The sequence below is a fragment of the Vibrio sp. 1580 genome (genome assembly GCF_033340055.1).
In genome coordinates, this window is record NZ_JAWOVT010000014.1 from 57,672 (window position 1) to 99,685 (window position 42,014).

The following is a 42,014-nucleotide window of genomic DNA, read 5'->3' on the forward strand; positions in this document are numbered from 1 at the left end:
TCCAAGTGCCAGAGTCGGTAGATAGCGCCATGTCTCACCCGCGTTGTAGAGATCCGCTTCGGCATAGAACGATAAAAATGGGCTTTGTTCTTTTGGAAAATCAAGACGGAATGCCCCCAGGACTTGAAGATCAGGCGTTGCTGCCGTCACTTTATCCGACCACAAGCGCCAGCCGCTCTCATCTTGCTGCCAGATAATATCGACTTCACCTTGTTTGACATTCAGCGGAGCTTGGAATACATCGCCGTACGGAAATACATCATCAATGACGGTGACTTTTGCTTTAGCTTGATTCACATCCCCCGATACGCTGCCCTGTACGTGATGAAACCCGGGTAGGAGCTCCCATTGTGTCATCGCGAGTTCATCCAGTTCAGTCGAGTAGCGTAAGGTGTCTAAACCACCGTTCATTGACAATCGGACATCTTCGACCCGACCTTTCGGTGCTAGTTTGTTAATAAGGTCACTGGTCGACTCTGACTCTGGAGCCAGCTTAATGAGCGGAATGAGTGCTTCAATGTCGAGTTGAGAGAGATTAAGCATCCAGCCGTTTGGTTGCCAATCAAACGCGACGTCTAGCTCTGGCCAAGGGGTATTATCGGTTCTGATCTGAAGTGAGTGGCCATTTACTTTCCAGCCTTGTTTATCTGGTCGAAGATTGAAAATTCCAGACTCAATAAACAGCTCATGATGTCCATCTTCATTCCACACCAACTCGGAAGGCAGTAATTCAACATAAGCATCATGCGGTTGGCTATGTTTGAGCGTTAGCCAAGTATTTAAGCTGACTTTACCCGACTCTGCTCCTGACTCTTCTTGCATGTAAGTGGTCAGCCAAGGTGTGACCGAGACATCTTGAGCACTCACGTAAAACTCACCAGATACATCGCGCAACGAGCCATGATCTTTAAAGTTAGCGCTTACTAACAATGAGTTCAGGCGAACATCGGCAATGCTAACCGTGCCTTCGGCTACGTGACGTTTCCCTTGATTGCTCCAACGAAGCTGCTCAATATCTAAACGGCGAGTTTCACCAGACACCGACTTATACCAAATCCGTGAATCGCTAATAGTGAAGTCTTCGAACTGACGTAAAAGAAGTGAGTCGAGTTGGTCAATGAGTTTCACTTCGCTCTTATCCACTTCAGGCTTCGGATCTTGACGATGAGAAGTCGGCAGAATGTCTACCGTGTGAATGTCTAAAGCGAGGTTATGAATGGTAAGGTCTGCAACTACAGGTTTAAGTTGAAAAAGAGATTGAATAAGATCGAACTCAATTTGGACTTCTTCAACAGCGAAGCGTGCATCTTGCACGTTTGGTAGATTTGCCTCTAAACCCAGTAACGCAATTGAGGGATGATTATTGCGCCACGTCCCTGCGACATTGGCAATAGAAACGTCAAAACCTGTGCCTTGTTTGACCCAGGTTTTGATCTCATCTTGGAAATGGTTAAGTTGCGGCAGTGTGACGCGAAGCGTGGTTACTAATATGGCTAATAACACCAATACAGTAACTAAACTCCACGCACAAAAACGCCCAAAACGGTTAACACCAGAATTCACAAATGTTCCAAATTACATCATTACGACGTCAAACTGTTCCTGAATGTACAGGGGTTCAGCCTGAACTCGCACTTGCTTGCCAATAAATACTTCGAGCTCTGCCAACGCATGAGACTCATCGCCCAATAGCGCTTCAGCAACAAACGGCGATGCGTACACGACAAAATTATCGGCGTCGTAAGCACGGTTCACACGAGTAATCTCGCGTAATATCTCAAAGCATACGGTTTCGACCGTTTTCACGCTGCCACGGCCTTCACAAGTAGGACAGCCAGAACACAAGATATGTTCAATACTTTCTCGTGTGCGCTTGCGCGTCATTTCAACTAAGCCAAGCTGGGTAAAGCCGTTGATGTTGGTTTTTACTCGGTCTTTCGCCAGCGCCGTTTCCAGTGAGGTAAGTACTCGCTGACGATGCTCTTCGGATGCCATATCGATAAAATCAATAATGATGATACCGCCGAGGTTACGTAAACGTAGCTGACGCGCAATAGCTTGCGTTGCCTCTATATTGGTATTGAAGATAGTCTCTTCGAGATTACGACGACCAACAAATGCACCCGTGTTGATGTCGATGGTGGTCATGGCTTCGGTTTGATCGATGATCAAATAGCCGCCCGATTTTAGCTCGACCTTGCGCTCTAAAGAACGCTGAATTTCGTTTTCGGTGTCGTACATGTCAAAGATTGGCTTGTCACCTTCGTAAAGCTCAAGCTTATCTGTTAACTCCGGTACATACTCAGAAGTGAATTCTTTCAGGTTTTCATATTCAAGGCGGGAGTCGACCATGATCTTATCGAGCTCTGTGCCAACAAAGTCACGCAGAATGCGTTGAGCTAAGCCGAGTTCACCGTAAAGTGTTGAACGCGTTTTGTATTTTGAGCGACGCTCCATGACTTTTAGCCACAAACGCTTTAGAAATGCCGCATCTTGAGAGAGCTCTTTTTCATCAGCGCCTTCTGCCGCGGTACGAATGATAAAACCACCGTGCTCATCGCAGTAATGGTTCACCACCTTTTTCAAACGCTCACGTTCTTTCTCACTTTCAATACGCTGCGAAACACCGACATGGCTGGCCCCCGGCATAAAAACAAGATAACGCGAAGGTAAGGTGATATCCGTCGTTAAACGCGCACCTTTCGTGCCGAGCGGATCTTTGACCACTTGCACAACAATGTCTTGTCCCTGGCGTACCAGCTCAGAGATATCACGGACTTGAAACTGCTGTTTTTCGTTTTCTGCCACACATTCGGTATGAGGAACAATATCTGACGCATGTAAAAACGCCGCTTTATCTAAACCAATGTCGACGAAAGCCGCCTGCATACCTGGTAACACTCGGCTTACTTTGCCTTTGTATATATTGCCCACAATACCGCGACGCGATTCGCGCTCGATATGTATTTCTTGTAGTACTCCACCTTCAATCATGGCCACACGAGTTTCACTCGGGGTCACGTTAAGCAGCAATTCTGCACTCATGTGCACACCTCAAAACAATTATAAAAATTCTTGAATTAGCTGATCGGTTTCGAACAAAGGTAAGCCTACTACAGCGTGATAACTGCCTTCGATTCGGGTGACAAATCGCCCTCCGAGTCCCTGAATACCATAACTTCCAGCTTTATCGCATGGCTCTCCTGACTGCCAATATTGTTCGATTTCTTCGTGAGTCAGTGGTTTGAACCACACGTCAGTGGTAACGACCACTGAATGTTGTTGTTCCGATGATACAACGCTCACCGCAGTCATCACTTGATGGCGACGACCCGATAAGTCAGTAAGCATACGCTTTGAATCTTCAAAACTTTTTGGTTTTTCTAGCACACGGTCATCGCATACTACGACCGTATCAGAGCCCAATACAACGGAATCAGGCTTAGCCAACGCTAAGCCTGCCTGAGCTTTTTCCAAAGAAAGACGCAATACGTAATCTCGTGCTTGCTCATGAGCCTGTTTCGCTTCCTCAATATCAGGCAATACGATCTCAAAATCATAACCCAGTTGAGCAAGCAGCTCTTTTCTTCTCGGAGAACCCGATGCGAGAACGAGAGATAAGCTTTTCTTCACCGCTTTACCTTACGTGCCATGCACGACGAACTCGTCGCATTAATAAAAACATCCATGGCCAAAGTATACAGTTTATTGCCGCCGTCCACAGAGATAATGGATTAAATACTACGTCCTGGTTCAAATATTCCCCACAGAATATCAGAACTTCCAATAACGCAGTAAAAAAGGCAATTAAAATCGACTGTTGCCACAAAGCCATGTTGCGAATCAACAGGAAATTCAGCGCCACAAGGTAGATAACGATCGACATCATCATGCCACGAATTCCAAGCGTTGAGCCGATCAAGATATCCCACAATAAGCCCAACACTAGCGCAGTTCCGACGTTCACTCGGTGTGGTAGTGCCAACACCCAATAACACGTGACAAGGAACAACCATGACGGACGTAACACATCTAACACACCTGGCCATGGAATGGTTTGCAGTACCAGCGCAACGAAGAAACTGACGCCAATCACCATTCGGCTACTCAATACATTATTGGCCATCGGTTACCTCTTGTTCTTGCTCTAACCCTTCATCTACATTGGACCGCAGTACTTTGTGTTGACGGTCTTCATTCGGCCAAATCAGCAGTAGGTAGCGTAAGCGATCAAACTCCACAACCGGCTCAGCCTTGATTGAAGCGAACTCTTGACGCGTATCGTGATCCACATTGGTAACCGTCGCGACTGGGTATCCCTCAGGGTAAATACCACCTAAACCGGATGTCACCAATAAATCACCAACCTGAATATCTGTGCTGGTTGGAATGTGCTCCAGTTGGATTTCATCCATTTCACCATTGCCCGATGCGATCACTCGGATATCATTGCGGATCACCTGGACAGGAATTGCATTTTTCGCGTCCGTTAGCAGCAGAACACGTGCGTTGTGCGCTGCGACAAACGTAACCTGACCAACGATGCCTTTCTCGTTGATAACAGGCTGACCAACGTAAACACCATCAATACGGCCTTTATCGATCACCACTTGATGACGATAAGGTGAAGTATCCACCGCCATTACTTCTGTCACGACTTTCTTTTCATCACGGACAAATGAAGATCCTAACAACTTACGTAGGCGTTGGTTTTCTTCTTTATATTGGTCGAGCAAGATAAGCTCGCTTTTCAGGCGTAGCACTTCTCGCTTTAAGCTGCGATTGCCTTCAACCAATGCCTGATGAGAATTAAAACGTTCAAATACGCCATCGAACATACTACGAGGCAAATTCGCTGCGTACTGAATCGGTGCAACCATACTGTTTAGTAGGTATCGAACGTTGGAAAACGTATCTAGACGACTATCGGCCAGCATTAAGCTCGCCGACACGATGACAGCAAAAAACAGACGTAATTGCAGAGACGGACCTCTGCCGAAAATCGGTTTCATCTTGTTTTTGACCTGATTGCTTCCATGATTATTGAGCCTTACTTGGCACCTAAAAATACTTAACTAAATACTTTTAGGTATGGAGCATGTTTGAATTACAGAGAGAGCAGAAATGAAGGTGAAGCCCGACATGAGCTTCACCTAAACCTTTATTCTTCAGAGAACAGATCGCCACCGTGCATGTCGATCATTTCTAGTGCTTTACCGCCACCACGCGCAACACACGTTAGTGGATCTTCCGCGATAACCACAGGAATACCAGTTTCTTCCATTAGTAGACGGTCTAGGTCTTTAAGTAGTGCACCACCACCGGTTAGTACCATACCGTTTTCAGAAATGTCTGAAGCAAGCTCTGGAGGACACTGTTCTAGTGCAACCATGACTGCTGATACGATGCCAGATAGCGGCTCTTGAAGCGCTTCTAGGATCTCGTTTGAGTTCAAGCTAAAGCTTCGTGGTACACCCTCTGCAAGGTTACGACCGCGAACTTCAATCTCTTGAACTTCATCACCAGGGTAAGCAGAACCGATTTCGTGTTTGATCTTTTCAGCCGTTGCTTCACCAATCAAGCTGCCGTAGTTACGACGTACGTAGTTGATCACAGCTTCATCAAAGCGGTCACCACCGATACGTACAGACGATGAGTAAACCACACCGTTTAGAGAGATAACGGCAACTTCAGTTGTACCACCACCGATATCGACCACCATTGAACCTGTCGGCTCAGATACACGTAAACCAGCACCAATTGCCGCCGCCATTGGCTCGTCGATTAGGTAAACTTCACGGGCACCAGCACCAAGTGCTGATTCACGAATTGCGCGACGCTCAACTTGGGTAGAACCACAAGGAACACAAACAAGAACACGTGGGCTTGGCTTTAGGATACTGTTATCGTGCACTTGCTTGATAAAGTGCTGAAGCATTTTTTCGGTTACGTAGAAGTCAGCGATTACGCCGTCTTTCATTGGGCGAATAGCGGAAATGTTGCCAGGTGTACGACCAAGCATCTGTTTTGCTGCGTGACCGACTGCAGCAACGCTTTTTGCAGAACCTACACGATCTTGACGAATAGCAACTACAGAAGGTTCATCAAGGACAATTCCTTGCCCTTTTACGTAAATTAGAGTGTTGGCTGTACCTAAATCGATAGATAGATCGTTAGAAAACATGCCACGAAGTTTCTTAAACATACTCTTCGCTCATCCTGCAAAAATATAGAAGACAAAAATTGCTCTAAATGTACCAATGCCTCGCTGTCACAGCAAGGTATTGGTACACAAACATGAGCAGAAAGCCTCAATTTCTTGCAGTTTCCTAACTTAAGGGCAAAAACCTAAGTTGTTACTGTCCGGTTAACCCTGGCTCACCACGGTAAATCACGCGATCGTTACCTCGATGAATACCAAAGGTGACGACGGAGGATGGGTCTTCATCTCCTTTCCCTCTCCAGTTATATTGGAGCCAAGGTTGACTCATGTAGCTACTTCCACAAGTAACATAATCAGTTTCCAACGTTTGCGGAGATGTCGTACTAGTATCATCCATTCTCAGCCAGAAGCGTAATTGTTGGCGTATTGAGCTACTATAATCTTCGGAATATGGAGTAGCATAAAGTTCGTCGTTGACACCTGAATCAACTGTCTTTGTTACTCCATTCAACGAACCGTCTGAACCAGAAGCTTCAGACCACACCTCTTGATAACAAACATAGTCTTCATCAGAAGAATAATCAGAAGCAGAGTCATCAGTATTAGTGATAAAGCGAGAACCATTCCAGTATTCTGTACGCAGAGGAATATTGATGGTACTGACAGAAGTACCACCGACATCATCCATTGCCATTCGGCCATAGCGAATATCTGGTTGAGTTGGAAAAGACTTACCAATATCGTCATTTAATTCGAGGTTGGTATCTTCTGAAGTAAGAAAGTCGACATCATCCACTTTATCTGCCACTAGTAATCCAAATCCATTTGTAAATGGCCCATCTGCTTCAGTCGTTAACGGAGAACTATTGGTTTCTGATTTATTAAATTGGAAAGACTGGTTTGATACTGACAGCTGTGATCCTGACCATGAGTCACTGCCATCCCAGTAGTTTAGATAATAATTTTCCACCCGATCGCTAATGTCTTCGTTATCATCCGTGTCCACAGCCAGCAGTTGGACATCAGCAATTAAATCAGAGCTGAAACTACTGTAATTGGTAGTAGCTTCGCCATCCATATTTTGTGCTTCGACCACAAAGTCATAACTGATAGGCTGACTCATGTACATGAAGCCATCATGGTCAGACGCATAATCCCAGTTATTGCTTACTAAGCTCAACCAGGCAGGATAAAAACGTCCGATATCACGATAGCCGGGGTTAACATTCATACCCAAATAATTTGCCTGAGTATCTGCGGTTACTTTCAATACCCCTACTTCGCTCCATGAAAGCCTACTGTACAACAGATAGGTATTATTGGTTCCCGCGCTATTGCTATAGACCAAAGTGCCAGAAAGAGAACCATCATCTCCACCATCAGGCTCAGCGACTGAATGCGTCAATCCGACCGTTGATGTGATCGCACTACCCGCAATAAAGAAATTCTGAGTGACGGGTGAACTACAATAGCCGGATATTTCTATTTCTGTTGTTCCATCTTCGGGATCACTGTCATCACCATCTGACACCCAGCGCAATGGACGGACAGAGAGTTCAAAAGAGTTCCCTGCTGCGGTAAATGCTGCACTACTGGAATCCGTAATACTGCCATCCATATTCGTATCATCCGGAGAACAAATCGCAAATGTCCAAGGACGTGAATAGACGGTGAACTGGCCTTTTAGTGTCTTCGTATTTCCGTCACCTTCAATCGGACAATCATCACCACTACAAGTGAAGTTATCATCAGTCAGAGTAACTAACATTTCACCTGAATCTTCCAGAGTTAAACCTTTAGAAGATTTTCCACTGGAAAATGATGGGGAGTAAGTTAAAGAGCCAACAGCACCTGATGCAGGGCGTACCCATTGATATGAAACATCCGGCTTACCGTCATAGTCAATATCGTCAACTTCATTATCGTCATTGCATGCCTGAGCCTTTACTTCAACCTCTTTCAGCTTTCCTGCGATTACATACTGGTCGTCAGCTGAAAATTTAAATGGCACAAACTTGAAAGTTGATGTCTGCGTTTTTGATGAGTCATTGTCCACTGTAACTTTTAACGTATATTCTTCATCAAGATCAATACTACTTTGATCTTTAACGCTCACTTGCAGTTTCAACTTACCAAGTTTCGAAGACACATTGCTTGTCGTAAAGCTAGGATAAGAGCCAGTACCAGTGCTTTCTACAACATCTATAGAAAAATTATCTGCATCAGGGTAAACCTGCACAGTAACGCCAGTGCTTTCCGCATAGCCATTGTTCTTGGTTTCTATTGCAAAACTAGGTTGTTCTGTTCCGCACATCAACGCATATTGTGCTGCTGGTGATAGCGTTACTTCATAATCATCTGAAGGTGTAAAACAGTGGTTGTCTGTAGCAATGATACTTGCCGAGTTATCCATCGAAATACTTCGAGCAGTAACCGCACCATAAACTACTGCATTGTTTTTTAACTCTACACTTGCTTCTGTATAGAGCAGTCCTGTCAATTCAGCACTGTTATCAAGAGTAATTTTATCGTTACCATGACCAATGATTATCAGCTCGGCTTTTCCGACTGTATAAAATTTCGCATTGTTTTTCAGCTCCAGCTTTTTCACATGAATTTGCACTTTTTGTGAGTCTGGAATATTTATTTGTGCGCTGTTATCAACCTTTAGCTCTTCTATCCAGTAAGTTCCCGTTTTAAATGTAACTTTAGCATTGTTTTTCACTTCTAGTTTTTCCAGTACCTCATAACTAGAAAATGTTTTACTCTCCTGATGATCGACAACAACCTCTTTAGAGCTAGTCTTAAAACTCTCTAATTCCAACCGTTTAATCATCAGTCCTTCATTACCAAAACAACCTTCATCGTCACATGATGCATTATTTTCTAAAGTAATTTTCGACTGAGGAAAACCAACGTAACGCTTACCGTTCACATAAGGGGCCCCTGAAATCCGAGCATTATTTTTCATCTTTAGAAGCGCATTAGAATTGCCAGTCCAAGTTTGAACTGGAGATGGAAACAACTCACAAATTTCACTTGTAGGAGGCTTATCGAATAAGAAGTATGAAAACGGCTCAACAACGTGACCACGTTCAGCATCTCTATCCATATCTTCTTCATTAATCAAAGCAACGCTGGTTTTAGTCACAGAACAACGCCTTAGCCAACCACCGTTATTACCATTTCGAGTACGCTTAGACGCCAATAAAACCGGAGCAGATTTGAAGCCAGTAACCGGGAAGTAGCTAAGCTGCTTACAGCCCTCAGTAACTGGTTTAATGACATTATCATTCAGAGCGCTAAGCGTATTACGGGTTGAACCATTACCTAGCCAAAATTTTCGCCCTTGAGTAAAACCTTCACCATAGCCTGCCACAAACGCCACTTCTTCAGGTTGATCAAGTACCGCATTTTTTGTCACTTCAGAGCGGTCAATGATTAATGAAAAGCCTGTACGAGTAGGATCTAGAGCGATCGTATTTAGCCAAAGTGGTTGGCTACCAACCATATTGTTTCGAGTTTGAATTTGAACCAAAACACCTGGTGGCTTTGAAAAAGCAGTGTTCAAACCAAAGTTAATAAAATTAACCTGCTTGCTGATGTTATTTGTCCCATCAGGCTTATTAGAAAATGTATGTTTAGAGCTCACTTTGCCTGCAACAAGCATGGCACCACTATCAAACTTAATAACGCCTGGTTCCATTACCAAGTAGTCAATATCATTCATAGGTGCATCAACATAAGTTATTCTCTCGCCAGTGTTTTTACATTGCCATTTATCGTTTTTACGATTGTATTTTAGATAGCGGCAAGCGGCTCTGTGAGGAGGTAATAACTGCTTTATTGTTGCTTTGGATGAACTGATAGACCAGATTTTCAAATCTGAAGGGTATTCTGTGGTCTTGCTATCAAAGTTAGAGCGACTCGCATCGATCGTCGGCATAACAAAAACCAGAGGAGGTTGTGAGTAAGAATTCTGAAACTCGATGTCACAAGTCACACTTGGCCCTGCTACAGTACATTTATCTGCTGGCACAGTGCCAAATTCAAACTGAGGGTTGTTATTTACTGCAGCAAAACTGATTGACGAAAAAAGGAAAAGCGCTACCGTAAGTAACGATGTTATTATTTTTTTCATTGTATTTTACTCCCTTACCCAAACTTCTTGCTGACGTTGAACTTTAGACACTCCAGAACCACAAACAGCCACACTTTTAACCACATATAGCTCCACTTCTTTACCAGGAAAGTCACCTGGTAGCTTACCTGCCTTCTGACATTCAATCGTTGTCACTTTGCATGCCTGATCGAACAAGCCGCTGTCGGGCTTAACGCTTTCTGCCTCGATAGCATCGCAACGGGTTGCAACAGCAGCAGATTCATCTAAAGGGAAAAACTGAGTTAACACCCAGTCATTACTCGATTGAGCAGTAAACCATGCCTTTGTACCCAAAAACTCACGCGTTAAACCACTTTGATTAGACCAAGTCACTTTCATTAGTGACGCAGCCAAATACCCCATTACGATAATGACAAAGAGCGTCACAATTAACACATTGCCTTTTTGCTTATTATGGAACATTCAGCACCTGCACATCTTGTTGGTACACACTACTTTCACCGGACTGTTCAAACACGAACCTCAGATGCACGAGCCCGCCTCGATGAAGCAATTTATCGTCATATTTGAAATAACTCTGAGATTGATCATCAACATAAATAAGATTGTCGGCAATTATTTCGCCGTTACGCTGTATCTGTGGGCCTACAAAGCAATATTTCACTGACTTAGATGGATCATAGAGATAGTGTCGATTAGAAACGGAGCGACTGGTTACTAAACTAGCGCCATCAATAATCTTATATGCTTTATCCGAATCTGGAGAAAGCGCTCCAACATCAACACTATGAGTGGATGAGGTTAAATCACTTAGCCGTGTTGGGTTAATCACCATTTTCAAGCCACTATCAAGCTCGGGAGCATTGTCACCAAAAAAGCCAACCACAAACTGTATATCATTTCCAGAAATCGCATAAAAACCAGAATGCTCTATCGGCATAAACATCAGGCAGTTTTTTTCACTCTCATCAATAAAAAAGCTATTCGGCACCGCATGACGAATTTCTCGAGACATTTTCTCAATAACGAACTGAGCCTGAGTTTGTAGTTTCTGCCTATCGATAGTGTCGGCATAGCCCTTTGCTCCTAACTGCAAATAGCCAGCAATTCCGAGCATGATAAAACTACCAACCACAATAGTGATGACCATTTCTATTAAAGTGAAACCACGATTTTTCATTAGTAGTTTCCCCTTATCGCAGACAGTGTTAAAGGCTGTGTTTGTCCGGCGTAAATAGTCATAGTGACTCGTTTATAAGCCGTGATCTCTTCCAGTGAAGGATTATTTACACCCGTACCGTCTGATTCAACGTATTGCACTTTCACTTCTACTCGAAAGTTCTTGTAATCACTTTCCATAGACGTACCAAGAACGTTACTCAGCTCATATAACGGCGTAGAGTTACATTTAGCCTTTGTGCTTTTCGTATACCAGCAACCGATATAGTCATCGACATCATTAAAACTAGCTGGGTTTGATTCATCGCTATCTGCCCCAAGACTTGTGGAACAATCCTTACCACCAAGGACAGTCTCACCACAGCGGACTAAACCACCATCAAAGTCGCTGTTTTCATCGAAGCCTCGCGCCAATATCTGAGACATGAAACCTTGGCCTAATGCGGCCGCGCGGGTTTGATAATGAGGGATGGCGGAATCTCGAATCTGAGGGACAAGAAAAGAGGTGAATGCCACCATCGCTATGCCCATTAAGACAATCGCGATGATCATTTCAATTAAGGTCATGCCGCGAACTTTTCTCATAAGCATGATCCTTTGGAAACATAGCCTTGACTATTGATGTTTACTGCACAGCGGCTTTGGCCATTTTGGTCTTCAATTAAGATGTTTACTGCACCGCTTACAGGGTTACCTAACAGGTTAAACTCGATTGGGCTAGTTGCACCATTGATGATTGAAAACTTAGCCGACTTATCGATAACCACATCACTGCGAGCCTCTTGTGCATTACCCGTCAATGAACATGCTGCTGTTGAACCAATACAAGAACTAGTTATTGATAAGCAAAAATTGGTATAGCTTGGATCTTCTTCTGATTTATAGCTACTTGGAAAGCATCGTTCTGGGTAAGGCTTATCAGGTATATCAATATTCGACTGCATTCGATTAACTTGTACCTGACGAATGACTGAGATGACTTGTTCCTGAAGTGCAAATGCAGAAAAGCTGCTCTTGCCGATAAAACGGCTAGCCGCAAAAAGAGAAAGGATGGAGAGGAGAACAATCACGAGGATTAACTCCATTAACGTGAACCCTAATGCAGAGCTGCGAATTTTCATAACCCAACCTTAGGCTTAGAACAAGCGAGATAAGTATACGATGAAATTATGAGATTAATGATAGGTTTATAATTTTTCGATTCGAAGTGTGAACAGACGAACAAATAACCAATGTCTAGTTATTTTGCCCTTTTGAACGACCAATCTCTTCTTCAATTCGATCGTAAGTTTCTTTATTGCTCAATGTTTCAGAAACCTGCTCGGCGGTTTGCTTAGTTTGCTCCCACTTCGCTTCGTAAGTTTCTGGTTCAAAGCTGATAAATCTTGGTAATACCACATAACCGATCACACCTAAGATAATCAGCACAACGACAAACTCTATTGCACTAAGGCCCGATGATTTACGCATATGAACTATTCCGAGATTAACCAAAATAAAGAGATAAAGGTCAGACTAGCTGACCTTTAAAGGAACTTCTTAACTGATTAACATTTAGTGTCAGTTACTGTTGTTTTAGCACCCTCATCGATACCTTTACCTGACGCAGAGGTATAAGTAACGTAACATTCTGTCTCTTTAATCTTATCTACAGTATTGTCAGTGCCGCCTGCTTTCAGCGTAGAAGTTGGGAAAGTAGCAACTAATGTACCCACTGCACCCGAAGCACTTGCTGTTGATGCCCATGCCCAATCTTCATTCAGACCAGAAACTGCCTTAACTAGGCCGTTAGTATCAGGTTTTGGATAACCAAAGTCCGTCTGGATACCATTTTCTAACGTTTGACCAAATGTGGCTTCTTTTCCTTCAATAGCCGCTTTACCAAATACAATACCGGCAGCACCATCCATAGCCCCTTTCAAACCTTGAAGAGCTGATTCACGTGCATCAGATTGCAGGTTAAGGAAACGTGGCGCTGCAGTTACCGCTAGAATACCTAGGATTACAATTACCACTACCAATTCGATAAGGGTGAAACCACCTTGTCTTTTCATTGTTTACTCTCTCTATGTAAGCATGCAGTACAACTGCAAAGTTTTGTTTAGGTCACGCGACCATTTTGGATATTGTCAAAACGGTTTGGGGCAGCAACGTTCACTAAAACTGACCGTGAAGTGGATACTGTATCTACCGCTTGAGCAGAATGACGATTCGCCATTATTCAGTTCATGCTGCAATGAGAAAAACACATTATTGTTTACCCACTATTACAGCCTGTTACTTATGGTAATGATTGCATTATACCGACTTTCATTACCAATTATAGTGATTAGGTGTCAAAAAATTCACTCCGCCGACATTTCGACGTCTATTTTCAGTTGATTAGCAGTTAAGATAACTACAATCGACTGACCATTTTCATAAGTGTAGTGACAGACATAACGATCAGTTTTGATGGCTCCATTGATATCTATTAACTTGTTGGTCATTATTTTACGTTGGGGGTAATGCACCGCTAGCCAATAACCACAATCTAATACACCTTGCTGAGTAAAGGGAGACACTAACCCGTCCTCAGTCATAGTAAGGTTAAAACCATCCATCAGCATATGTTCTGGCTCGCCTTGTACTAGCCAAGCTTGACGATAACGCTGAACACTATCTTGCATCCAAACTCTCGCCAACTTTGCTCCAGTTACTTGTACTTGTTCGGTAACAGGACGTAGTTTGACCGCCAAGCCAACAGCAATGATCGTAGCAACTACCCCAAAAACAATAAGCGTTGCTCGGCTTTGATTTTCAACCACCTATTAGCCGCCTTTGATGATGTCGAGCATTCCCCACATTGGTAGGAAGATACCCAATGCCAGCACCATGACCATGCCTGCTACAATCACCAAAAGTAATGGTTCTATTCTTGCGGTCAGCGTTTTTAGATCGTAATCGACTTCTCGATCGTAAAAGTCCGACACCTCCAGCAGCAACTCATCAATACGACCAGTTTCTTCACCTACTGCAATCATCTGAATCACCAATGGGGTGAATATTTTACTGTTGATGGCCGTCACTGAAATGGTGCTACCCGCTTCAATTGCGGACTTCATCTCAAGAATTCGGTTTTCTAAAAAACGGTTCCCTAATGCTTCCCCGGCCAAAGCCAAAGACTGGTTAAGTGGCACCCCTGATTTCAGCATCAATGAAAAGGTTCTGGCAAAACGAGAAAGCTGCGCACGATTAACGATATCGCCTACAATTGGCAGCCGAAGCCGAAACTTATCGAACTTCTCCCGACCATCAGCCGTCGCCACCCACGCTCTGAACACCGTAAACGCGCCAATCATTGCTACAACCAGCAACACCCAATAATTAACAAAGAAATTAGAAGTAGCGATCAAAATACGCGTCGGCAATGGTAGCTCAACCCCAAAGCGCGTGAACATCGATGCAAACTCAGGGATCACCAAGATATTCAATACAAACATGGCGATGGTGATAAAGATAATGACAAACGTTGGATAACGCATCGCCGCTTTAATGCGTTTGCGAGTCTCAAGTTCCTGTTCGTAGTAATTCGCCAGTTGCAATAGCGCTTGGTCAAGCCGACCCGTATTCTCACCGACGTTGATCATAGAAACGAACAGTGGGCTGAATACTTTACTGTGTTGCTGCATCGCAGAAGACAAACCTCGGCCATTACTCAGTTCAGAAACGACATCTTCTAGCGCCTCTTTGAGCTGTTTGTTTTCGCAATTTTGCAACAAGCCACGCATAGAGCGCAGCAAAGGTACGCCAGCTTTAGTCAAACTAAACAACTGACGAGAGAAAAGAATAATTACTTCCAACGGAATAGCAGGCACAAACAGCTTAGACAAGCTCACTTGGCTTTTTGCCGACTCTTTCTCTAACCGTACATTGAGCGGGATGACCCCTTTGTTCATCAATGCTTCCGCCGCAGCTTCTGAGTTCACTGCTTCGATTTTGCCGTTAGTGGGTGAGCCGTCTAGCGTGCGGCCTTGATAACGAAAAGTTGGCATTCACTTACCTATATGAAAATGGGATCAGTCTTACCAGAAGCATCACCCTCACCTAGGGTCATCACTTCATCCAAACTGACTGTGCCTTGTAGCGCCAGTTCCATTGCAGAAGCAAGCAGTGGCTTATAGTTTTCTGAGCGGCGCGCGGCTTGCGCAAAGCCAACCGCATCATTGGCGCGCAATTTATCCATCATCTCTTGCTCAAGTTCGAGCATTTCAAACACACCGATCCGGCCTCGATAACCAGTCAAGTTACAGTTTTGGCAACCTGCGCCTTTATAAAAAATGGTGCTAACTTGATTTGGGAAACGCCCAGCTAACCACTGCTGGCGAGACTCATCTAAGTGGTCTTCTGTTTTACAATCTGGGCAAACTCGGCGCACAAGACGCTGCGCCACCACGGCTCTGACTGCACTAGCAACCAAGTAACCCGGCGCACCCATGTCGATCATACGTAACGCACTGTCGACAGCATCGTTGGTGTGGAGAGTACTCAATACTAAGTGACCCGTTAGTGCAGCTCGCAGACCAATTTCTACTGTCTCTTGATCACGCATCTCACCAACAAGAATGATGTCTGGGTCTTGACGTAAAAAGGTTCTAAGAACACGCGAGAAAGTTAGATCGATCTTACTGTTAACCTGTACCTGAGTGATGCGAGGCAGACGATATTCAACCGGGTCCTCTGCTGTAATGATCTTTTTCCCAGGTTCGTTGAGCTCACTCAATGCACCGTAAAGCGTGGTGGTTTTACCGGAACCTGTCGGCCCGGTAACCAAAATCATGCCATGCGGACGCGCCAACTGTCGACGTAAGCGAGCAAGCAAGTCTGGCGGCAAGCCCGACTCTTCTAACGGACGCAAACCAGCGGACTGGTTAAGCAGACGCATTACTACGGATTCTCCGTACTGCGTTGGTAACGTCGACATACGAATATCAATTGATTGGCCACGAACTTTGATATTGAATCGGCCATCTTGCGGCAAGCGCTTTTCAGAAATATCTAGGTGTGCCATCAACTTCAGTCGAAGAACCAAAGCCGATGCAATATTCACTTCATTTAAGAGCGTTTCATGCAATACGCCATCAATACGCTGGCGTAAACGCAATACTTGATCGTCTGGCTCAATATGAATATCCGAAGCTCCAACCTGTACCGCATCTTCAAACATGGAATTAACCAGCTTTACAACGGTAACCTCTTCACTGTCGGCCTCATCAATACCGTAATCAAAGCTTTGTACATCTTTATGCTCTTCATGCAGCTGTTCAGCAAAGGAGGCTATCTCTTTAGTACGGCGGTAATAACGGTCAAAGCTTGAAATAAGCTGACGCTCTGAAGCAACAATGAACTCAAGGTTGTATTGACCTAACAAGTTCATCAATGATTCTTGGATGAACAAGTCCGCAGGGTCACTCATAGCAACGCGCAGTGTGTCCCCATTTCGAGCAACGACCATCGCACGTAAGCGACGTGCGTGTACCTCAGGTAAAATCTGCACGGCTTCGGCATCCACAGGTGCACGACCAAGATCGATCAGTGGCAAACCAAGCTGCTGAGACAAGAAGTCCAACATTTGCTTTTCGGTAATAAAGCCAAGGTCAATTAACGCATCCCCTAGCTTCTGCCCGGTACTGCGTTGTGCGTTTAGTGCTTGCTGGATTTGTTCTTCAGAGACGATACCTTCCTCAACCAGAAGATCGCCCAAGCGTTTTCTCAACTGAATTTTCATTGTGCGCTCTCCAACTCTTTCAAGATGCTCAAACGGTCACGGATAAATGCTTGCGATTGATTCGAAATGCCAACTTTACCCAGAGCTTGGTTGTAAGAGTTGATCGCGGCAGTAAAAGCCAGGGCGCGCTCTTGTTGAATAGCCAAACCTAACCACCAGCGCGCGTTTTCCGGCTCACGCTGAGTTAGGAGTTGATAGCTCTCAAGCGCAATGTCATTTTGCTTGTGTTTTTGTGCCAATGCCGCACGCATCGCCAAGTAATCTCGACTTGGTACTGGAGGCAAATGAACAAGCGGGCTCAGCGCCGCTTCAGGTTGATTAGCTTTCACTAACAACTTAGACAAGGCCAAGCGAAGTACTTGGTTGTTCGTATCTAGGTTGATACCTTCTTGAATAATCTCATATGCTTTACGCGTGTCACCTTTACCAAAGTACAACGCTGATAGCTTTTGACGCGTGTCTGCATTCATTGGCTCATAACGCAACGCCTCGGCATAAGCCGATAACGCCGTTTGCATATCGTTAGCATCGAGTGCTTTTTCCGCTCGACTAACTGCCTTAAGAGAAAGCTGACGATGTGTAAGCTCAACCTGCTCAATACGCATTGAGCTGTTTTCTGATGTCGTGTGGGTTACGGGATCGTATTGTTCCTCGCTCGGCATCGTTGCTAACTGCGCGAGTAAAACTGCCTCTTCAGAGGCGGTATTTATCTCAGATCTTGGCGTGAACCTATCAGTCTCTTGCATGTGAGGCTGTTGCGCTACTGGCTGCGTGGCTGGTTTGGTGTAAACCACATGAGTTGTATCGGGCGTCATTTTACTCGTTGGCGAGTGAGTGCGCTCCGATGAAACAATTGGTGAGACATTCACAGACGACAATGGCATAGCGTCGGTTTGAAATTGTGATAGCTCGCCTGAAGGAACAGGACCGCGAGAGACCGCCCAGCTACCAACCGCAAGGCTTAACGAAAAACCGGCCACAAGCCAAAGCCAAGGTTTACTGCGTGAGACACTTGGAATCTCCGCACGAGTAAGCTCTGACGGCGATGTTTTTTCAGCAAGTTCTGATAATGCTTTATTGATGGCACTCAAGGTTGACTCCATCCCCAAAATACGGGTGTTTTAAACTTAGGTTTACGGGCATCAAACGTATCGTGCATAGCGGCGTAAACGTGATGATTTTTTAATAGTGTGCAACGATCATTAAATGCAGCAAGCAACGACTTGTGGCTAATTTGGTTTATCAAGCGCGGGATCCCCATGGATGAACGCCAAATCGCTTTTTTCTGTTCAATAGAAAAAATGTGCGCCCCATTGCCTGCTTTATCTAAACGATTATTGATGTAAGCCACGCCTTCATCGATAGAGAGAGGACGTAACTGGCAGCTAAACGTAATGCGTTGACGAAATTGCCTTAGCTCATGGTTAGCCAATCTTTCATCCAACTCAGGTTGTCCGAATAACACCAATTGAATGAGCTTATCTTGTTCCGTTTCTAGGTTGCCAAATAGACGCAATGTTTCTAAAGCTTGTGGGGAAAGAGCTTGCGCTTCATCAACGATCAAGACGGTTTTCTTTCCCAAGGCATGTACTTGAATCAAGTGCTCTTGAATGAGGGAAACGATGCGCAGCGGATCATCGTTCTCGATACCCAACTCTCTGGCGACAGCAAACTGCAACTGTTCCCCATTCAACACTGGATTGGGTAAGTAAATAAGCTCAACTTCAGATTCAATCTGCTCGATCAGCTTACGGCATACCATGGTTTTTCCAGTGCCGACTTCTCCCGTCACCTTAATCACCCCTTCTCCCATTTGCACGGCAGCTAGGATGGTTTGGATCGCCTCATAGTGAGGGACTAACCCCAAGAACATTTCGGTATTTGGGGTTAACGAAAAAGGCTGAACTCGGAACCCAAAGTGTGACAAGTACATACTCGAATCACAAACCTATTGAAAAACAGAACCTTTCCCAGCGCTTATTGCGCATCTGGGAACCACTCTTGCAGCAGATCACGAGAGCGCTCTAGCTCTTTCTGCCAAGAGTTCACGCCAACTACGGTCGGTTTTAGCAAGATGACCAATTCTGTTTTCTCAGTTACGTTATTCACGTTGCGGAACAAGTGCCCCAGTGCTGGTACATCGCCCAAAAATGGGACTTTAGAAACAAGCTCACGATTTTGCTGTTTCATCAACCCGCCGATAACCACAACATCGCCATCTTTAGCACGAATAACCGAGTCTGATTCACGAATAGAGCTTTTCGCTAATGGCAGTTGGATGTTTTGGAAATCTCCGCCCAAGTTCAATTGCTTCACTTCTTCCGTGACTTCAATAACTGCGGGGTGAACATGCAGGAACACATTGCCTTTGTTATCAATTTGCGGAGTCACATCGAGGGAAATACCCGAGAAGAATGGCGTCAGTTCCACTTCAGGAACTGCATTTGAGTTTTCACCGTTGCCTGCATTGCTCGATAGCTCTGTAACAAAGTACTCATCGGTACCGACCTTGATGACAGATTTTTGGTTGTTGGCAGCGGTAATACGAGGGCTCGAAAGGACGTTCAAGTCACCTTGCGTAGACATGAAGCTCAATACAGCATTGAAGTTACCATCCGAAATCGTCACGTTGGTTTGACCGCCCAATAGCGTGCCAATCGCATCCAATGGTGGTAATGCCGATGCAGGGCGGTTGACTACGATACTACCCGAGTTACCAATTGACGCCGATAAGTTTGACCAGTTGATGCCTTGTTGGTAGCCATCATTCAACGTCACTTCTAGGATTTTAGCTTCAAGAATGACCTGGCGCTGCATGCGCTCCTGCGATACACCTAAGAACTCGCGTACTTCGCGAATATCATCTGGAAATGCTCGAACCGTAATAACTCCCGCTTGTGGCGTTACAACCACACTTTGCCCTTTGCCTGAACCAATTAGATTCGCAACAGCTTGCTGCAGCATCGGCCAGAAATCACTTTCAGTGATGGTTTCAATGCGTGTACCGCCCGTAGATGTGGTCGAGCTATCGTTGTTGTTTCCATTGTTAGAGTCTGACGAGTCAGAACTGTCTGAGCTACCACCAGAATTAGACGTACCAGCCGAGGTTACAGAGCCCGTAACAATGCTGGTTAACGAGCGACCAGAACGCTTGAACTGTAGGTAATCGACTGGAATGGTCACAGTACGCATACCTGCTGGGTAGATTTGAATAACTTTGCCAGACTTCACCACGTCATAGCCATACATATTCTGTACGACATTCAGAACTTCATCCAATGTCACATCTGACAAGTTGACGGTGATATTACCTTGTACCGATGGGTGAATCGCCACGCTGTACTCTGTGCCTTTCACCAACGAGGCGAAAAAGCTTCTTGCATCGACCGCATTCGCTTGAATACGAAAACGCTTCGAGGTGCCTTGCTCTGATGCAACGTTCGAGTCTAAATTTGGCATCAAGTCTGCCTCAACAGAAGAAGGGATTTCTTCCAATGTGCGGGTGTTCGCTTGATTGATCGATTCATTGAGCGCTTCTTTAACTTCCACTGGATTCCGATGACCCATTGAACATCCCATTAAAGAAGCAATCGTTATTCCTACAACTAATTTGCGCATATCTGATCGGGCTCTGGTTATTATTGTTTTACGTTTAAATCAAAAAGCTCTAGGTCCCACTGACGGTTACCACGCTTTAAAGTTACAAATTCACTATTAATGCTCGCGACGCGATAACCCTTAAATAGCTCGCCTTTTTCGACAAGTTTGTTATCCATAATCGCGATACAATCAGTACTTGGCTTACACACAATACTGTTGAGCTTAGGCAGTCGATACCGTTTAACTTTTGGTTTCGCTGACGTTTCAACCGCTGGCTTTTCCCAACCAAGTGGGGCCGTTGGGTCCTGGTTTGCCCAAGCGGTTCCTGCCGCTGCCATAACAAGCAATGAGATGATGAGTTTGTTAACCACCAATAAACTCCTCTCTAGATCCTAGTGTGTAGACTTCTAACACAAGCTTCGCTTTCGGGTACTCTTCGACTTTATAACTAAAGCTGCGCCAGTAATAACTCGCAGGAAGGCTCTCCAATTTATTCAGATAATTAGCAATAGAAAAATAGTCACCAGTCAGTTCCATACGAACAGGATGCACGTAGTAACCAGAGTATTGCGATGCTTCTTTATCTTCCGTTATTGGCTCAGATGGCAAGGTTTGCAGAGACAAAAGGTGAATGCCACTTTGCTGCTCCAACACATTTTCAAGCAGCTCAGCCATTTGCGAAGGTGTAATAAGATGCTCGATGATCTCCGCTAATTGCATCGAAAGATGCTGACTCTCAGCTAACAGATTAGATATCGCGCGATCAATCTCAGCATTTGGATCTTTCTTAAGTTGCGCCTGAATACGTAGCGTATCGATTTCAATCTTTTGATTGGCTTGCTTTAAATTACTTAGTTGCCTCTCATTACTGATGATCTCGTTAAGCTTTGGCTCCAATACCAGCGTAAAGAGCAACATGATCACGACAACTAAACCGCACAATGCGGTGAGCACTTTTTCACGCGTACTCATTTCGCCAAAGCGCCCTTCTAATGAGAGCCAGAATTCGTTCATTTCTCTTTATCCTCGCGCGTTTTTAGTTCAAACGTCACAATATCCTTATCATTTCGACCTATTTTGACGTCGTCAAACGTTCGACCAACCAAGCTAATTTCGTTTTTAAATTGGCTGACCCAATTTGGCACTGAGCTCGGTTTTTTCGCTAGCCCCTTCAGGTCTAAGGTATGGGTATTGATTCGAATTTCGGACAAAGAAATTTCTTGGTTTCCTAGCTTCGCTAATGATTGCATCACGCCAGAGTAACCCGTGCGTTGCGAGTCATCGTATTTCCCGACAGCTTTAAGCGAGTCTCGCTTCGCCTTGACTTCACGCTCTAAGCGGGCTTTAGCTGCCAGCTTATTATTGTCAGGTTGATGTTTACGTAGCTTGACTTGATAACGTTCAAGCTCTGACTTCATGATATCGCCTTTACTTTTTACAATAGCAATCTCATCTTCCAAACCGCTGCTCTGCCAGGTGACATAACCGTAAGAAAATAGAATTGCAGCCGCCGCAACGCCCCAAGATAACGCGATATTTTTTAGCGTCAGGAGCTCTTTTTTCGGTTTTAAGTAATCGGGATATAAGTTGACGCGTCGAGTATTTGAAGTAGCCGCAGTGTCAGCCAAAACATGTCCTGATAGCTCATGTTCTGGTGGTAATAACGGTGAAACCTTAGTACTTAAACGGTAGTTCAGAGCCTGAACAAGCTCGCTCTCATCCTCTTCATCACAGCACACTTTCAATTGATGTAATTGCACGTGGCGTAACTGAGATGAAAGATAGTCAATCGAACGTTGCAGTTCTAACGACAGACTGTCCATCTGTAAATCGCTAGACGGAACCCCCGTTAACGGTGGCGTCACACTGCGAATAGAGCGGTGGAACGCAATAGTATTTTCGACAAAAGCGCTTATACGGAAATGACCACGCACACTGCGTTGTAATAATAGGAAGTTTCCTAGTTCACCCGCAGTCTCTCCCCAAATATCGTCTTCAGGAAGAATTGCTTCTAGTGGTAACTGGGATCGACTGGCCAGTAACACAATCTTATCCAATATTTTTCGCGATAAGACGTATGCTTGCACTTTGGTTGAATTCGGTAACTCGACCGCATCGGCAATAATGTCGATGGCGCGCTCAGAGATCAGTTCTTTCAACAAAAACGGTAATGCGGCTGGCCATTCTTGACGCGGCATGACCGGTTTGTCGATTTGGTACATCTGGTAATAGTTATGAGAAAGAACAACCGTTAATGAATCATACGCACTCGCTGCAACGCTCAATGCTTGCTCAACGGCTTTTTCCCAATTGGACTCAGAAATATCAAATTGGTATGGACGACTACTTTTGATTGAAGATGATAAATAAACGGCGTCTGGCTGAATAACCAAAAAGCAGGAGCGACCACCACTAGATGATCGCTTAAGCTTGTCGAATAGTGCTTTGAAATCCATGATTATTATCTTTATTTTTTCCGCCAGCGATTTCGTCTTCCCAATTTAACTTGGGATTCTGATTGAGAATTCGGCAACGCTTGGGGACGAGGAAGAAACTGCTGCTCCGCAGAAAAGTAACGCCCTTGCCCACCATAAACCCCGAGCTCAATTAATGTGTTGAGCTCGTTCTGATTCTCAATTCCCACTGCTATAATTTTAGTTTTACTGTTTGCCGCCGCACCTAGCATACTGCGGACAAATAGCTGGTTTTCATGTCGTTGGTCGATTTTTGCTACTAAACTGCGATGAAGTTTAAGGTAACGAATGTCCACTTCTTTTAAATAGTGAGTGCTGACGATGGTACGCCCAGCCTGCCCAACCATTAAGTGGCACCCTAAACCGGCCAGCATTTTAGCGACTGGTCGCATAAAGTCTAAGTGTCTTACAAATTGTGCTTCAACAAACTCAAAACTGAGACACTTTCTCTGCTCACGTGACAACTGTAAGAGTTCATCACGAAACCATTTAAAGTACTCTCGGTTAGAAAATGGCGTTACATTCAAATTGAGCGCATACGATCTTGAGTTATCAAAATTATCCTTAAACTCTCTTAAGAATTTATTAATAACCGACTTATCCATTTGCGCTTCATAACCAACCTGTCTGATCGCAGAAATGAACCGAGACGCTTTAACAATCCCATTCTCAGGATCGCGAATCCGACATGTTAACTCTTCATATAATGATTTTTTATGCGTCGCGTCACTTATTGGGTGCACAGATTGTGCGTAGAGTATCACACTTTCAGGTGTAAGTGCTGTGTCAAATAACGTTCTCCACCTCACACTTCCGCGAGCTTCTTCATCGTGGTTCCATTTTTTGAAGCGACTCCAATTATTGTTATTTTGTAGTTGCGCACTACGCAAAGCAGTCTCGGCTTCATCAATGATTTGGCTGTGTCGCTCACCTTCTTTATAAGTGGTGATGCCAATATGGCACCAGTTGTCTGGATCAAGTGGCTCTGGCGGCATTAACTTTTCTAACTGGCGAATGCATTGCGAGGCAAGGTTAGCCACATCTTTCGCACTTTGGTGCGGTAGAAAAAGCGCAAAATCAGCATCGTAATAACGGGAAAATACAACATCTGGGTATCGTTGAACTAAATTGGACAATAAACTCCCAACTTCAACAATAAACTCATCCGTAATTTGCTTATCTTGCTCTTCTTCAACCAGTTTCCAGTCTTGAATACGCACTAGCAACACGGCGCCGCGAGCCCCACTTTCTAGTAACGCCGATTCCAACTTGCTATCAAATAACACTCGGTTAGCGGTACCGGTTAGCTTATCAAGGAAGGTTTGAGTTCGAATAAAGGTATCAAATCGGCTTCGCTCTTGACGCGCATCTTGTAACTCTTCGATTAATACATCGAGCGCTTCACTGGCGGTGTAAGGCCATTCTTTTTTGTCACCTTTGGCATACTGCTCCACCCTACCAGCCAGGATCATTCTGCCTCGCTCTTCGAGCATTTCGGAGCCTTCTAATTGCTCCTTAAGCCATGCCACGCCGCGCATTAAGCAGAAGATGATCAATATCACGGCAAGCGTGATCGACCAAAGCGCCTGCATTGAGTAGCTGTAACCTAAGTAAGGGGGAATTGCTTTAAAGTGAATCGTGTAATCTTGATTGTGAGTCAGCTGGTACTCTGCCTCAAACAAGACTGACGCTTCCATTTGATGAGAAGTATCTTTGAAGCGATAAACAACGGCGTTGTTAGTCGACAACGTCATTTCGACAATATTGGAAGCCTGCAGCATTTTCGGCATCCAGCGCTGCATAGAATAAGCGGCGTCAGGATCTTCCATCTCCTTGTCGACCACCTCTACGATCCCTTCTAAATAATGGGTGAGATATTCCTGCCCAAGACGTTTAAAAGAGAGGGTGCCACCGACAAACAAGATAAACATGGCGCAGATAACGATCATGGTGACAAAGGCCACCAGCCGTGTGCTTAACTTAAGAGTTGGGGTATACCTCATGAATACCAAATTCCTTTTTTATTCATCATATACCTTATTGAAATATTTATACTTGATAAGAGTTCATCAAACAATCGGATTAGTCTGATAGTGAGAGGCTGGAGCATAAAGAAAATCACACTCATTGATAAGTTTTATTGTTACGCCTAACCTTGCCAAGATAAGCCTGTGAGATCATTAGATTGCGACAATAAAAAAGGCCGCGATATTCGCGGCCTTTTCGATTCAAGCATAAGCAGAATTTAGAACGGGATATCGTCGTCAAAATCCATTGGTGGCTCATTGTACTGCTGCTGTGATTGCTGCGGAGCCTGTTGTTGTGGTTGCTGTTGCTGAGGCGCATTGTACTGCTGCTGAGCTGGCTGTTGAGGCTGACCCCATCCACCTTGTTGCTGCTGTTGACCGCCCATTGGTGCGCCGCCACCTTGAGCACGACCGCCAAGCATTTGCATCACACCATTGAAGCCTTGAACAACGACTTCAGTTGAGTAGCGATCTTGGCCACTTTGATCTTGCCATTTGCGAGTTTGCAGTTGCCCTTCAATGTAAACTTGAGAGCCTTTACGCAAGTACTCACCTGCTACTTCCGCAAGTTTGCCGAACAACACAACACGGTGCCATTCCGTTTTTTCGCGCTGTTCGCCAGTCGCTTTATCACGCCATGAATCAGAAGTCGCAATAGTAATGTTTGCTACTGCACCGCCATTCGGCATGTAACGAATTTCAGGGTCGTTACCTAGATTCCCCACCAAAATAACTTTGTTAATTCCACGGCTGGCCATGATGTGCTCCGTTTCACTCTGGATATATAAAATTTTAGCGCATTAGAATAGCACGCTTTAATGTTTTGATTAAAGTCTAATACCATTGTGATCTATTGAGTCACCCTCTAGAACCCAAATCGTATTTCAACTTACGTGTGTAGCATTTTTGATTCGCGTTGCAGACATCGTTTCGTGAAGCTTTGAATTCGAACGCATTTATTCAGTAAAGCGATGGTTATGGCCTCTCTTTAATGCCAGTTTATGGCTTCTATTGAACCCAGGGAGATTGGAACACGTGAGAAAGTCGGCTTACGCAAGAAAGCTATTTCTGATCAGTATGGAAGATAATGCGCAAAAAAAAGTGGCGGCACTCGAAAAGTACGTTGATATGAGCATCCCGGTGATTCCAACCGCAGCACTCATGGAAGCCAAGCCACAACACCGTAATAAAATTCTACTGATCGACTTCAGTGAACATAAATCACTTGTTCAATCGATCAAAAATTTGCCTCTTGTATGGAAAAACTTTGAAACCGTTGTCTTCAACGTGCCTAAAAGACTAACCACAGATGAACTTCTTTCATTTGGTCAATTAAAAGGTGTGTTTTATTCTGAAGATACGCTAGAGCAAATTGGAGAAGGGTTAAAAGGCATTGTTAACGGTCAAAACTGGCTGCCGCGTAATGTAACCAGTCAACTTTTACACTATTACCGCAATGTTATTAATACTCATACTGCACCAGCTACGGTAGACCTAACCATTCGTGAGCTACAAGTACTGCGTTGCCTACAAGCTGGCGCCTCGAACAGTCAGATGGCCGAAGAGTTATTCGTCAGTGAATTCACCATCAAATCGCACTTGTATCAGATATTCAAAAAGCTATCCGTAAAGAACCGAGTACAGGCAATCGCCTGGGCAGACCAAAACTTAATGTCGTGATGCAATGTTAGCGGCTCTGATAACTGAAATGACGAGTCGCTCATCTTTTTCCGCACCGAGTCTCACATTTTTTCCTACTTTATTCATGATTCATTGATACCTCTCGTGTTAAAGTTATGCGCAGATTCTTGATAAAAACGAGATAGGATATTCCCCCAATGATAAAAAAATGTCTGTTCCCTGCTGCAGGCTATGGCACACGCTTCCTACCGGCAACGAAATCTATGCCAAAAGAGATGATGCCAGTCGTGAACAAACCGCTTATTGAATACGGTGTCGAAGAAGCAATCCAAGCTGGTATGAACGGCATGTGTATTGTGACAGGTCGTGGCAAGCACTCGATCATGGACCACTTTGATAAGAACTACGAACTGGAACATCAGATTAGCGGTACCAACAAAGAAGAGCTGTTGGTAGATATCCGTGAAATCATTGAATCTGCAAACTTCACTTATATACGTCAACGCGAAATGAAAGGCTTGGGCCACGCGATTCTAACTGGACGAGAATTGGTAGGCGATGAGCCATTTGCTGTTGTTCTTGCTGATGACCTTTGTGTGAACGAGCAAGAGGGCGTACTGGCTCAGATGGTGGCACTATTTAAGCAGTTCCGCTGTTCTATCGTTGCAGTGCAAGAAGTACCAGCCGAAGAAACACACAAATACGGCGTTATCTCTGGTGAAATGATCAAAGACGACATCTATCGCGTAGACGACATGGTAGAAAAACCAGAGAAAGGCACGGCGCCTAGCAACCTTGCTATCATTGGCCGCTACATCCTGACTCCCGATATTTTTGAACTGATCGAAAACACTGAACCAGGTAAAGGTGGTGAAATTCAAATCACTGACGCGCTGCTAAAACAAGCAAAAGCGGGCTGTGTATTGGCTTACAAATTCAAGGGCAAACGCTTTGACTGTGGTAGCGTTGAAGGTTACATCGAAGCAACTAACTATTGTTTTGAAAACCTGTATCTAAAAGATGAAAAAACCTCTGAGCTAGGTAAGCACGCAACACAAAAAGCAGTATAAAGCATCGTCTTAGTACGAAATTACTGTATCGAAAGCCCAGCACAACGCTGGGCTTTTTACTTTACTGTTTTTTTATCCAGTAATTTTCTTTGCACATTTCTCACACTATGTAATACTTGCCCCACTTGGTTATACATAGAGCAAAAACGATGGATAAAATAGAAGTTCGCGGTGCCCGAACCCATAACCTTAAAGACATTAATCTTACAATCCCTCGCGATAAACTGATTGTCATTACTGGACTAAGTGGCTCCGGTAAATCCTCTCTCGCTTTCGATACATTGTATGCAGAAGGCCAACGACGCTACGTAGAGTCTCTCTCTGCCTACGCTCGTCAGTTTTTGTCTCTGATGGAAAAACCCGATGTCGACCACATTGAAGGGTTATCACCTGCGATTTCTATTGAACAAAAATCTACTTCTCATAACCCGCGTTCAACCGTCGGTACAATTACCGAAGTCTACGACTACTTACGTCTATTGTATGCTCGTGTGGGCGAACCCCGCTGTCCAACGCATCATGCCCCTCTTGCCGCGCAAACCATCAGCCAAATGGTGGACAAAGTCCTAGAGATGCCGGAAGGCAGCAAAATGATGCTATTGGCGCCTATTGTCAAAGAACGTAAAGGTGAGCATGTTAAAACGCTTGAGAACTTAGCGGCTCAAGGCTTTATTCGTGCGCGTATTGATGGAGAAACTTGCGATCTTTCCGATCCTCCAACCCTTGAACTACATAAAAAGCACACCATTGAAGTTGTGGTAGACCGCTTTAAAGTTCGTCCAGACTTACAACAGCGCTTGGCCGAATCTTTCGAGACAACACTCGAATTATCAGGCGGAATTGCGGTTGTCGCGCCAATGGATGGCGACGGTGAAGAGATTATTTTCTCCGCCAACTTCGCTTGTCCACAATGTGGTTACAGCATGCAAGAGTTAGAGCCGCGACTTTTCTCATTCAACAATCCTGCTGGTGCATGTGGCACTTGTGATGGCTTGGGTGTTCAACAATACTTCGATCCAAGCCGAGTCATTCAAGATGATTCATTAAGCTTGGCACAAGGTGCGATTCGCGGTTGGGATCAAAAGAACTACTACTACTTCCAAATGCTCACCTCATTGGCCGATCATTATGGTTTTGACCTCCATGCCCCTTTTAATTCTCTGCCAAAGAAAACGCAAGATGTCATTCTAAAGGGCTCAGGTCGTACTGAGATTGAGTTTAAATACATCAACGATCGTGGCGATATTCGCGTTAAACGCCATCCATTCGAAGGTATTCTGAATACCCTAGAACGTCGCTATCGTGATACAGAATCCAACTCTGTCCGTGAAGAGCTTGCAAAATACATCTCCACTAAATCTTGTTCAAGCTGTGGCGGTACTCGTCTACGCCTTGAAGCACGTAACGTGTTTATTGCTGATACGACACTACCTGAGATTGTTGAACTCAGCATTGCTGATGCATTGGAATTCTTCCATTCCTTGAAACTGGAAGGTCAACGCGCCCAAATCGCTGAAAAAGTGATGAAGGAAATCAACGACCGTCTGCAATTCTTAGTTAACGTCGGTTTGAACTACCTAAACTTATCACGCAGTGCTGAAACCTTATCAGGCGGTGAAGCTCAACGTATTCGTTTAGCAAGCCAAATTGGTGCAGGTCTTGTTGGTGTCATGTACGTCTTAGATGAACCGTCGATTGGCCTCCACCAGCGTGATAACGAACGACTCCTAAAAACACTGACTCATTTGCGCGATTTAGGTAATACCGTACTTGTGGTAGAACACGATGAAGATGCGATTCGCTGTGCAGATCATGTCATAGATATTGGTCCTGGTGCTGGCGTACATGGTGGTAATGTTGTTGCGGAAGGCACCATGGAAGAGATAGTCGCGAATCCGAATTCTCTGACAGGTCAGTACTTAAGTGGTGTTAAAGAAATCGCAGTACCGAAAGATCGCACGCCGCGAGATCCGAAAAAAACGGTTGAGCTATTAGGCGCTACAGGTAATAACCTTAAAAACGTTAACCTTTCAATTCCTGTTGGGTTATTCAGCTGTATTACAGGAGTATCTGGCTCAGGTAAATCAACGCTGATTAATGATACTTTCTTTAAAATTGCGCATACCCAACTTAACGGAGCGACAACGGCTCAGCCTTCACCTTATAAATCGATTAAAGGTCTAGAGCACTTCGATAAAGTCATCGATATCGATCAAAGCCCAATTGGCCGTACACCTCGCTCTAACCCTGCAACCTATACGGGGATCTTTACCCCAATCCGTGAACTGTTTGCAGGCACACAGGAGTCGCGTTCTCGCGGTTACAAACCGGGCCGTTTTAGTTTTAACGTACGCGGTGGTCGTTGTGAGGCCTGTCAGGGTGACGGTGTTATCAAAGTAGAAATGCACTTCCTACCAGATGTTTATGTGCCATGTGATGTGTGTAAAGGTAAACGCTACAACCGTGAAACGCTCGAAGTACGTTACAAAGGTAAAACTATTGATGAAGTGCTAGAAATGACGGTCGAAGATGCACGCACCTTCTTCGATCCAGTTCCTGCCATCGCTCGCAAACTACAAACACTGATGGATGTCGGTTTGTCGTACATACGATTGGGTCAAGCGGCAACAACACTCTCCGGTGGTGAAGCACAGCGTGTGAAACTGGCGCGAGAGCTATCCAAACGTGATACAGGAAAAACCTTGTACATTTTGGATGAACCAACAACCGGCCTTCACTTCCATGATATCCAGCAGTTGCTCACTGTACTGCACAGACTTCGCGACCACGGAAATACTGTCGTGGTGATCGAGCATAACCTGGACGTCATTAAGACTGCGGACTGGATTATCGATCTTGGTCCTGAAGGGGGTCAAGGTGGCGGCGAGATAATCGCTCAAGGCACTCCGGAAGATGTGTCGCAAATCGAGGGTTCGCACACAGCTCACTTCCTCAAGCCTATGTTGAAGTAGAAAAAACAGGTAAAGTATCGAGACCAGCAAGTGCTGGTCTTTTTTCATTCAAAACAACGCAATAACTATGGCTACTATACATGTAAGTGGAACAAAGCTTTCTCCCGAAAAAGTACAGGTTCCCCTCAATCGCAAGTTTCTCATTGCCTTGGCAACACTATTTGTGTTGGCAATGCACTTTTTCATGCCCAACCCCGGCGGTTCGGGGCTTTCGCTTTCGTTCAATGCGACAACTTGGATTGCTTTTAGCTTTGCATTAGGCATTGGGTGTTACCAACTAGCGAATAATCGAGTGCTACGTTACTCAAAACTAACCATCGGCTTGTTCATTAGTGCTCTTATCATGACAGTGCCCATTCTGTACCCAAATGCGAATAGCAGCTTGGCAGCCAATAAGCTCATAGGCCTGTGGTGTGGTGTCCTGTTCTTTATTGTTTTACAACAATTTCATTTCAGTAATAAACATCGCCAACGCCTATTATGGTTCATTGTCCTTGCGGTTGTTATCGAAGCCATTTTTGGTTTGACACAATATCTGTATCTCAAACCAGGCAATCCGTTTGGTTACGACACGGTGGCCAATCGTCCTTATGGTATTTTCCAACAGCCCAATGTAATGGCCAGTTTTCTTGCGACAGGGTTGGTGATTGCCAGCTATTTACTTGCACGTCAGCCCTACAAATACGATCGTAAGTTAAGCGATGTTTACCTTCTCTATGCCGTACCAGTTTTAACTTTACCACTAATTGTGGCGTTGGCTTCACGCACTGGTTGGTTAGCCTCGGTCATCGCCGTGTTGTTGGTCATTCCATACATGTACCGCTTTGCAACCAAAGGGCGCTTTATCCGCTGGGTTGTGTCACTTGTAAGTGGGCTCTTACTCTCAGTCGTTGTCATGCATCTTGCCTTTCCTGATGGAGGTGGGTTAGCCGCAGAAAAAGTAAATATGGAGTCTCCTCGAGCGTATACTTTTCCGCAAACATTAGACATGGTGATTGAAAAGCCTTTTACTGGTTATGGATATGGTAAGTTTGAATCTGAGTACATGCTGTATACGGCTCGTCAACATGCCCTAAATGAGAATTACCCAGCTGGTTTGCCAGCCATGGATCATCCGCATAACGAGCTGCTTTACTGGGGAGTAGAAGGTGGCTTGCTGCCAATACTCGGCATCTTCTTAGCGATGGCACTGGTACTGTATCGAATCTATCAAGCCAAACGCGGAACTCGTCTTGCGTTGCTGGCCTTGTTTATACCTATCGTATTGCACTCACAACTGGAATACCCTTTCTACCACTCTCTCGTGCATTGGTTGATCTTCGTTATCCTACTGTACTGGGTCGATCAGCGCGTCTCTCGTTATCGACAAGTCGGCTTTAGTAATGTAACCAAAAGCTTGCTGCGTGTTTTTAGTTTGGTACTTCCCGTTGCGTTTACGTTTTACATGGTAAGCGCATTACATACGAATTATGTATTGACGAAGTTTGAGACCACTAGACCAACTAACCCTGATATTCTGAATCAAGTCAGTAACCCTGTAGTTTGGAAAGACAGGTTTGATTGGGATGTCTATAGCACGTTTTTAAACCTTGGGCTGTACCAACAAGACGCAACCTTGATTCAGCCTTATATCGATTGGTCGCTAAAAATCATCAAAGATAAGCCTCGCCCTGCATTTTATAATAATTTGATTTTGGCCTACCAAGGCTTAGATGACTCAAGTAAAGCGGAGCAAATTAGAGCTGAAGCGCAGTTTTTGTTCCCGAAGATTGATTTCAGTGACGTCAATTACCAGCCACCTTCTCAAGCAATATCTGCCTCACCAGCCCCCACTTCAGGAGCTGAGTAATAAATACCAAAAAGCGAAGGGATGACCTTCGCTTTTCTTTATCTCATTGCTGTATGATTTTATTCAGTGAGTGACTCTTCTAACGCTTTTAAGCACAGCGCAACGTTTTCAGATCGAGCGCCGTAACCCATTAAGCCAATACGCCACGCTTTACCAGCTAATGCCCCAAGGCCTGCACCAATTTCTAGGTTATAGGTTTCTAGCAAGTGAGCACGAACTTTTGCTTCATCAACTCCTTCAGGCACGTAAATCGCATTTAATTGTGGCAACCGATGGGCTTCGTCCACAACAAATTCAAAGCCTAACTTTTGTAAGCCATTTTTGAGTTTTTCATGCATCAGTTGGTGACGAGCCCAAGCGTTTTCTAATCCTTCATTTTTCAGTATCAATAAAGCTTCATGAAGCGCATACAAGCTATTAACTGGCGCCGTATGATGGTAACTACGCTTGCCTTCTCCACTCCAATACCCCAAAACTAAACTCTGATCGAGGAACCAACTCTGTACTGGTGTTGTTCTTGCTTGAATCTTTTCAATCGCGGCAGGAGAAAACGTCACTGGTGAGAGCCCTGGTACACATGACAAACATTTTTGACTGCCAGAGTAAACCGCATCCAGTTGCCACTCATCCACTTTTAACGGCACACCACCAAGTGACGTCACCGCATCAACAATAGATAATGCATTATGCTGTTTCGCCAGCTTACTCAATGCTTGAGCATCACTGACTGCACCAGTTGAGGTTTCCGCATGCACAAAAGCAAGAATTTTTGTATCTGGGTGCTGTTCGAGTGCTTGCTCGACTTTATCAATGGAAACAGGCGTCCCCCACTCATCATCGACGATAACAACTTCGCCACCAGCACGGACGACATTTTCGCGCATGCGTTCACCAAATACACCGTTACGGCAGACGATCACTTTGTCGCCTTTCTCGATCAAGTTTACAAAGCAGGTTTCCATCCCTGCACTACCTGGCGCTGAAACCGCAATAGTGAACTCATTGTCAGTTTGAAAGGCATACTTCAATAGCTGCTTGAGCTCATCCATCATACCGATAAACAGAGGATCAAGGTGACCTACAGTAGGACGGCTTAGTGCTTGTAACACTTGAGGATAAATATCAGAAGGACCAGGTCCCATTAAAATACGGTGAGGCGGAATAAAGCTTTGGATCGACATGTCAGCTCCTTGATTATCTTTTATCCTGAGCATTCTAAAAGTTCTATTCAATAACATGGCTCAGGTGTAGGGTTCTTCACCCTAATAGATTTTTCCTCTATCAGCAATTAGCCGTAAGTATGGAGGTCAAACCAGTGTCACAAAATCGTTAATAAAAAACACCATAAAGGTTGAAATATTGATTGACATTAAGGCCTCAAAACCGTTCAATGTTTGAGCTTTATGTAGAAGAGGAGCGCTACCCAGGTAGATGATTTGTGGAACCGCAATTCCAACACCAATCATTGAGGGGGAGTAGTGCCGAGGTAAGTCAAAGTTGCAGGATTTGACTTGTCGGTTGAATTGGGCTGAATCCCATCAACTGTCATCAGCGCAGTCTGATGAAGGGCTTCTGAGGGTAAATTTTTCAAATAGCATTCTAAATACCTCTCTTTTTGCTCTGTTCCTTTTCTCACTAAACATTGGATGTACAATTTTTTAGGAAGTCGTGGGAGAACGCAGTGAGCGCATTTAACGTAGCTAAATTCGGTGGAACCAGTGTTGCCAACTTTGAGGCAATGAGTCGTTGCGCCACCATTATCGAAAACAATCCAAATACTCGCCTGGTCGTGAGCAGCGCTTGCTCTGGCGTCACCAGCCTATTGGTAGAACTCGCCAACGGTGTTCAGGATCAAACGCACCGTACTGAGCTGCTGCAAAATCTGGCCAACATTCATGACGCCATTTTAACTCAGCTCGAAGACAGCACGAAAACTGCTGCCGAGGTGTATGGCATATTAGATACCGTAACCAGCCTGGCCGAGGCTGCATCTATCCAAGCTAGTGCGAAGTTAACCGATCATTTAGTCGCATGTGGCGAACTCATGTCGACGCATATTCTAACTCAGTTAATGTGTGAGCGAGGCATTCAAGCTGTGCGCTTTGATATCCGCGATGTGCTGCGTACTGATGACAACTTTGGTCGCGCAGAGCCAAACATTGAAGCAATTTCGACGCTTGCGCAAGATAAACTCGTACCACTTTGCCAACAATCCGTTGTTGTTACTCAAGGCTTCATAGGATCTGACGAAGCCGGTAATACAACAACACTAGGTCGAGGAGGCAGCGATTACAGCGCCGCCTTAATTGCTGAGAGCGTCAAAGCGGCAGGGTTAGAAATCTGGACTGATGTTCCGGGCATCTACACAACAGATCCGCGAATTGCGCCAAAAGCCTCACCAATTCCTGAGATCAGCTTTAGTGAAGCTTCAGAAATGGCTAACTTTGGCGCTAAAATCCTTCACCCTTCTACGCTAGTACCTGCATTGCGCCACGACATTCCGGTATTTGTGGGGTCATCGAAAGAGCCTGAAAAAGGGGGAACTTGGATTCGCCACCAAGTCGAAAGCTCACCGTTATTCCGTGCGCTAGCTTTGCGTTGTAACCAAACCATGGTAACGCTACGCAGCGCCAATATGTTCCACGCATACGGTTTCTTAGCAAAGGTCTTTGAGATCCTTGCAAAGCATAAGATCTCTGTCGATTTGATCACGACATCTGAAATCAGTGTATCGTTAACACTTGATCAAACTGATACATCTGGCGGAGCACCACAGCTGCCGCAAGCTGCACGAGAAGAGTTAGAAGAGTTATGTAAGGTAGAAGTTGAACATGACCTATGCCTCGTTGCTCTCATTGGTAACAACATGAGTGAGAGTAAAGGCTACGCGAAACAGGTTTTTGGCACGCTAGAAGATTTTAACCTACGCATGATTTGTTATGGCGCTAGCCCTCACAACTTATGCTTCTTGCTCCATGAATCGGTATCGAAACAAGCCATACAAAAACTCCACACGGAGTTGTTTGAGAAGTAAGTTCAACTCAATAAAACAAAGGGCTGCGTATCTGCAGCCCTTTGTTGTTTCATTAGTTGTTATATTTGGACGAGGTAAACATCAATTTAACCATTAATGTTTGGCCCTAACCATTTTTCAGCCTCGATCCTATCCCACCCCTTACGATCGGCGTAACTCTCTAGCTGATCTTCTTGGATCTGTGCGATCGCAAAGTAACGTGAGTCAGGATGAGAGAAGTACCAACCAGATACTGACGCACCCGGATACATTGCATAGCTGGAGGTTAGAGTCATGCCAATATTCTCTTCCGCATTAAGTAGCTCCCAAAGCGGTCCTTTTTCAGTATGCTCAGGGCACGCTGGATAACCTGGTGCAGGGCGAATACCTTGGTATTTTTCACGAATGAGATCATCGTTAGATAAATCTTCATCCGCAGCATAACCCCAAATTTCTTTACGGACACGCTCATGCAAATACTCAGCAAACGCTTCGGCTAGGCGATCCGCCACCGCTTGAATCATAATTGCGTTGTAATCATCTCCCTGTGCTTTGTATTCATCAGCAAGCTCTCGTTCACCAATACCACCAGTGACAGCAAATGCCCCTATCCAATCATGTTTACCCGACTCTTTAGGTGCGATGTAGTCGGATAAACAATAGTTGAATCCTTTTGGTTTCTCGGTCTGTTGTCGCAAGTTACGTAATACTTTCACAACGTCGGTACGAGTTTCATCAGCATAAACTTCAATGTCGTCCCCCACGCTCGCAGCAGGGAATAAGCCACACATTCCACGCGCTTTTAACAGGCCTTCTCGCTCAACTCGATCAAGTAACTCGTTGGCATCTTCGAATAAACGTTTTGCTTCTTCACCAACTTCTTCATGTTGGAAAATTGTTGGATACTTACCCACAAGTGACCAAGTCATAAAGAATGGTGTCCAATCGATGTATTGACGTAATATAGCCACATCAAAATCATCGAAGATATGAATGCCAGGCTTAACAGGCACTGGAGGAGTATAAGCTTCCCAATCGATCGCAACTTTATTCGCTCGAGCCGCTTCTAATGTCACTGGTTTGGTTCTCGGTTTCTTTCGATTATGTTGATCACGTACTCGTTCGTAATCAGCTTGAAGTTTTTCAACAAATTCAGGGCGACGTTCATCTGACAGAAGAGAAGTACATACGCCCACTGCACGTGAGGCGTTGTTCACGTAAACCACTGGATGCTTGTAATTTTGCTCAATCTTAACTGCTGTATGGGCTTTTGACGTTGTTGCGCCACCGATGAGAAGAGGTAAGTTAAAGTCGAGACGCTCCATCTCTTTTGCAACATGCACCATTTCGTCTAATGAAGGCGTGATCAACCCTGATAAACCAATAATATCGACGTTTTCTTCTTGCGCTACTTTTAAGATCTTTTCGCAAGGAACCATGACACCAAGATCGATAATTTCGTAGTTATTGCACTGCAATACAACGCCAACGATATTTTTCCCGATATCATGTACATCACCTTTGACCGTCGCTAGCAAAATCTTACCGTTTGTTTGTCCCACCTGCTTTTCTGCATTGATGTAGGGCTCCAGATGCGCGACTGCTTGCTTCATCACTCGTGCAGATTTTACGACCTGAGGAAGGAACATTTTACCTTCACCAAACAAGTCTCCGACGACGTTCATCCCATCCATTAGTGGGCCTTCAATCACCTCTAATGGCTTTGAAGCGTTGACACGAGCCTCTTCGGTATCATCAACGATGAACTCAGTTATTCCTTTCACTAACGCGTGCTCTAAGCGCTTTTCAACAGGCCAAGTTCTCCACTCAAGTGCAGAGGCATCCTCCTCTTTACCTACCCCTTTGCCTGCATATTCCGCCGCGATATCTAACAATCTCTCAGTGGCGTCATCACGACGGTTAAGAACGACATCTTCCACAGCCTCACGCAATTTTTCAGGCACGTTATCGTAGATTTCTAACTGACCCGCATTCACAATCCCCATATCCATACCATTTTTAAAACAGTGGTAGAGGAACACCGCGTGAATCGCTTCACGTACATAGTTATTGCCACGGAAAGAGAATGAGACGTTAGAAACACCACCCGAGATCATCGCATGTGGTAAATCACGTTTGATATCGCCAACGGCTTCAATGAAATCCACCGCGTAGTTATTATGCTCCTCGATCCCCGTAGCAATGGCAAAAATGTTTGGGTCAAAAATGATGTCTTCTGGTGGAAAGCCCACTTCATCAACAAGAATTCGGTAAGCGTTGGTACAAATTTCTACTTTGCGCTCACGTGTATCTGCTTGCCCAATCTCATCAAACGCCATCACAATCACAGACGCACCGTAACGGCGGATCAACTTAGCTTGTTCAACGAATTTCTCTTTGCCTTCTTTGAGAGAGATCGAGTTAACAATGCCTTTGCCTTGGATGCACTTAAGACCGGCTTCAATAACCTCCCACTTGGAAGAGTCAACCATGATTGGTACTTTTGAGATTTCAGGTTCTGACGCACAAAGGTTTAAAAAGCGAACCATACAAGCTTGTGCATCCAACATGCCTTCATCCATGTTGATATCGATAATTTGAGCGCCATTTTCAACTTGTTGACGAGCCACATCGAGCGCTTCATCGTACAGCTCTTCTTTAATCAAGCGCTTAAAACGCGCAGAACCGGTTACATTCGTACGCTCACCGACATTGATAAATAAAGAGTCTTTATCAATCGCGAGTGGCTCTAAGCCAGACAAGCGACAAGCAACGGGAAGTTCAGGTAATTGACGAGGGGCGATATTTTCAACCGCGAGTGCCATTTGGCGAATGTGCTCAGGAGTTGTACCACAACACCCACCAATCAAGTTTAAAAAGCCACTTTGAGCCCACTCTTTAACATGCTTAGCCATATCTTCTGGCGACAAATCGTATTCGCCGAATGCATTCGGAAGCCCAGCATTTGGGTGAGCGGAAACAAAAGATTCTGATATACGCGAGAGCTCTTCAACATAAGGACGCAGTTCATCCGGGCCAAGTGCACAGTTCAAACCAAACGAAATCGGTTTAACATGACGTAATGAGTTGTAAAACGCTTCTGTGGTTTGACCGGATAATGTTCTACCGGAAGCATCAGTAATAGTCCCCGAGATCATCACAGGTAACTCAATACCCATCTCTTCAAACACACTTTCAACAGCAAATGAACAAGCCTTAGCGTTAAGAGTATCGAAGATGGTCTCGATAAGAATAAGATCAGAACCACCTTTAATCAGCGCTCGAGTCGATTCAGAGTAAGCCTCAACTAACTCGTCGAAAGAAACATTTCGATATCCAGGGTCGTTTACATCAGGAGAGATAGAACAAGTGCGGTTCGTCGGCCCTAAAACCCCTGCGACATAACGCGGTTTATCGGGTGTTTTTGCGGTCCATTCGTCTGCAACTTCACGTGCAAGCTTGGCAGCAGCAAAGTTAATTTCTTCACTTAGGCTTTCCATCTCGTAGTCAGCCATCGCAATGGTTGTTGCGTTAAATGTGTTGGTTTCGAGAATATCTGCACCCGCTTCTAAATATGCAGCGTGAATTTCCTTGATAAGTTGAGGCTGACTTAGAACCAACAGGTCGTTGTTACCTTTTAGATCACAATGCCAATCCGCAAAGCGCGTTCCTCGATAGTCTTGCTCTTCAAGTTTGTACCCTTGAATCATGGTTCCCATACCACCATCAATCAAAAGAATACGTTGCTTCAATTGAGCTTCAATCTGTTGTATTACGTTACTTCCCACAGTACAGCCTCATTCCTTTAGTTATCTTTCCATCCTATCACACAAACTTCAGGAGTCTAGACGTCTAAACGTGGAATTAATGATTATTTTATCTCCTTCTTAACTTACAAAATAATCACGAAAAAATGTTTGCTATTTAAGCAGCATCAGCCGAGAATTCCATTCATAAAATGTTACAAATAGAGAGCTCTATGTCGGTCTATCATACTTTATGTTTTCTATCCGCAGCTGCGATGCTAATTGCTTTTGTAAACAGCAAGATAGGAAAGATGCAAACCACCATTGCGATTACCGCAGGTTCAATGGTGCTTTCACTTCTAATCTTAATTGCGGGTCAAAACAACTGGTTCCATCTCACCGAAATTGCGACGGAGACGGTCACAAGGATTAACTTCGAAGATTTCTTGCTCAAAGGCATTCTTGGCTTCTTACTATTTGCTGGTGGACTAGGCATCAAACTCCCGAACCTTAAAGATCAAAAGTGGGAGATCACTGTTTTAGCCCTTGGAGCCACACTGTTTTCCACGTTCTTTATTGGATTTGCACTGTATGGGTTTTGTCAGTTAATTGGCATCCAATTTGATTTGGTCTACTGCTTACTATTTGGTGCTCTAATATCGCCAACTGACCCAATCGCTGTATTGGCTATTGTGAAAAAACTAGATGCTCCTAAACGTATCTCCACTCAGATTGAAGGAGAATCGCTCTTCAATGATGGCTTCGGTTTGGTTATCTTCGTCACTCTATTTACGATTGCATTTGGCACTGAGACACCAACTGTAGGTAGTGTCACCTTACTCTTCATCCAAGAAGCTATCGGTGGTATCGCATATGGTTTCGTCCTCGGTTTGCTATTCCACTACTTGATCAGTGCCACCGATGATCACTCAATGGAATTGTTACTTACCATTGGTGTCCCAACAGCAGGTTACGCATTTGCTGAATACATCCATGTATCAGGCCCACTCGCAATGGTTGTATCCGGTATTATGATTGGCAACTGGACACGCTTTATTGGCTTTTCAAAAGAGAGTGAAGATCACCTTGACCATTTTTGGGAGCTTGTTGATGAATTCTTGAATGGCGTGTTATTCCTACTGATCGGTATGTCGATGCTGCTATTTGAATTCCACAAAGAAGACTGGATCATGATGGCTATTTCAGTCCCTCTTGTACTAGCAGCTCGCTATCTAAGTGTATTTCTTTCTTACATAGGCTTTAAACGTTACAGAAAATATAATCCATGGTCAGTGCGTATTTTGACGTGGGGCGGTTTACGCGGAGGCCTAGCACTAGCGATGGCACTTTCTATTCCATCTGGTATTTGGGTGATTCAAGATAAGTTAATCGATGTAAAAGAGATTATTCTTGTAATGACCTACTCCGTCGTTGTTTTCTCTATCCTCATTCAAGGCTCAACAATCACTCCAATGATTGAAAAAGCAAAAGCAGAAGAGAAGAAGATGGAAGAGAGCAACCAAGCAATAACCACTCCGGAACATACGGAGACAGTGGACTCTTAAAGACACGTAACTTAATAAATAAAAAGCAGCTACCTAGCTGCTTTTTTCATAACTAATTTTCAGACTCCCCTTCAAGGACGAAGGCTCCTTATTCTTTGATATACCATCAAATATACGAAGAATCGCTACGCTACATTTTCATAGATACTAACTATTGCCGATAGATAGTATTCATAGACGAGTCTTTTAATTTACCCATTTTCATCTGTATCACTTCTCTTCCCTTGGCAATATAGGCTCCTCGCAAACATCAAAGCTAAACTTCCACAATACTTAGCAATGAGCGAGTTTGTATTTTTATGAGAAAGAGACATTTAGGGTGATTGCGTTCAGAACCCAAACGGGTTAGCAACCTCACCGAGATAAAACTGAGCTGGCACCCAGGTAGCAAAGCCTTAACGGAAGTTTAAATCCCTCCCTCTTGAACTCAGTGAGACTAAACTTGTATTCAAAGTCCTCCTGTTTTCAAATTAGAAACAAGCGACACCTCAAACAATTAAGCTCTGTCATATAACTAGATTTTCTAATATCGAATAAAAGGAGCTTTGGTGAATGAAGAGGCTCAAAACTAGCGCTCGAGACTGCAGGAACCACACAAAACTGCGTTCCACTTCACTCAAACAGGGCTTAGAAAGCATCGCCAGAGGGAAGCCGGCCTCTCGATGCAAGGTTTCAATATGAAAGTGGGTTTAAGGTAAGTCGGCGAACCGAAACAAAAAAAGCCTCAGTCTTTCGACTGAGGCTTAATATAAGTGGCGGAGTGGACGGGACTCGAACCCGCGACCCCCGGCGTGACAGGCCGGTATTCTAACCAACTGAACTACC

General features: G+C 44.6%; 32 protein-coding genes and 1 riboswitch (1 of these 33 only partly in view). Of the genes, 6 read left to right on the top strand and 26 right to left on the bottom strand.

Annotation, left to right across the window (positions count from 1 at the left end; genetic code table 11):
• From R7093_RS19770 to R7093_RS19885, 24 genes are all read right to left on the bottom strand, one after another.
• Positions 1 to 1,563: the 5' portion of a YhdP family protein gene (locus R7093_RS19770; protein WP_047103631.1), read on the bottom strand. It extends 2,319 nt beyond the left edge of the window; only the first 1,563 of its 3,882 coding nucleotides appear in the window; it begins with the start codon at positions 1,561 to 1,563; its stop codon lies beyond the left edge, outside the window.
• Between the two features lie 12 nt (positions 1,564 to 1,575).
• Positions 1,576 to 3,045: a ribonuclease G gene (gene rng, locus R7093_RS19775; RefSeq protein ID WP_005381138.1), complete on the bottom strand. Its 1,470-nt coding sequence runs from the start codon at positions 3,043 to 3,045 to the stop codon at positions 1,576 to 1,578.
• Positions 3,046 to 3,063: 18 nt separating this feature from the next.
• Positions 3,064 to 3,633 carry a Maf family protein gene (locus R7093_RS19780; RefSeq protein WP_005381139.1) on the bottom strand — a complete coding sequence of 190 codons (570 nt, stop codon included), beginning with the start codon at positions 3,631 to 3,633 and terminating at the stop codon, positions 3,064 to 3,066.
• A gap of 4 nt (positions 3,634 to 3,637) precedes the next feature.
• Positions 3,638 to 4,126: a rod shape-determining protein MreD gene (gene mreD / locus R7093_RS19785; protein WP_005381141.1), complete on the bottom strand. Its 489-nt coding sequence runs from the start codon at positions 4,124 to 4,126 to the stop codon at positions 3,638 to 3,640.
• Entirely contained in the window at positions 4,116 to 5,012 is an 897-nt protein-coding gene (gene mreC, locus R7093_RS19790; RefSeq protein WP_005381142.1) for a rod shape-determining protein MreC, read from the bottom strand. The genes mreD and mreC overlap by 11 nt, the downstream gene beginning before the upstream one ends.
• A gap of 149 nt (positions 5,013 to 5,161) precedes the next feature.
• On the bottom strand, positions 5,162 to 6,205 hold the full coding sequence (locus R7093_RS19795) for a rod shape-determining protein (RefSeq protein ID WP_005381144.1): 1,044 nt from the start codon (positions 6,203 to 6,205) through the stop codon (positions 5,162 to 5,164).
• Positions 6,206 to 6,356: 151 nt separating this feature from the next.
• Positions 6,357 to 10,304, bottom strand: a complete 3,948-nt coding sequence (locus R7093_RS19800) for a DUF6701 domain-containing protein (RefSeq protein ID WP_047103640.1) — start codon at positions 10,302 to 10,304, stop codon at positions 6,357 to 6,359.
• A 6-nt stretch (positions 10,305 to 10,310) separates the two neighbouring features.
• Positions 10,311 to 10,748, bottom strand: coding sequence for a hypothetical protein (locus R7093_RS19805; protein WP_047103642.1), 438 nt, complete (start codon positions 10,746 to 10,748; stop codon positions 10,311 to 10,313).
• Entirely contained in the window at positions 10,738 to 11,466 is a 729-nt protein-coding gene (locus R7093_RS19810; RefSeq protein ID WP_047103645.1) for a PilW family protein, read from the bottom strand. Before R7093_RS19810 ends, R7093_RS19805 begins: the two co-directional genes overlap by 11 nt.
• A complete protein-coding gene (locus R7093_RS19815; RefSeq protein WP_047103647.1) occupies positions 11,466 to 12,050 on the bottom strand; it encodes a prepilin-type N-terminal cleavage/methylation domain-containing protein in 585 nt (194 codons plus the stop codon). Before R7093_RS19815 ends, R7093_RS19810 begins: the two co-directional genes overlap by 1 nt.
• Complete coding sequence (locus tag R7093_RS19820; protein ID WP_047103650.1) at positions 12,047 to 12,586, bottom strand: type II secretion system protein; 540 nt, start codon at positions 12,584 to 12,586, stop codon at positions 12,047 to 12,049. Before R7093_RS19820 ends, R7093_RS19815 begins: the two co-directional genes overlap by 4 nt.
• A gap of 115 nt (positions 12,587 to 12,701) precedes the next feature.
• Positions 12,702 to 12,935 (bottom strand): type II secretion system protein, encoded by a 234-nt coding sequence (locus R7093_RS19825; RefSeq protein WP_047103652.1) that lies wholly within the window; start codon positions 12,933 to 12,935, stop codon positions 12,702 to 12,704.
• A gap of 77 nt (positions 12,936 to 13,012) precedes the next feature.
• On the bottom strand, positions 13,013 to 13,519 hold the full coding sequence (locus tag R7093_RS19830; RefSeq protein WP_047103654.1) for a type II secretion system protein: 507 nt from the start codon (positions 13,517 to 13,519) through the stop codon (positions 13,013 to 13,015).
• A gap of 291 nt (positions 13,520 to 13,810) precedes the next feature.
• Complete coding sequence (locus R7093_RS19835) at positions 13,811 to 14,272, bottom strand: hypothetical protein (RefSeq protein ID WP_047103656.1); 462 nt, start codon at positions 14,270 to 14,272, stop codon at positions 13,811 to 13,813.
• 3 nt (positions 14,273 to 14,275) lie between these two features.
• The gene (locus R7093_RS19840) at positions 14,276 to 15,499 is read right to left on the bottom strand and encodes a type II secretion system F family protein (RefSeq protein WP_136977037.1); all 1,224 of its coding nucleotides are present in this window, start codon (positions 15,497 to 15,499) and stop codon (positions 14,276 to 14,278) included.
• 8 nt (positions 15,500 to 15,507) lie between these two features.
• Positions 15,508 to 17,232: a GspE/PulE family protein gene (locus R7093_RS19845; RefSeq protein ID WP_005381188.1), complete on the bottom strand. Its 1,725-nt coding sequence runs from the start codon at positions 17,230 to 17,232 to the stop codon at positions 15,508 to 15,510.
• Complete coding sequence (locus tag R7093_RS19850) at positions 17,229 to 18,323, bottom strand: tetratricopeptide repeat protein (RefSeq protein WP_025767599.1); 1,095 nt, start codon at positions 18,321 to 18,323, stop codon at positions 17,229 to 17,231. Before R7093_RS19850 ends, R7093_RS19845 begins: the two co-directional genes overlap by 4 nt.
• Entirely contained in the window at positions 18,320 to 19,165 is an 846-nt protein-coding gene (locus R7093_RS19855; RefSeq protein WP_005381192.1) for an ExeA family protein, read from the bottom strand. The genes R7093_RS19850 and R7093_RS19855 overlap by 4 nt, the downstream gene beginning before the upstream one ends.
• A 44-nt stretch (positions 19,166 to 19,209) precedes the next feature.
• Positions 19,210 to 20,850 (bottom strand): pilus (MSHA type) biogenesis protein MshL, encoded by a 1,641-nt coding sequence (gene mshL, locus R7093_RS19860; RefSeq protein ID WP_047103663.1) that lies wholly within the window; start codon positions 20,848 to 20,850, stop codon positions 19,210 to 19,212.
• Between the two features lie 20 nt (positions 20,851 to 20,870).
• Positions 20,871 to 21,203 (bottom strand): hypothetical protein, encoded by a 333-nt coding sequence (locus R7093_RS19865; RefSeq protein ID WP_005381196.1) that lies wholly within the window; start codon positions 21,201 to 21,203, stop codon positions 20,871 to 20,873.
• The gene (gene gspM / locus R7093_RS19870) at positions 21,196 to 21,846 is read right to left on the bottom strand and encodes a type II secretion system protein GspM (protein WP_005381197.1); all 651 of its coding nucleotides are present in this window, start codon (positions 21,844 to 21,846) and stop codon (positions 21,196 to 21,198) included. The genes R7093_RS19865 and gspM overlap by 8 nt, the downstream gene beginning before the upstream one ends.
• Positions 21,843 to 23,288, bottom strand: coding sequence for a hypothetical protein (locus R7093_RS19875; RefSeq protein ID WP_047103665.1), 1,446 nt, complete (start codon positions 23,286 to 23,288; stop codon positions 21,843 to 21,845). Before R7093_RS19875 ends, gspM begins: the two co-directional genes overlap by 4 nt.
• Positions 23,289 to 23,299: 11 nt before the next feature.
• Complete coding sequence (gene csrD, locus R7093_RS19880; RefSeq protein WP_005381201.1) at positions 23,300 to 25,309, bottom strand: RNase E specificity factor CsrD; 2,010 nt, start codon at positions 25,307 to 25,309, stop codon at positions 23,300 to 23,302.
• Positions 25,310 to 25,551: 242 nt separating this feature from the next.
• Positions 25,552 to 26,091: a single-stranded DNA-binding protein gene (locus R7093_RS19885; RefSeq protein WP_005381235.1), complete on the bottom strand. Its 540-nt coding sequence runs from the start codon at positions 26,089 to 26,091 to the stop codon at positions 25,552 to 25,554.
• A gap of 277 nt (positions 26,092 to 26,368) precedes the next feature.
• Here R7093_RS19885 and R7093_RS19890 point away from each other — a divergent pair, with 277 nt between their 5' ends.
• The 4 genes from R7093_RS19890 to R7093_RS19905 all read left to right on the top strand — a co-directional run bounded on the left by R7093_RS19890 (position 26,369) and on the right by R7093_RS19905 (position 32,865).
• On the top strand, positions 26,369 to 27,013 hold the full coding sequence (locus R7093_RS19890) for a LuxR C-terminal-related transcriptional regulator (RefSeq protein WP_047103668.1): 645 nt from the start codon (positions 26,369 to 26,371) through the stop codon (positions 27,011 to 27,013).
• A gap of 158 nt (positions 27,014 to 27,171) precedes the next feature.
• Entirely contained in the window at positions 27,172 to 28,044 is an 873-nt protein-coding gene (galU, locus tag R7093_RS19895) for a UTP--glucose-1-phosphate uridylyltransferase GalU (protein WP_005381239.1), read from the top strand.
• A gap of 149 nt (positions 28,045 to 28,193) precedes the next feature.
• On the top strand, positions 28,194 to 31,016 hold the full coding sequence (uvrA, locus tag R7093_RS19900; protein WP_005381241.1) for an excinuclease ABC subunit UvrA: 2,823 nt from the start codon (positions 28,194 to 28,196) through the stop codon (positions 31,014 to 31,016).
• 67 nt (positions 31,017 to 31,083) lie between these two features.
• Complete coding sequence (locus R7093_RS19905) at positions 31,084 to 32,865, top strand: PglL family O-oligosaccharyltransferase (protein ID WP_047103670.1); 1,782 nt, start codon at positions 31,084 to 31,086, stop codon at positions 32,863 to 32,865.
• Between the two features lie 59 nt (positions 32,866 to 32,924).
• Here R7093_RS19905 and R7093_RS19910 read toward each other — a convergent pair whose 3' ends face one another.
• Complete coding sequence (locus R7093_RS19910) at positions 32,925 to 34,046, bottom strand: pyridoxal-phosphate-dependent aminotransferase family protein (protein WP_047103673.1); 1,122 nt, start codon at positions 34,044 to 34,046, stop codon at positions 32,925 to 32,927.
• A gap of 220 nt (positions 34,047 to 34,266) precedes the next feature.
• Positions 34,267 to 34,445, top strand: a riboswitch (Lysine riboswitch).
• A 101-nt stretch (positions 34,446 to 34,546) separates the two neighbouring features.
• Between R7093_RS19910 and lysC the strand changes: the two genes are divergently transcribed.
• Positions 34,547 to 35,899 (top strand): lysine-sensitive aspartokinase 3, encoded by a 1,353-nt coding sequence (lysC, locus tag R7093_RS19915; RefSeq protein ID WP_318146786.1) that lies wholly within the window; start codon positions 34,547 to 34,549, stop codon positions 35,897 to 35,899.
• Between the two features lie 86 nt (positions 35,900 to 35,985).
• On the opposite strand, the gene metH is transcribed toward lysC, so the two are convergent.
• Positions 35,986 to 39,666 (bottom strand): methionine synthase, encoded by a 3,681-nt coding sequence (gene metH, locus R7093_RS19920; RefSeq protein ID WP_047103676.1) that lies wholly within the window; start codon positions 39,664 to 39,666, stop codon positions 35,986 to 35,988.
• Positions 39,667 to 39,857: 191 nt separating this feature from the next.
• On the opposite strand from metH, the gene R7093_RS19925 reads away from it, so the two are divergent.
• Positions 39,858 to 41,189, top strand: coding sequence for a cation:proton antiporter (locus R7093_RS19925; protein WP_047103678.1), 1,332 nt, complete (start codon positions 39,858 to 39,860; stop codon positions 41,187 to 41,189).
• Positions 41,190 to 42,014 lie beyond the last annotated feature (825 nt).

Bases quoted from the DNA above. Each gene is read 5' to 3' on its own strand.
- galU (WP_005381239.1), top strand. From the start codon at position 27,172: ATGATAAAAAAATGTCTGTTCCCTGCTGCAGGCTATGGCACACGCTTC.
- R7093_RS19815 (WP_047103647.1), bottom strand. From the start codon at position 12,050: ATGAGAAAAGTTCGCGGCATGACCTTAATTGAAATGATCATCGCGATT.
- R7093_RS19800 (WP_047103640.1), bottom strand. From the start codon at position 10,304: ATGAAAAAAATAATAACATCGTTACTTACGGTAGCGCTTTTCCTTTTT.
- R7093_RS19805 (WP_047103642.1), bottom strand. From the start codon at position 10,748: ATGTTCCATAATAAGCAAAAAGGCAATGTGTTAATTGTGACGCTCTTT.
- R7093_RS19885 (WP_005381235.1), bottom strand. From the start codon at position 26,091: ATGGCCAGCCGTGGAATTAACAAAGTTATTTTGGTGGGGAATCTAGGT.
- R7093_RS19810 (WP_047103645.1), bottom strand. From the start codon at position 11,466: ATGAAAAATCGTGGTTTCACTTTAATAGAAATGGTCATCACTATTGTG.
- R7093_RS19925 (WP_047103678.1), top strand. From the start codon at position 39,858: ATGTCGGTCTATCATACTTTATGTTTTCTATCCGCAGCTGCGATGCTA.
- R7093_RS19905 (WP_047103670.1), top strand. From the start codon at position 31,084: ATGGCTACTATACATGTAAGTGGAACAAAGCTTTCTCCCGAAAAAGTA.
- R7093_RS19820 (WP_047103650.1), bottom strand. From the start codon at position 12,586: ATGAAAATTCGCAGCTCTGCATTAGGGTTCACGTTAATGGAGTTAATC.
- R7093_RS19855 (WP_005381192.1), bottom strand. From the start codon at position 19,165: ATGTACTTGTCACACTTTGGGTTCCGAGTTCAGCCTTTTTCGTTAACC.
- mreD (WP_005381141.1), bottom strand. From the start codon at position 4,126: ATGGCCAATAATGTATTGAGTAGCCGAATGGTGATTGGCGTCAGTTTC.
- R7093_RS19845 (WP_005381188.1), bottom strand. From the start codon at position 17,232: ATGAAAATTCAGTTGAGAAAACGCTTGGGCGATCTTCTGGTTGAGGAA.
- csrD (WP_005381201.1), bottom strand. From the start codon at position 25,309: ATGAGGTATACCCCAACTCTTAAGTTAAGCACACGGCTGGTGGCCTTT.
- R7093_RS19875 (WP_047103665.1), bottom strand. From the start codon at position 23,288: ATGGATTTCAAAGCACTATTCGACAAGCTTAAGCGATCATCTAGTGGT.
- gspM (WP_005381197.1), bottom strand. From the start codon at position 21,846: ATGAACGAATTCTGGCTCTCATTAGAAGGGCGCTTTGGCGAAATGAGT.
- mreC (WP_005381142.1), bottom strand. From the start codon at position 5,012: ATGAAACCGATTTTCGGCAGAGGTCCGTCTCTGCAATTACGTCTGTTT.
- rng (WP_005381138.1), bottom strand. From the start codon at position 3,045: ATGAGTGCAGAATTGCTGCTTAACGTGACCCCGAGTGAAACTCGTGTG.
- R7093_RS19825 (WP_047103652.1), bottom strand. From the start codon at position 12,935: ATGCGTAAATCATCGGGCCTTAGTGCAATAGAGTTTGTCGTTGTGCTG.
- R7093_RS19830 (WP_047103654.1), bottom strand. From the start codon at position 13,519: ATGAAAAGACAAGGTGGTTTCACCCTTATCGAATTGGTAGTGGTAATT.
- R7093_RS19840 (WP_136977037.1), bottom strand. From the start codon at position 15,499: ATGCCAACTTTTCGTTATCAAGGCCGCACGCTAGACGGCTCACCCACT.
- mshL (WP_047103663.1), bottom strand. From the start codon at position 20,850: ATGCGCAAATTAGTTGTAGGAATAACGATTGCTTCTTTAATGGGATGT.
- uvrA (WP_005381241.1), top strand. From the start codon at position 28,194: ATGGATAAAATAGAAGTTCGCGGTGCCCGAACCCATAACCTTAAAGAC.
- R7093_RS19910 (WP_047103673.1), bottom strand. From the start codon at position 34,046: ATGTCGATCCAAAGCTTTATTCCGCCTCACCGTATTTTAATGGGACCT.
- R7093_RS19795 (WP_005381144.1), bottom strand. From the start codon at position 6,205: ATGTTTAAGAAACTTCGTGGCATGTTTTCTAACGATCTATCTATCGAT.